Here is a 57,671-nt window from a genome sequence, read left to right on the forward strand (position 1 = left end):
GGACAGCAGGGCGGGGGCGGCGGCGAGCGCCGGCAGCGGGGCGGGCGTCCGCCGCAGCAGCGGCAGGGCCGCGGCGGCGGGGGCGGTGGCGGCTCGCGCCAGGCGCCGCCTCCGGCCAACAGCGCGATGGCCGACGCCCTGCGCCGCGCGGGCCTCGTCGACCCCAAGCGGGGCAAGCGCTGAGCCGGCCCCGGCCGGGCCGGCGCTGACGCGACACACGGGCCCGGGCCCTCCGGTACGACTCGGAGGGCCCGGGCCCGTGCGCCCGTAAGGTGACCGCATGGCGACGTCGCGTGTCATCACCTGGGAAGTGTCGGGGAGCAAGGGCATCGAGACCGCCTGGGCCGAGCTCGGCGAGGACTCCCTGCGGGGGCGTGGCCGGGCGGTCGGGACGGTTCCGGAGCCGTACTGGATCTCGTACGAACTCGACACGGCCGGCGCCTTCGTGACGCGTCGGCTGCGGGTCACCGCCGAGTCCGCGGCCGGTGTGCGCACGCTCGACCTGCGGCACGACGGGGCGGGCCGGTGGACGGCGAACGGTGAGCGGCTGCCCGCCGTGGCCGGCGCCCTCGACTGTGACCTCGGGCTGTGCCCGCTCACCAACACCATGCCGGTGCGGCGGCACGGGCTCCATCTGGCGCCCGGGGAACGGGAGTTCCTGATGGCGTGGGTGTCGGTGCCGGATCTGGCCGTCGTCGCCTCGCGGCAGACGTACACACATCTGGGCGTGGGCCGGATTCGCTTCGTGTCCGGTGACTTCCGCGCGGACATCGAGTGCGACGACGACGGCTTCGTCGTGGACTACCCGGGGCTGGCCACCCGGCTCGACCGAGCCGACGGGTAGGGGCGTTGCGCCATGTGCAGTAGCACGGGCGGCCGGTCGGCGGTGGGCGGGTGAGGCTGGACGCCGATCCGCGTGTCCGTCGCCGTTCAGGAGAGCCGATGCCCACTCGTCCTCGCCGCCGTACCCGACTCGGGACGGTGTCCGTCGCCGCCTGTCTGGCGCTGTTGTCTCCGGCGGCCGCGGAGGCCGTGACCCGGCCCGGGCCACACCCCCACGACACACTCCAGCGGCAGGTGGAGGAGCTGGTCCGCGCGCCGGGCGGCCCGCCCGGGGTCATCGCCGTCCTGCGCGACGGCCGGGGCAGCCGGGTCGTCCGGGCCGGGGTCGCGGACCTGGACACCGGCCGCAGGCCCGAGCCGCACGACCACATGCGCATCGCCAGTGCGGCCAAGGCGTTCAGCGGGGCGGTGGCGCTGTCCCTCGTCGACCGCCGCCGGCTGCGTCTCGACGACACCCTGCGCGAGCGGCTGCCCGGCCTGCCACGGGCCTGGGGTTCCGTGACGCTGCGCCAGTTGCTGAACCACACCAGCGGCCTGCCCGACTACTCCGAGGCCCCGGCGTTCGTGAACACGCTGATCGCCAACCCTCGGCACCGCTTCGACTCCCGTCGGCTGCTGGACCACGTCGCCGATCAGCCCCTGCGGTTCCCGCCGGGCACCCGGTACCAGTACTCCAACTCGGACAACATCGCCGTGGCCCTGATGGCCGAAGCGGCGACCGGCGTCCCGTACGAGCGACTCCTCGGGGAGCTGGTGTACCGGCCGCTGGGGCTGCACCGGACCAGCCTGCCGCAGGGCTACCGGATGCCGGCGCCCTACCTCCACGGCTACGACGTCAGCCCGCCCGCGCCGCCGGAGGACGTCAGCGAGCTGATCAGCATGTCCGGCGTGTGGGCCGCGGGCGGCATCGTCTCCACCCCGACCGATATGACCCGCTTCGTTCGCGGGTACGCGGGAGGTCGGCTGTACGGCCGCGGCGTCGTACGGGAACAGCGGCGCTGGATCCCCGGGGCCGCGTCCGAGCCCGCGGGGCCGGGGCGCAATGACGGCGGGCTCGGCATCTTCCGGTACACGACCCGGTGCGGTGTGGTGCTGGGGCACACCGGCAACACCGCGGGCTACACGCAGCTCATCGCGGCCACGCCGGACGGGCGCCGGTCGCTGACCTTCTCCGTAACCACCCAGACCAGCGCGCGCGTGAAGCCCGATCTGCTACGGCGGCTGCGCGCCGTGCAGGAGAGTTTCGTCTGCGCGCTGCTGCGGGGCGGGGCCTAGCGTTCGGTCACCTTGCCGTCGGCCACCTCCAGGCGGCGGGTGACATGGACCGCGTCGAGCATGCGCCGGTCGTGCGTGACCAGGAGCAGGGTGCCCTCGTAGGCGTCCAGGGCCGACTCCAGTTGCTCGATGGCCGGCAGGTCGAGGTGGTTGGTGGGCTCGTCCAGGACCAGGAGGTTGACGCCCCGGCCCTGCAGGAGGGCGAGGGCGGCGCGGGTGCGTTCGCCCGGGGAGAGGGTGGCGGCGGAGCGCAGGACGTGGTCCGTCTTCAGGCCGAACTTGGCCAGGAGGGTGCGGACCTCGACGGGTTCGGTGTCCGGGACGGCCGCGCGGAAGGCGTCCAGCAGGGACTCCTCCCCGTGGAACAGCTCGCGGGCCTGGTCGACCTCGCCGATCAGGACACCGGAGCCGAGCGTCGCCCGGCCGGCGGTGAGCGGGACGCGGCCCAGTAGAGCGCCCAGCAGCGTGGACTTGCCCGCGCCGTTGGCGCCGGTGACGGCCACCCGGTCCGCCCAGTCGATCTGGAGGGACACCGGGCCGAGGGTGAACCCGCCGCGTCGTACCTCGGCGTCCCGCAGCGTGGCGACCACCGCGCCGGAGCGGGGTGCCGAGGCGATCTCCATGCGCAGCTCCCACTCCTTGCGCGGCTCCTCGACGACCTCCAGGCGCTCGATCATGCGCTGGGTCTGGCGGGCCTTCGCGGCCTGCTTCTCGCTGGCCTCGCTGCGGAACTTGCGGCCGATCTTGTCGTTGTCGGTGCTCGCCTTGCGCCGGGCGTTCTTGACCCCCTTGTCCATCCAGGAACGCTGCATCTGAGCCCGGTCCTGGAGGGCGGTCTTCTTGTCGGCGTACTCCTCGTAGTCCTCGCGGGCGTGCCGGCGGGCCACCTCGCGCTCCTCCAGGTAGGCCTCGTAGCCGCCGCCGTAGAGGTTGATCTGCCGCTGGGCGAGGTCGAGTTCGAGGACCTTGGTGACGGTGCGGGTGAGGAACTCGCGGTCGTGGCTGACGACGACCGTGCCGGCGCGCAGGCCGGAGACGAAGCGTTCCAGGCGCTCCAGGCCGTCGAGGTCCAGGTCGTTCGTGGGCTCGTCGAGCAGGAAGACGTCGTAGCGCGACAGCAGCAGCGAGGCCAGTCCGGCTCGGGCCGCCTGGCCGCCGGACAGGGAGGTCATCGGCTGGTCCAGGTCCACGGCCAGGCCCAGCGAGTCGGCGACCTCCTCCGCGCGCTCGTCGAGGTCGGCGCCGCCCAGGTCCAGCCAGCGCTCCAGGGCCGTCGCATACGCGTCGTCCGCGCCGGGCGCCCCGTCGACGAGGGCCTGCGTCGCCTCGTCCATGGCCCGCTGGGCCTCGGCGACTCCGGTACGGCGTGCCAGGAACTGCCGTACGGTCTCGCCGGGGCGCCGCTCGGGCTCCTGCGGGAGATGCCCCACGGTGGCGGTCGGCGGGGACAGCCGCAGCTCGCCCTCCTCCGGTGCGGTCAGCCCGGCGAGCAGCCGGAGCAGCGTGGACTTGCCCGCGCCGTTGGCCCCGACCAGGCCGATCACGTCTCCGGGCGCCACGACGAGGTCGAGCCCGCTGAACAGGGAACGGTCACCGTGTCCGGCGGCGAGATTCTTGGCGACGAGGGTGGCGGTCACAGGGGACGATCCTAATGGCCGGGGCAGATCGGACGCGCCAGGGTTTTCGGCGCACAGGATCGCCGGGCCGGGCAGCGCCTGAAGGGGCGCGGCGCACTACCGCGCCATCGCCTCCACCAACACACCCCCGGCCGTCCGAGCCACCACGAACGACTCGCCCTTCACCGCCTTCGCGTCCAACGCGATCCGATGCCGCCCCGCCTCCAGCACACCGTCGAACACCTCATGGGTGTGCGTGCGGTACAAGAAGTCAAGGCGGTACGCCGTCAGCCGCACCCGGCAGGGCGAGGTGACCTCGACGCCCGCTTCACCGTCGGCGACGACCAGGCGGGTCAGTCGCCGCTGTTCCGCCGGGCTGCGGTCCAGGGCGTGTTCGATCTGGGCGACGAGCAGCGGCACGATCGGCGCGAGGCCGTCGACATACGCCACCTCGACCCCGGCCGCCGTGAAGGCGCGGCGTACGGTGGCCCGCTGCTGCTCGCTGACGGCGCGGCCGAAGGCGACGGCGCCGTAGGTGCGCAGTTCGTCGGCGGGAACGCCGCTGACGTCATGGGTGATCTCGGCGCCGATGCCGATGGTGCGCAGGGCGGCCGCGAGCTTGGCCAGGACGGCGACGCGGGCGCCGATGAGGAGCACCCGGCGGCGTGGTGGCTCGGTGTGGGCGTCGAGCAGGGTGCCCAGCGCGTCACGGTAGTCGGCGCCGCGGAAGCGGAAGGGGCCGATGCCGTGGTAGCCGTTGAGCTCCAGGTCGGCGTGTTCCTCGGTCTGCCAGGCGAAGTCCCGCCAGATGAAGTCGCCGCCCTCCTTGTCGATGACCGCGGTGACCGCGCCGCAGGCGAGGTCCGCGCACTCGGGGCAGCCGTAGATGACATACCGGCCGCCCGGGAGCGGTGCCTGCGCCTCCAGGAGCAGACTGCGGACCTGTGCGGTGAAGATGGCGGGCGGTACGTCGGAGGCGAGCGGGGAGACGGCGTCGAGGTCGGAGAGCTGGAACAGCAGCGGGCGTCCGTCGACGATGAAGTCGACGAAGTCCCGGTGCACCTGGTAACCGCCGTCGGCGAGGACGCCACCGGCACGCATCGCCGGTGCCAGGCCGAAGGTCGCGTACTCGGCAGACATGCTGTGAGTATCCCCAGAGCGAGACCGATATGAGCGCGGCATGACATATTCCGCTACGTCCCGCCATGGGAAACGAACAGGTGGGCCAGGTCGCCGTGGTCGGCCGGGGTGCGGGAGCGCACGGGGGGCGGCCGGGCTCGCCGACACCCCCGCGTGCGCACCGCTCACGCGTGGTCGTGGCCCAGTGGGTCGCCCTCCGCTTCGGTGCCGGGGCCCGGGCCGACCTTGATCTCGAATTCTCCGTCGTACTCCTTGTGGCCCGTGATCACGGCGAGTTCGACTGCCTGGGAGCCCATCTGGCCGCGCACGATGACCGGGTCCCGGCGCAGATCGCGCATGAGGGCGAAGCACATGGCGATCATCACCAGGACGAAGGGCGCGGCGGCCAGGATCGTGAGGTTCTGCAGGCCGGTGAGCGCGTCGCCCTGGCCGCTGCCGATGAGCAGCATGATGGCGGCGACGGCTCCGGTCACCACGCCCCAGAACACCACGACGAACCGGCCGGGTTCGAGGGCGCCCTTCTGGGAGAGCGTGCCCATCACGATGGAGGCGGCGTCGGCTCCGGAGACGAAGAAGATGCCGACCAGGATCATCACCAGCAGGCTGGTGACGGTGGCGATGGGGAACTCCTGGAGGACGGCGAAGAGTTGCCCCTCGGGGGTGTCCTCGCCGGCGAGCCCGCCGCCTTCCTTCACCCGCATCGCCGTACCGCCGAAGATCGCGAACCAGACGAGGCTGACGGTGCTGGGCACGAGGATGACGCCGCCGATGAACTGCCGGATGGTGCGGCCGCGGCTGATGCGGGCGATGAACATGCCGACGAAGGGCGTCCAGGAGATCCACCAGGCCCAGTAGAAGACGGTCCAGCTGCCGAGCCAGTCCGCGACGCCCTCGCCGCCGCTGGCCTCGGTGCGGCCGGCGAGCTGGGGCAGGTCGCCGAGGTAGGAGAAGAGCGAGGTGGGCAGCAGGTCCAGGACGATGATCGTGGGGCCCGCGATGAACACGAAGAGCGCGAGGATCAGGGCGAGCACCATGTTGATGTTGGACAGCCACTGGATGCCGCGCTCGATGCCGGAGACGGCCGAGGCGACGAAGGCCAGGGTCAGTACGGCGATGATCGCGACGAGCAGGCCGGTGCTCACGTCGTCCATCCAGTCCAGCTCCCGGAAGCCGGAGCCGATCTGGAGGGCGCCGAGTCCGAGGGAGGCGGCCGAGCCGAAGACGGTGGCGATGATCGCGAGGATGTCGATCACCCGTCCTCCGACGCCGCCCGCGTGCTTCTCGCCGATCAGGGGTGTGAAGACCGCGCTGATGGTCTGGCGACGGCGTTTGCGGAAGGTGCTGTAGGCGATGGCGAGTCCCACCACCGCGTAGATCGCCCAGGGATGCAGCGTCCAGTGGAAGAGAGTCGTGGCCATCGCCGTCTCCATGCGTTCGCCGGAGTTGGCGGGGCCCGTGCCGGGTGGCGGGGTCGTGTAGTGCGCGAGGGGCTCGCTGACGCCGTAGAACATCAGGCCGATGCCCATACCGGCGCTGAACATCATCGCGACCCAGGACACGGTCCTGAACTCGGGTTCCTCGCCCTCGGCGCCCAGGTGGATGCGGCCGTATCGGCTGATCGCCAGCCACAGGGCGAAGATCACAAAGCCCGAGGCGGCCAGCATGAAGGCCCAGCCGCCGTTGTGGATCAGGCCGTTGAGCAGCCTCGTGGACACGCTCTCCAGCGAGTCCGTGGCCACCCAGCCCCAGATCACGAAAGCCACGGTGATGGCGGCAGTGACCCCGAACACCACTTGGTCGGTGTGGTGGCCCGAAGCGTCCACAGGACCCTTCAGGCCGCCACCCCTCTTCTTCAGATCATCGGTCATCAGCGGCACCTTCCCCTGGAGACAGTGGATACGCCGGTTCCACGTCGTTTTCCCAGGACCTACCACAGGATCCGCCGCTGACAGCCCCTTCAGCAGTCGGTGTCGGGCTCACCGACCGTGAGGTGGTACGGGGCGCGTTCGTCCAGGAGCAGGGGGACGAGGGCGCGCAGGGACTGGCGGAGCGGGACATAGGTGCCGTGGGTCCGCACTCCGTGCAGGGCGAGCTCGTCCTTCACCTGCGCGTACTGGTCGCCGGTGAGCCGGTAGCCGCAGGGCGGGTCCTGGATCACCTCGGTCGGCTCGGGCGGGTCGTTGTCGGCGCCGCCGACGTACACCGGCCCGGTGTCGGCGTAGCCGGTGAGGCGGGCCCGGCCGGTCGCCGCCTCGACCTGCGCGCGGCGGGCGTCGGTGAAGTCGAACAGGCCCTCGAGCGCGGCGGCTTGGGAGCGCACCCGGCGCCGGTTGTTCAGGGCCTCGTCGGCCTGCTCGGCCTCGGTGAGCGGGTCGACGCGGCTCTCGATGAGCAGGCCCACCGAGTGCTTGACGCCGGACATGTTCCGCAGGATGCGCTCCTGGCCGTCACCGGCGACCTGGCGGATCGGCTCGCCCGTCTCGGGGTCGGTCCAGATGCCGTAGGTGCCGGTCGAGTAGCCGCCGTCCGCCGCGGCGGGGCGCACGTACGACTCGGACAGTGTCCGCGCCGCGTCGTGGACGTGGTCGTCCGTGTTGAGGTTGCGCGGCCACAGGTCGAACAGGTCCTTGTCGTAGTACGGGGGTGTGGCGCCGTATTCGTGCAGGTCGTAGATGACGTCGGGGCGCTGGTCGCGGATGACGGCGGCCAGGGCCCGGCCCTCGGCGGTCGCCAGGGCGACGTGGTCGCGGTTGATGTCCACGCCGTCGCTGTTGCCGCGGGTGTCGGCGGCCCGGCCGTCGGGGTTGGCGGTGGGCAGGACGAGCAGGGTGGTGCGTTCCAGGAAGCGCCGGGTCCGCCGGTCCTTGGCGTAGGCCAGGTCGCGGACGGTGGACAGGCAGGCCTCGCGGCCCGAGGGTTCGTCGCCGTGCTGGCTGCACACGAGCAGCACCTTGTTCGGGGCGGGGCGTTCGCCGATCCGCACGAGCTGGAGCGGGCGGCCCTGCTTGGTCGTCCCGATCCGGGCGACGGAGACCCGGTCGCTGGCCTTGTCGACCGTGGCCAGGAGTCCGTGCTCCTCGCTCTGACTGGTCCAACGGGCGCCGCCCGACTCCTCGAAGCCGGTGCGGGGCGGGGACTCGGCGGCATGGGCCGGGATGGCCACGAGGGATGCGGCGAGGGCCGCCGCGGTCAGGGCGAGTGCTCGTATGCGGGTCACTGGCCTGCCTCCGGGATGCGGTGGACGGGGCGCGGGGCGGTCGGCACACCGTCGAGGCGCCCCGCGACGGGGGCGGCTGACGGGGCGTCGGCGGTGGCGCGTGGGAAGGCGTGGGCTCGGCCGACCAGCGGGACGCGGGCCTTCGTACGGGCGAGGACGAGGGCGAGGGTCGGCTTGGCGGACGGCGGCTCGATCAGGTCCTTGCCCGTGCCCGCGACGATCAGGGCGAGGCGGTGACCGGCCGGGACGACGTGGTCGGGGGTGGCCGTGTACGGCTTGCCCGGGGTGAGGGGTCCGCCCTTCGGATCCGGGGCGTGGTTGCCGAGGCCCGCCCGGCCGCGGCTGACGACCGTGTAGTCGACGTCGGCGGTCTTGGCCTTCCTGGGCTTGCTCTCCCGCGGGGCGGCGTGGGCCGCCGCGGGGGTGGGGAACCTGGCCGGCAGGGCGGCCACGGCCGCTGTCGCGAGCGGTCTCCAGATCGTGAAGCGCGTGCGTTTCGGCATGCGCGGACGGTACATCCGTCAACTCCCGTGCAGAAGAGGGCGCCTGACGGCACATGACGTCACATGTGGCCGATAAACATCCGTGTGGCGGATTCACTCATGTCGGCCGAATGGCGATCGTGTGACCGCAGTGGTCATGGACACGCGGGAGGCACAGGTACTCAATGGGCTCCGGACAGTCTTCGGCCCCTACGACTTGGAGCTTTCGTGCACCGCAGAATCATGGCGCCGGGCGCACTCGCAGCCGCCTCCCTGATGCTGGCGATCCCGGCTTCGGCGGCGAGTCACTCCCCCGGCGCTCCGGGCATCGGCGACCCCTACTACCCGGCCTACGGCAACGGTGGCTACGACGTCTCCCACTACGACCTCCGGCTGAGGTACCAGCCGGCCACGGACGAACTGGCGGGCACGGCGACCGTGCTGGCGAAGACCACGCAGGACCTCTCGCGCTTCAACCTGGACTTCCTGCTGGACGTCCAAGAGGTGCGGGTCAACGGCGCGAAGGCGTCGTTCGCGACGTCGGGCGAGCACGAGCTGGAGATCACGCCGAAGAAGCCGCTGGCCAAGGGCACGGCCATCACCGTGGTGGTGCGCTACCGGGGTGTGCCGTCGTCGAAGGAGGCCTACGGCTTCACCGCGTGGCTGCGCACCCCGGACGGCGGGGTCGCGGCGGGCGAGCCCGAGGCGGCCTGGTGGTGGTTCCCGAGCAACGACCATCCGCTCGACAAGGCCACCTACGACGTGTCGGTGCAGGTGCCGGACGGCACCCAGTTCGTCTCCAACGGGACGCTCCAGTCGACGAGTTCACGGGCCGGCTGGACCCGCTACAGCTGGCGTTCGAACAAGCCGCAGGCGACCTATCTGGCCACGTTCGCGGCGGGCAGGTTCGACGTCACCACGGGGACGTCCGAGAGTGGAATCCCGATCATCAACGCCTACAGCAAGGACCTGGGCGACCGTGCGGGGGCGGCACGGGCGAGCATCGAGCGGACCGGGGAGATCGCCGACTGGATGAGCGAGTACTTCGGTCCGTACCCGTACGACGCGCTCGGCGGCTATGTGCCGAACACGACCACCGGGTACGCGCTGGAGACGCAGACCCGGCCGTACTACAGCCCGCGCAACTTCGCGAACGGGTCGAACACGGCCGTCGTGGTCCATGAGTTGGCCCATCAGTGGTGGGGCGACAGCGTGTCCGTCAAGGACTGGAAGGACATCTGGATCAACGAGGGCTTCGCGCGGTACGCGCAGTGGCTGTGGTCGGAGCACGAGGGCGAGGGGACGGCGCAGGAGATCGCCGACTACGTGTACGCCTCGCGGTCGGCCGACGACGCCTTCTGGACGGTCAGGCCCGGTGACCCCGGACCGGAGAACCAGTTCCACATCGCCGTCTACGACCGGGGCGCGCTGGCCCTTCAGGCGCTGCGCAACGAGATCGGGGACGAGGCGTTCTTCGCCATCCTCAAGGGCTGGCCCCAGAAGTTCGCCCACGGCAACGCCTCGGTGGCCGACTTCGAGCGGTACGCCGAGGAGGTGTCCGGCAAGCCGCTGGCGGCGCTGTTCGACACCTGGCTGTTCCAGCCGTCGAAGCCGGCGGCGGGCACGGCGCGGGCGGCGTCGATCGCGAAGGGTTCGGTGGCTCCGGCGCGGCCTAAGTCGTGGCAGAAGATCGCGGCGACGAACGGCGTGCACGAGCACGAGCACTGACGCCCTACGGCTTCGGGGCTGTCGCCGCCAGCTCGGCCACCCGGACGAGGAGTTCGTCCCGCCCGATCGCGTCCGTCTGCGTCGATGGCACCGTACAGGCGTGGGCGCCGGCGATCGTGCCGTACAGGGCGCTGCGGTGGGGTGTCTCGCGGTTCAGCCAGGCGTAGAGGAACGCGGCGGCGAAGGCGTCGCCCGCGCCGTTGGAGTCCACCACCGGCGCGGGCGGCGGCACCGCGGGCAGGCGGGTCAGCTCGTCGTCGGCCAGTACGTACGCGCCCTTCGCGCCCGCCATGGCCACGACCACCTCGGCCCGGCCCCGGTCGGCGATCCGGCGCATCGAGCGCTCGGGGTCGGGCAGGGCGGCGGCGGACAGGAAGACGACGTCCGCGGCGTGCGCGAACGGCTCGTGGTACGGGTTCTCGCCGTCCCAGTCGTGCAGGTCCGTGGACAGCGTCGCGCCCGACTCGCGCAGGAGCGGCAGGGAGTGGGCGCCGGGCTGGGTGATGGTGACGTGGACGTGGCGGCTCGCCCCGGCCAGGGCGCGCACCGTGGCCTCCGGGAAGCGGTCGTCGGGGTGGCCGCGGCTGGTGTCGTACAGCGACAGTCGTCTGCCGTCGGGGCCGACGAGGTTGACGGCACGCCTCGTCCCCGCGGGCTGCGGGATCGCGGTGAGCGCGATGCCCTTCTCGCCGTGCAGCGCCCGGACCAGATCGCCCTCTGGGTCGTCGCCGAGCATGTCGAGGTGGTGGACCCGCAGGCCGAGGGCACCCAGACCCAGGGCCACGAAGTCGCCGGTCTGCCCGGCGCGGGTGCGGATCCCCGAATCGATCATGTAGCTGTCGGCGTACGGCAACGGCAGCTCCGGGACGTACACGATGGTGTCCACACCCGCACCGCCCAGCACGAGCACGTCGATGTCGCGGGGACGCTCCGCCGGGTGGGCAGGAACTCTCGCCATGGGTCCTACGGACGGTGGGTGACCACCGGTCGTGTGTGGTGGGTCGCGCAGTTCCCCGCGCCCCTTTGGGGCGCGTCCGTGGCCGTTCGACGACCGACTCCGAACCGCGCCCGACGCAACGGTGGCGTCACCCCGGACGCAAGTGAACTCCGACATGACGCCACCGTAGGCGCTGCCACTGACAGTGGCCGCCGATTACTTGATGAGCTCGGCCAGTTCCTGGTCCTCCGCCTTGGTGACCCGGCGTCGGATCGCGTACCAGCCGCCGACCAGCAGTACGGCGATGGCGGGGATCAGCAGCAGGGTCTTGCGGCCGACCTCGGGGTCGTTCCACATCATGGCGAGGCAGGCCAGGAGGAAGACGATCGTGGCGATCTCCGTGACCGGGCTGCCGGGGAGGCGGAAGGAGGGGCGGGTCACCAGGCCCGTCCTGGCGCGGCGGACGAAGATCAGGTGGCAGACCATGATGATCACCCAGGTCGAGATGATGCCGAGCGAGGCCACGTTCAGCACGATCTCGAAGGCCTGGCTGGGCATCAGGTAGTTCAGGCCGACGCCGAGCACGCACACCGCGCAGGTGAGCAGGATGCCGCCGTAGGGCACCTGGCTGCGGTTCATGCGGGCGGTGAACCTGGGCGCCGAGCCCGCCATCGCCATGGAGCGCAGGATGCGGCCCGTGGAGTACAGGCCGGAGTTGAGCGAGGACATCGCCGCCGTCAGGACGACCAGGTTCATCACGTCGCCCGCGGCCGGGACGCCGATCTTCGACAGGACCGTGACGAAGGGGCTCTGGTCGGCCGAGTAGACCGAGCCGGGCAGGAGCAGGGCGAGCAGGACGACCGAGCCGACGTAGAAGAGGCCGACGCGCCACATGATCGAGTTCACCGCGCGCGGGACGACCTTCTCCGGCTCCGCGGTCTCGCCCGCGGCGACGCCGACCAGCTCCAGCGCGGCGTACGCGAAGATCACGCCCTGCATGACCAGGACGACGGGCATCAGGCCGTGCGGGAAGACGCCGCCGTTGTCGGTGATCACACTCAGGCCCGGGGTCCGGCCGCCGACCTCGTGCTGGGTGGCGAGCAGGAAGATGCCGACGAACATGAAGCCGACGAGCGTGGCGACCTTGATGATCGCGAACCAGAACTCCATCTCGCCGAAGATCTTCACCGAGATGAGGTTCACCGCCAGCACGACGGCCAGCGCGATGAGGGCGAGTGTCCACTGGGGGATGCTGGTGAACATGCTCCAGTAGTGCGTGTAGAGCGCGATCGCGGTGATGTCGGCGATACCGGTCGTCGACCAGTTCAGGAAGTACATCCAGCCGGCGACATAGGCGCCCTTCTCACCGAGGAACTCGCGCGCGTACGACACGAAGGAGCCGGACGAGGGGCGGTAGAGGACCAGTTCGCCGAGGGCCCTGACCACGAAGAAGGCGAAGACGCCGCAGACCAGGTAGGCGATGGCCAGCGCCGGACCCGCGTCGTGGAGGCGGCCGCCGGCGCCGAGGAAGAGGCCGGTGCCGATGGCCCCGCCGATGGCGATCATGTTGACGTGGCGGGCCTTGAGGTCCTTGCTGTAACCGGCGTCGCCCGCGTCCGCAGGCACCTGGGCCGCGTCGGTACGGGGTGCGGCCACTGCCGTGTTCACGGCGTCCTTGCTCACGGGGTACCACTCTCTGGTGCGCCCGAGCGGATCGCGCTCGGGTGTCCGGACGTACGTATGGCCTGCGCCTTCCGTAAAGGCACAGACCAAGGGGCCACCTTCCCCCACGGAACGCGGCTCATGCGGTGGCACATGTCACAGAGCGTTACTTCTCACACGGCCGTCCCACCGGTCCCGGCAGGTGTCACAGCACTGGTGAGACAGTGATACTGCTGCACATGACGACCGGCACCGACGAACCGACCCTCACCATCGACGAGCTGGCCGCGCGGGCGGGTATGACGGTCCGCACGGTGCGGTTCTACGGCACCAAGGGGCTGCTGCCGCCTCCGGTGATCGGTGCGCGCAGAGTCGGGCACTACGGGCGAGCGCACCTGGCCCGGCTCGCGCTCATCGAGGAGCTTCAGCGGCAGGGCATGACGCTGGCGGCCATCGAGCGGTACGTCCAGCAGCTCCCGCCCGACCTGGACGCCCACGACCTCGCCATTCACCGGGCCGTGGTGGCCTCCTGGGCGCCGGACGCCGTGGAGACGGTGGAGCGGGCGGAGCTGGAGCGGCGGGCGGGGCGGGCGCTCGGTGACGAGGACGTGGAGCGGCTGACCGCGATGGGGGTGCTCGAGGCCGGCGACGGCGGCTACCGCGTCGACCTCGGACTGCTGCGGCTCGGCGTCGGGCTGCTGGACGTACCGCTGTCACAGGAGGCGATCCTCGCGGCGCGCAACGTCCTCATCGAGCATGCGCGCGCCGCCGCGCACGAGTTGTCCCAGCTCTTCCGCGGCGAGGTCTCGCAACGGGCCGCCGAGGACGTGAAGTCGCTGTCCGCCTCGATGCAACCCGTGGTGGTGCAGGCCCTGTTGACGATCTTCCAGCGGTCGCTCAAGGACGATCTCCGGGAGTGGCTGGGTGGCATCTCGGACCTGGAGGAAGGCGTCGCGGAGGAACGCGGATCGGTCTGACCCCCGGCCCTCGCCCCACGGGGCGAGGGCGGGCTGCCGTTACGGGATCAGTCGCCGAAGGTCTCGCCCTTCTCCGCCTTCTCCACCAGCAGCGCCGGCGGCGTGAACCGCTCCCCGTACGCCGCCGCCAGCTCACGCGCGCGTGCCACGAAGCCGGCGACACCACCGTCGTAGCCGTTGATGTACTGCAGGACACCGCCCGTCCAGCCGGGGAACCCGATGCCGAAGACGGAGCCGATGTTGGCGTCGGCGACGGACGTCAGCACGCCCTCCTCCAGGAGCCGGACCGTGTCCAGGGCCTCGGAGAACAGCATGCGTTCCTGCATGTCCCGGAACGGGATCTGTGCGCCCTCGCGCGTGAAGTGCTCGCGCAGCCCCGGCCACAGGGCGGTGCGGCTGCCGTTCTCGTCGTAGTCGTAGAAGCCCGCGCCGCCGCTGCGCCCGGGGCGGTCGAACTCGTCGACCATGCGGTCGATGACGGCCTCGGCCGGGTGCGCGGCCCAGGTGCCGCCCGCCTCCTCCACGGCCCGCCTGCTCTCGTTGCGGATCTTGCGCGGCAGCGTGAGCGTCAGTTCGTCCATCAGGGACAGGACCTTGGCGGGGTAGCCCGCCTGCGCCGCCGCCTGTTCGACCGACGCGGGCTCGATGCCCTCGCCCACCATCGCCACGCCCTCGTTGATGAAGTGGCCGATGACGCGGGAGGTGAAGAAGCCGCGCGAGTCGTTCACGACGATCGGCGTCTTGTTGATCTGCCGGACCAGGTCGAAGGCGCGGGCCAGCGCCTCGTCGCCGGTGCGCTCGCCCTTGATGATCTCGACGAGCGGCATCTTGTCGACGGGCGAGAAGAAGTGCAGTCCGATGAAGTCGGCTTGGCGCTCCACGCCTTCGGCGAGGGCGGTGATCGGCAGCGTCGAGGTGTTGGAGCACAGCAGCGCGTCCGGCTCGACGATGCTCTGGATCTCCTGGAAGACCTTGTGCTTGAGCTCCGGGTTCTCGAAGACGGCCTCGATGACCGCGTCGCAGCCGGCCACGTCCTGCGGGTCGGCCGTCGGCGTGATGCGGGCGAGCAGCGCGTCGGCCTTCTCCTGTGTCGTACGGCCCCGGGAGACCGCCTTGGCGCACAGCTTCTCGGAGTAGCCCTTGCCCTTGGCCGCCGCCTCGGCCGACACGTCCTTCAGGACGACGTCGATGCCCGCGCGGGCGCACGAGTAGGCGATGCCGGCGCCCATCATCCCGGCGCCCAGGACGGCGACCTTGCGGACCTTGCGGGGCTCGATGCCCTTGGGCCGGTTGGCGCCGGAGTTGACGGCCTGGAGGTCGAAGAAGAACGCCTGGATCATGTTCTTCGAGGTCTGACCCGCCGCCAGCTCCACGAAGTAGCGGGCCTCGATGACCTGCGCGGTCTCGAAGTCGACCTGGGAGCCCTCGACGGCGGCCGCGAGGATGCTCCGCGGGGCCGGGTAGGGGGCGCCGTTCGTCTGCTTGCGCAGGTTGGCCGGGAAGGCGGGCAGGTTGGCCGCGAACTTGGGGTTGGCGGGTGTGCCGCCGGGGATCCGGTAGCCGGGCCGGTCCCAGGGCTGCTGCGACTCGGGGTGGGCCTCGATGAAGGCGCGGGCCTTGGCGAGCAACTCGTCCTGGGTGGTGGCCACGTCGTCGATCAGGCCGTTCTGCAGGGCGCGCTGCGGGTTGTACTGGGTGCCCTGGAGGAGGACCTTCAGCAGGGCGTCGGCGACGCCGAGGAGGCGGACGGTGCGCACGACGCCGCCTCCGCCGGGCAGCAGGCCGAGGGTGACCTCGGGGCAGCCGATCTTGGAGCCGGGGGTGTCCAGGGCGATGCGGTGGTGGCAGGCGAGGGCGATCTCGTAACCGCCGCCCAGGGCCGCGCCGTTCAGCGCCGCGACGACCGGCTTGCCGAGGGTTTCGATGCGGCGGAGGTTCCGCTTGATCGCCAGGCCGCCGTCGAACAGGTCCTGTGCCGTCTCGGGCGTGACGCGGATCAGGTCGCGCAGGTCTCCGCCCGCGAAGAAGGTCTTCTTGGCGGAGGTGATGATGACCCCGCGGATGGTGTCCTTCTCGGCCTCCAGCCGGTCCGTGATCACGGCGAGGGAGTCGCGGAACGCCTGGTTCATGGTGTTCGCGGACTGGTTGGGGTCGTCGAGGACGAGGGTGACGACGCCGGCGCGGTCCTGTTCCCAGCGGATGGTGGTGGATTCAGTGCTCATGTGGAGGTGCTCCGTGTGATCCGTCGGGAGGGGGTCAGATGCGCTCGACGATGGTGGCGATGCCCATGCCGCCGCCCACGCACAGGGTGGCCAGTCCGTACCGCTTGTCCTGGCGCTCCAGTTCGTCGACGAGCGTGCCGAGGATCATCGCGCCGGTCGCGCCGAGCGGGTGGCCGAGGGCGATGGCGCCGCCGTTGACGTTGACCTTGTCCAGGGACAGGCCCATGTCCTTGACGAACCGCAGCACGACCGCCGCGAACGCCTCGTTGATCTCGACGAGGTCGATGTCGTCGATGGTCAGCCCGGCCTTGGCGAGCGCCTTGCGGGTGGCGGGGGCGGGCCCGGTGAGCATGATGGTGGGCTCGGAGCCGGACACGGCGGCGGAGACGATCCGCGCGCGGGGCGTGAGGCCGTAGCGCTCGCCGACGTCGCGCGAGCCGATGGCCACCAACGAGGCGCCGTCGACGATGCCGGAGGAGTTGCCCGCGTGGTGGACGTGGTCGATCTTCTCGACCCAGTGGTACTTCTGCAGCGCGACGGCGTCGAAGCCGCCGAGGTCGCCGATGTCGGCGAAGGACGGCTTGAGCTTGCCGAGGGAGTCGGCGGTGGTGCCGGGGCGCAGGTGCTCGTCGTGGTCGAGGACGACCAGGCCGCTGCGGTCCTTGACCGGGACGACGGAGCGGTCGAAGCGGCCCTCCTTCCACGCCGTGGCCGCGCGCTCCTGGGAGAGCGCCGCGTACTCGTCGACGTCGCGGCGGGTGAAGCCCTCGATGGTGGCGATGAGGTCGGCGCCGATGCCCTGCGGCACGAAGTTCACCGCCAGGTTGGTCATCGGGTCGTTGAACCAGGCGCCGCCGTCCGAGGCCATCGGCACCCGGGACATGGACTCGACGCCGCCCGCGAGGACGAGGTCCTCCCAGCCGGAACGCACCTTGGCGGCGGCCAGGTTGACGGCCTCCAGGCCCGAGGCGCAGAAGCGGTTCTCCTGGACGCCGGCCACCGAGTCCGGCAGCCCGGCGGCGATCGCGGCGATGCGGGCGATGTCGGAGCCCTGGTCGCCGACGGGCCCGACGACGCCGAGGACGATGTCGTCGACCGCGGCCGGGTCGAGGTCAGGGAAGCGGTCGCGGATCTCGTGGATGAGACCGACGACCAGGTCGATGGGCTTGGTGCCGTGCAGGGCGCCGTTCGCCTTGCCGCGGCCGCGCGGGGTGCGGATCGCGTCGTACACGTACGCTTCGGTGCTCACGAGGAAGCCTTTCGGGGTGAGGGTCAGCCGAGCGGAAGAGCTTCAGCCGAGCAGGGAACGGCCGATGATCTCCTTCATGATCTCGGTCGTCCCGCCGTAGATGGTCTGGATGCGGCCGTCGGTGAAGGCCCGGGCCACGGGGTACTCGCTCATGTATCCGTAGCCGCCGTGCAGTTGGAGGCAGCGGTCGGCGACGCGCTTCTGCAGCTCGGTCGCCCACCACTTGGCCATGGAGGCGTGCACCGCGTCGAGCTCCCCGCTGGAGTGATCGATGATGCAGCGGTCGAGGAAGGTGCGGGTGACGGCGCACTCGGTGGCCATCTCGGCTATCTCGAACCGGATGTGCTGCTTGGTGGCCAGCGGCCGGCCGAAGGCCTCGCGCTCCTTGACGTACTCGGTGGTGATCTCCAGCAGGTGCTCGGCCGCGGCGATCGCGGAGACCGCGATGCTCAGGCGCTCCTGCGCGAGGTTCGTCATCAGGTGGACGAAGGCGCCGTTGAGGTCGCCGAGGAGGTTGTCCTTGGGCACGCGCACGTCGTGGAAGAACAGCTCGGCCGTGTCCTGCGCCTTCTGGCCGATCTTGTCGAGGTTGCGGCCGCGCTCGAAGCCGTCCATGCCGCGTTCGACGACGAGCAGCGACAGCCCGTGGGCGCCGCCCTCGGGGGTCGTCTTCGCGACGACGACCACCAGGTCGGCGAGGATGCCGTTGGAGATGAACGTCTTGGAGCCGTTCAGCACCCAGTGGTCGCCGCGGTCCTCGGCGTGGGTGCGGATGCCCTGGAGGTCGGAGCCGGCGCCGGGCTCGGTCATGGCGATGGCCGTGATCAGCGAGCCGTCGCAGAAGCCGGGCAGCCAGCGGCGCTTCTGCTCCTCGGTGGCCAGGCCCGTGAGATAGGGGCCGATGATGTCGTTGTGCAGCCCGAGGGCGAGACCGGGGGCGCCCGCGCGCGTGAACTCCTCGGCGAGGACGGCGCTGTAGCGGAAGTCGAGGGTGCCGCCGCCTCCGTACTGCTCGGGCACGGCGAGGCCGAGCAGGCCCTGCTTGCCGGCCGCGCGCCAGGCGTCGCGGGAGACGACGCCGTCCTTCTCCCACTGCTCGTAGTACGGCAGCACCTCCCGGGCGAGGAAGCTGCGCACGGTCGCGCGGAACGCGTCGTGCTCGGGGGCGAAGATCTGCCGCTTCATTCGTGGCCCTTCATGAATTCCGGCCCTTCATGGTTCTGGCCCTTCGACAGGTCGGGTACGTCCCAGTCGCGCGCCACGTCGGCGGTGTCCGCGCCGGGCTGGGCCGGGCCGGTGCGGACCTCGGTCGGGGTCGCGGAGAAGCGGGGTGCCGGGGCGGGCTGGGTGATGCCGCCGTGGTCGGTGAAGGTGCCGCGGGCGGCGAGGTGGGGGTGGTGCGGGGCCTCGCGCAGGGACAGGACGGGGGCCACGCAGGCGTCGGAGCCCTCGAAGAGGGCCGTCCACTCGTCCCTGGTACGGGACTTGAAGCGGGCGGCGACCGCCTCGCGCAGCTCGCCCCAGCGGGAGATGTCCTTGCGGGCGGAGGCGAACTCCTCGATGCCGAGCAGGCCCAGGAACTCGTCGTAGAACTGCGGCTCCAGGGCCCCGACCGCCATGTGCTTGCCGTCGGCCGTCTCATAGGTGCCGTAGTACGGGCAGCCGCCGTCCAGGAGGTTGGCGCCGCGCCGGTCCTGCCAGCCGCCGGCGGCGAGCATGCCGTGGACCATCGCGGCGAGGTGGGAGGTGCCGTCCACGATGGCGGCGTCCACGACCTGGCCGGTGCCGGTGGCGCGCGCGTGGTGGAGGGCGGCGAGGACGCCGACGACGAGATAGAGGGAGCCGCCCGCGTAGTCGCCGACCAGGTTGGCGGGGACGGCGGGCGGTTCGCCGGGGGCGCCGATCATGCCGAGGGTGCCGGTGAGCGCGATGTACGCGATGTCGTGGCCGGCGCGCTGGGCGAGCGGGCCCTGTTGGCCCCAGCCGGTCATACGGCCGTAGACGAGCCCGGGGTTGCGGGCGTGGCAGGCCTCGGGGCCGATGCCGAGGCGCTCGGCGACGCCGGGGCGGTAGCCCTCGATGAGGATGTCGGCGCGGGCGGCGAGGTCGAGCACGCGCGCGGGGCCGTCGGGCGACTTGAGGTCGACGATCACCGAGCGCTTGTTGCGGTTGGTGATGTCGTACTCGGTGTCGATGGCGAGCCCCGTGCCGCCGGGCCGGTCCACGCGGACGACGTCGGCGCCCAGGTCGGCGAGGAGCATGGCGGCGAACGGGCCCGGCCCGATTCCGGCCAGCTCGACCACGCGCACGCCGGTGAGCGGGCCCTGTCCTGGCGTCGTTGCCATCCAGCCCCCAGGGATATGACACAACTGCTGTAACACCAGCGATGCTAAGAACATGTGCCGACGGACACAAGAGCAAGCGCTTAGGAAGTTACCCGTCGGAAGCCCGTCGGAAGCCCGAACACGGACCGGTACGGAGGACTCAGCGCCCGTCCAGCTCGGCTGTCAGCCGCTTCGGCGCGATCGTGCGGTAGCTCTCCTCGACCCAGTCGCACAGCAGCTCGGCGGCCGGGGCACCCTTCTGCTCCAGCGGGATGCTGACCCAGCCCGACTTGCCCAGGCCGTAACCGGCGGGCTCGGCGCCCGGGCAGGTCAGGGCGTGGGCGTGGGCCGACTCGTCCTTGAGCTTCACCGTGATGCCCATCGGATAGCTGCCGTCGTCGACGCCGAGGAAGACGAACACCTTCTTGTTGACCTTCGCGACCGTCTCGCCCCAGGGGAACTCCTCGACGGCGCCGGGCATCCCAAGGGCGAACTCGCGTACTTTCTCCCACTTCTTCAGGGCGTTCTTCGGCACGGCCACCGCTTACCTCCGGGCTCGTCGTCGGGCTCAGCACCCCTCACGCTAGCCTCGGCCACCGACAACGGCGCGTGGTGCGGGACGAGGGGTGTCATGAGCAGGCCGAGCAGGACGGATCGTCCGTACGACATCGTGCTCTTCGGAGCGACGGGATTCGTCGGGGTACTCACCGCGGAGTACCTCGCCGCGCACGCGCCCGAGGGGCTGCGCTGGGCGATCGCCGGCCGCAGCGGGGAGAAGCTGGAGCGGCTGCGCGAGTCGCTGCCGGGCGGTGCGGGGATCGGGGTGCTGGAGGCGGACGTCGCCGATCCGGCCTCGATGCGCCGGCTCGCCGAGCACGCGCGCGTGGTGGCCACGACGGTGGGCCCCTATGTGACGTACGGCGAGGATCTGGTCGCGGCCTGCGCGGACACCGGCACCGACTATCTCGACCTCTCCGGTGAGCCGGAGTTCGTGGATCTGACGTATGTCCGGCACGACGCACGCGCGCGTGAGACGGGCGCACGGCTGGTGCACGCCTGTGGCTTCGACTCGGTCCCGCACGACCTGGGCGCGTACTTCACCGTGCAGCAGCTGCCGCGGGACGTGCCCCTGACGGTGGACGGGTTCGTGACCGCGGACGCCATGTTCTCGGGCGGCACGTTCGCGTCGGCGCTCAACCAGTTCTCGCGGGGCCGCCAGATGCTGGCCGCCGCGCGGGACCGTGCCCGGTACGAGCCGCGGCTGATGGGGCGCCGGGCGCTGGCCCAGACGGGTGTGCCCCGGTTCGCCAAGGACGTCGGCTCGTGGGCGGTGCCGCTGCCGACGATCGATCCGCAGATCGTCAAGCGTTCCGCGCGGGCCCTGGAGCGCTACGGCCCCGACTTCCGCTACCGCCACTACGCCGCCGTACGGCATCTGCCGGTCGCGGTCGGCGGGGTCGCCGCGATGGGCGCGCTCTTCACGGCCGCCCAGCTGCCGCCCGCCCGGCGCTGGATGTCCGGCCGCCTCAAGCCGGGCGAGGGCCCGGGCCCCGAGAAGCGCGCCAAGAGCTGGTTCTCGGTCCGCTTCGTCGGTGAGGGCGGTGGCCGGCGGGTGTTCACGGAGGTGGCCGGGGGCGATCCGGGCTACGGCGAGACGGCGAAGATGTTCGCCGAGTCGGCCCTGTGCCTCGCCTTCGACGACCTGCCGTCCACAGCCGGGCAGGTCACCACGGCGGTCGCGATGGGCGACGCCCTGATCGAGCGTCTGCGCACGGCGGGCATCACCTTCCGCGTGGCCGCGACGCGCTGAACCGGCCCTACAGAGTCCACCCCGCCACGGTGAAGATCATCCCGCCGATCCAGGCGAGCCCCGCCACCACGGCGAGGACCAGCGCGGCCGTCACGGCACGCTCGACGGGGCGGTCGGGGTCGGCGAGGGGCTTCGGGGCACGGTGCGTCGTCATGGGTCACAGCCTGCCGATCAGCGCGGACGGCGGCATCCGTACGGATACTCAGACGACGTACTCAGCCGGCGTCTTCGACCGCCGGCCAGTCCCCCAACGCTTCCTCGATCCGCCTCCGCACGGCCGGATCGGACGCGGAGGTCGCGAGCCGGACGGCGACGGGGCCGATCTGCCAGCCCGCGTGGTGGTCGTAGAAGGGGGCGGGCCCCGCCTCGTTGTGGGCGACCTTGCCGACCAGCTCCGCGAGACGGATCAGCAGCCGCTGCTGCTCCGTCGGGTGCTCCCAGGCATCGAGTCCCCGCCCGCGGACCAGCCGGAACACCTCGCTGCCACGGCTCCACCGAGCGCGGTCGGCCGCGAGTTCCACCGCGGTGTCGATCTCCGGCGTCCGGCCGAGGCCCTCCGCCGCGGCCGCGAGCACCCGTCCCGCCCAGCTCACGGGCTGGGGCTGGCGCTCGAACACGGAACGCCCCCAGGTCCGCGTGGGGTCCGCCGCGGCTCGGGCCGCGAGCTCCGGCCTCGGACCGGTCGCCCCCTTCAGCGCCTGTCGGCACAGGGAGTCCGCGCGTCGAGTCGTCTCCGGTAGCCGGTACCGGGGCGTCAGGGCGAGTGTGTGGGCGCACGCGTTGTCCAGGCTCACGCGGTGGCCGACCGACACGAAGACCGGCTTGACCCCGGCCCGGGTGCGCAGGGCACGGCCGACCTCCTCCGGCCCCGCCATGAGCGGCGTGGACGAGCCGCGGGCGGCGGCCGGGTCGTCGTAGGTGAAGGTGAACGGGTTCTTGGCGACGCCGATCGTGGGCAGGCCCGTGAGGACGCCGAGGTGGCCGGCGAGGCCGAACCGGCGGGGGTGGGCGCGCCCGTAGCCGTCGCAGACGACCAGGCCGGGTGGGCAGGGCAGGGCGTCCAGGGCGGCGAGCACCGTGGGGAGCTCTCGGAAGGCGAGCAGACCGGGGACGTACGGGAAGGAGATCCGGCCCACGGCCGTGGCCTCGGCGACCACGTCCAGGGTCGCCGCGTCCAGGACGACCGCCGCTGCCGCGACCACGTCCCGCTCGTCGTCGTAGGCCACGTCGACGCCGGTCACCTGCCCGGAACCGGCCGGTGGTCCGGGCTCGTCGAGCACCACCCTCGCCCGCAGCTCGTCCTGGACCGCGCGGGCCTCTTCCTCGGTCGCGGGCCAGCCCGCGGGGATGCTTACGGTCGTCATGGTGGGGACGAGGGTACGGGGGCGCGGCCGGTCGTCGCGGGTCCAGGGGTAGGCTCGCGATCATGTTCGTGCTGGAGCTGACCTACACCGCCCCGATCGAGGACGTCGACGCCGTGCTGGAGGCACATGTGGCGTGGCTCGACGAGCAGTACGAGCGGGGGGTGTTCCTCGCGTCCGGGCGCAAGAACCCCCGCGACGGCGGAGTGATTATCGCCGTCGCGGAGGACCGAGGCCGCATCGAGGACATCGCCGCGACCGATCCGTTCGTGACGGCCGGGGTGTGCGCCTATCGCATCACCGAGTTCGCCGCCACGAAGACGGCTCCGGCACTGGAGCGGTACCGCGAGACACCCGGCTGAGGCGGCCGTCACTTGCCGCCGAGCGCCTGCTTGAGCTGGCTCTTGTTCATGTCCGAACGACCGCGGATGTTGCGCTGCTTGGCCTCCTCGTACAACTGGTCGTAGGTGGGGCCCTGGGAGCCCTTCCCGGACCGCTGGCCGCCCCGCCTGCCCGAGGACATGTCCTGGGTGGAGGTGCGGCTGGCGGTCTTCGACTCACCGGACCGCGCGCGTTCCTTGTTCACCGTCCGCGCCGCGATCTCCTTGGCGCGCGAGGTGCTCTCGCCCCGGTCCTGGGCGCTCTTCTTGATGTGCTCGTACTGGCGTTCCCGCTTCGAGCTCGAACCGGCCGGCATGTGGCTCACCCCTCTCGTGGTCCGCGTCCGAGTACCCACATCCCGGCTCAGCTCTCCAGCCGCGCGACCCGCCCCTTCTCCCCCGCGGCCCAGCACCCGTGGTCGGGCGCGCAGGCCACGGTGTCGTACGACCCGGTGTCGACGGTCCGCCAGGTGCGCCCGGCATCGGTGGTCAGGTCGGTTCCGGTGGGGCCGACGGCGAGGGCGGCGGTGCGGCGGTGCGGGAGCCAGGCGACGCCGGAGCGGTAGGCGGGCGGGGGCGTGGCGGCGGGCGTCCAACCGTGCCCGGCGTCCGCGGTGCGTGCCGCCGCCTTCGGGGAGGCCTGGTCGGGGCGGTAGTCGCCGCCGACGGCGAGGCCGTGCGTACGGTCGCGGAAGGCGAGGGCGAAGACGCCGCGGGCGGGGTCGCCGGCCGGGATGGGGGTGTCGGCCGCCGTCCAGGTCAGCCCTCGGTCGGCGGAGTGCAGCACACGCGCGCGTGCCGCCCCGCCGGTCGCCAGCCAGACGTCCTTCGGCCCGGAGCTGACCAGGCACTGCCCGCTCGCCGCGAATCCGGCCTCGCCCTCCAGGGCGGCGGGCATCCCGTCGCCGGGCAGCACCCTCCAGGAGCGGCCGCCGTCACGGGTCGACAGGATGCGGAAGCGGCCGTCGACCGGGTCGCTCATCGCCAGGCCGTGGCGGCGGTCGAAGAAGGTCATGCAGTCGTAGAAGGCTTTGGCGTCGGTGTTGCGGAAGGACTCGGTCCAGTTCGCGCCGCCGTCGTCGGTGCGGTACACCCGGGACGCCTCGCCCTCCCCGATGGCCAGCACCACGGCACGCCGCGCGTCGAACGCCTCGACGTCCCGGAACTCCAGCCCGGCGGCGCCGGGCGGCGAGACGTTCCGCCAGCTCACACCGCCGTCGGTGGTGCGCAGCACGATGCCCTTGCTCCCGGCCAGCCAGGCGGTGTTCCGGCTGACCGCGGACAGGCCCCGGTAGCGCACCTCCGGTGTCCCGCTGTCCTTGAGCTCCCAGTGCGGCACCCGGTGCTCCGGCCCGTGCGCCTGCGCGGGTACGGCCGTCAGCGCGGCCAGCGCCGCCCCGCACGCCACCCCCGCGGCCACTGTCCGAAACGTATGCCCCGCCCGTCGCATGCTCCCCGAACGCCTCATGGCGGGCGAAGCTAGTCCACCGCCCCGGTGCCGTCCAGAGGCCCCTCGACCACAGGTGACCATCCGGTCACCGTGGGGCGAACAGCCCACACCCGTGCATGAAGGCGGTGACAGAGGTCACTCGACCTCCGTGTGCACGGATTGGCCGATTCCGTCGTCTCTACCAGTGCCCGGTCTCGTCCACCCGGATCTTCGTCCAGCCGTCACAAGGGAGCAAGGCGTTGTCCACCGTCATCGAGCAGCCCGTTGAGGCCCGTCTCGTCGCCGCCGCGCCGCGGATGCCGAGCATTCCCGCGACGCTTCACTACGACCGGCGCGACCCGTTCGCCGTCCGCATGACCTTCCCGGCCCCGGCCACCCTTGAGGGCGTCGAGGTCTGCTGGACCTTCAGCCGTGAGCTGCTCGTGGCCGGCCTCGAAGGACCGGAGGGCCGGGGCGACGTCCGCGTGCGGCCGTACGGCTTCGACCGGACCGTGCTGGAGTTCCACGCCCCCGAGGGCACCGCGGTCATCCACATCCGCAGCGGCGAGATCCGCCGCTTCCTGCAGTCCACGAGCGACCTGGTGCCCCTCGGCCTGGAGCACCTCCAGCTCGACCTGGACCACGACCTGGCGGAGCTGATGCGGGACGCCCACTGAGGCGTTCCCGGCTCCCCGGATGAGGCGCTCCGCCAGGCGCCGTTAATTGCGTTGACACGCCCATAGCCCCCTCCTACGCTGTACAGCGGTCCTGTTGCCGTCGATTGGAGAAGGACGTTGCTCGTCTGAGGTCCTGAGACACCGCGTCACACATCTGAAGTGTGCACGCCGCGTGCGACCTCGGCATTCGAGCCGTCCTCGTCCGGAACAGGGCTTTTCTCATGCCCAGGGCCGGTCTCGGCCCGTTGGTCGCCGGTGTCTCGATACGCGTTTGCCCCTGATCGTTTCGAGCAACCGCGGAGGCTCCCTTATGTCTACCTCCCTCACCTGTACCTCCCTTTCCTTCGCCTGGGCCGACGGCAGCTCCGTCTTCGAGAGCCTCGACGTCTCCTTCGGTCCCGGCAGGACCGGGCTCGTCGGCGTCAACGGGTCGGGTAAGTCGACCCTGTTGAAGCTCATCGCCGGTGAGCTCACCCCGGCCGACGGCGGCGTGCGCGTCACGGGCGAGGTCGGCTATCTGCCGCAGAACGTCACCCTCGACACCGGCCTGAAGGTCGACGAGGCCCTCGGTATCGCCGCCCAGCGGACGGCGCTGCACGCCATCGAGGCGGGCGACGTGGCCGAGGAGCACTTCGAGACCGTCGGCGACGACTGGGACGTCGAGGAGCGCGCGCTCGCCACCCTCGGCGAACTGGGGCTCGGCCACGTCGAGTTGGACCGCACGATCGGCGAGGTCTCGGGCGGCGAGTCGGTGCTGCTGCGGCTGGCCGCGCTGCTGCTGCGCCGCCCGGACGTCCTGCTGCTCGACGAGCCCACCAACAACCTCGACCTGTACGCACGCAGGCGGCTGTACGCGGCCGTCGAGTCCTGGCCGGGGGTGATGGTGGTGGTCAGCCACGACCGCGAACTCCTCGACCTGGTCGACCAGATCGCGGATCTGCGCTCGGGGGAGATCACCTGGTACGGCGGCAACTACTCGGCGTACGAGGAGGCGCTCGCCACCGAGCAGGAGGCGGCCGCGCGCATGGTGCGCGTCGCCGAGGCCGATCTGAAGAAGCAGAAGCGCGAACTGTCCGATGCCCACGTGAAGTTGGCACGGCGCAAGCGGTACGCCCAGAAGATGTACGACACCAAGCGCGAGCCTCGGGCTGTGATGAAACTGAGGAAGCGCACGGCCGAGGTCTCCGCGGGCAAGCACCGGATCATGCACGAGGAGAAGCTCGCCGAGGCCAAGGAGCGGCTCGACGACGCGGTGGACGCCGTACGGGACGACGACGAGATCCGCGTCGACCTGCCGTACACGGCCGTGCCGGCGGGCCGCACCGTGCTCACGCTGCGCGATCTGGAGCTCGTGTACGGCGCGCGAGTGGCCGGTCTCGATCTGCACGGTCCGGAGCGGATCGCGCTGATCGGCCGCAACGGCGCGGGCAAGACGACGCTGCTGCGGACGATCGCCGGCGAGTTGGCGCCGGTGGCGGGCGAGGCGACGGCGCATGTCCCGCTCCGGTTCCTGCCGCAGCGCCTCGACGTCCTCGACGGCGAGCTGTCGGTCGCCGAGAACGTGGCCCGGTTCGCGCCGGGCGCCACCAACAACCGGATCCGGGCGCGGCTCGCCCGCTTCCTGTTCCGGGGCGCCCGCGCCGACCAGCAGGCGGCGACGCTGTCCGGCGGCGAACGCTTCCGGGCGACGCTGGCCGCGCTGATGCTGGCGGAGCCCGCGCCGCAGCTGCTGATGCTGGACGAGCCGACGAACAACCTGGACATGGCGAGCGTACGACAGCTCACCACGGCCCTGGAGTCGTACGAGGGGGCGCTGCTCGTGGCCAGTCACGACCTGCCGTTCCTGGAGTCCATCGGCATCACGCGCTGGCTGATGGTGGAGGACGGAGAACTGAAGGAAATCACGCCAGAAGCTGTCTGGTATTCCGCCTAGCTTCGGGTGCATGCCCGATTTCACGCCCGAGTTCATCACCATCACCGGAGCCAGGGAGAACAACCTCAAGGACGTCACCCTCCGCATCCCGAAAGGCCGGCTGACCGTGTTCACCGGCGTTTCGGGATCGGGGAAGTCGTCGATCGTCTTCGACACGATCGCGGTGGAGTCGCAGCGCCAGCTGAATGAGACCTTCACCTGGTTCGTGCGCAACCGGCTGCCCAAGTACGAGCGCCCGCACGCGGAGGCCCTGGAGGACCTCTCCCCCGCGATCGTCGTCGACCAGCGGCCGATCGGGGGCCACTCCCGGTCCACGGTCGGCACGATGACCGACATCTACTCGGTGATCCGCGTGCTGTTCTCCCGGCACGGCACCCCGAGCGCCGGCCCGGCCACCGCGTACTCCTTCAACGACCCCTCCGGCATGTGCCCCGAGTGCGACGGCCTGGGCCGGACGGTACGGCCGGACTGGGACCGCATCCTCGACCCGGAGCGGTCGCTGGCCGACGGCGCGGTCCGCTTCCCGCCCTTCGCCGCGGGCACCTGGCAGGGGCAGGCGTACACCAACAGCGCGGAACTCGACCCGGACAGGCCCGTCGGCCGGTTCACCGCCGCCGAGCGGGAGTTCCTGATGCGCGGCCGCCCCGGCAGCAAGGTCACCGTCAACGGCACGGGCGGCACCTGGACCACCGACTACGAGGGCCTCGCCACCCGCTTCGAGCGGCTGTACCTGAAGCGGGACCTGTCGGCGATGAGCCAGAAGACCCGCGATCTGGTGCGCGAGTTCCTGGTGGAGGGCACCTGTCCGGTCTGCGACGGCGCCCGCCTCAACGCGGCGGCCCTCGCGACCCGCGTCAACGGCCTGACCATCGCCGACTGCACCCGTATGCAGGTCACCGACCTCATCACCGCGCTCAGGGACATCGACGACCCCGTCGCCAGACCCATCGCCCGGTCCGCCGTCACCGCCCTCGAACGCATCGACACCATCGGCCTGGGCTACCTCAGCCTCGACCGGGAGACCTCCACCCTCTCCGGCGGCGAGGGACAGCGCCTGAAGACGGTCCGCCACCTGGGCTCCAGCCTGACCGGCATGACGTACATCTTCGACGAGCCCAGCGTCGGACTGCACCCGCGCGACGTCGGCCGCCTCGGCGACCTCCTGCTGCGGCTGCGCGACAAGGGCAACACCGTGCTGGTGGTCGAGCACGACCCGGACGTCATCGCGCTCGCCGATCACGTCGTCGACATGGGGCCGGAAGCGGGCGCCGGCGGCGGACGGGTGGTGTTCGAGGGGACGCCGAAGGAGCTGGCCGGGTCGGACACGGTGACCGGGCGGTGCCTGTCGCGCCGTACGGCACTGAAGGAGGACGTACGGCCGGCGGCCGGCGGTCTGTGGGTGAAGGGCGCCGACCGGCACAATCTGCGGGACGTCACGGTTGAGTTCCCGACCGGGGTGCTCACGGTGGTGACCGGGGTCGCCGGATCCGGGAAGAGCACGCTGGTCGCGGAGTTCACCGCCGCGCACGCCGACGCCGTGGTCGTGGACCAGTCGTCGATCGGGATCTCGGCGCGGTCGACCCCGGCGACGTATCTGGGGATCATGGACACGGTACGCAAGATCTTCGCCCGCGAGACGGGCACCGAGCCGGGGCTCTTCAGCTTCAACTCCTCCGGTGCCTGCGGGACGTGCGAGGGCCGCGGGATCATCTACACCGACCTCGCCTTCATGGACCCGGTGACGACGACGTGCCACGACTGCGAGGGGCGGCGCTTCAAGGACGAGGTGCTGCGGCTGACGGTCGACGGCCGCTCCATCGCGGACGTCCTGGGGATGACGGCCGACCAGGCGCTGGAGTTCTTCGGGGACGCGGGCGTACGGCGACGCCTGCGGGCGCTGCGGGACGTGGGGCTGACGTACCTCACGCTCGGCCAGCCGCTGTCCACGCTCTCCGGCGGCGAGCGCCAGCGCATCAAGCTGGCGACCCGGCTGCACCGCACCGGCGCGGTGTACGTCCTGGACGAGCCGACGACCGGACTGCACCTGTCGGACGTCGACGGGCTGCTCGGCCTGCTGGACCGGCTGGTCGACGCCGGCAACACGGTGGTGGTCGTCGAGCACCACCTGGACGTGGTGGCGCACGCCGACCGGATCATCGACCTCGGACCGGACGGCGGCCGGGACGGCGGTCGGGTGATCTTCGAAGGAACCCCACGGCAGCTCCTCGAAACCCGCGACTCCTTCACCGCGGAGCATCTCAGGAGGGCCACAGCCCGACCCCGAGGGTTTTGTACGGGCGGGTAGGCCCTGCATCATGGCGGGTCGGTGCCCCTGCATCATGGGCACCGACCCCTGCCATCGACCCGGAGATCCCGTCGTGCCCAGCAAGAAGGCCCTCATCCGCCGCCCCAGCCCGCGCCTCGCCGAAGGGCTGGTCACGCACATCGAGCGGGAGAAGGTCGACGTCGATCTCGCGGTCGAGCAGTGGGAGGCGTACGCGGAGGCCCTGCGTACGCACGACTGGGAGACCGTCGAGGTGGACCCGGCCGACGACTGCCCCGACTCGGTGTTCGTCGAGGACACCGTCGTCATGTACCGCAACGTCGCGCTGATCACCCGGCCCGGCGCGGCCTCCCGACGCGACGAGACCCTCGGCGTCGAGGAGGCCGTGGCCTCGCTCGGCTGCTCGGTGAACTGGATCTGGGAGCCGGGCACGCTGGACGGCGGCGACGTGCTGAAGGTCGGCGACACCGTCTACGTCGGCCGGGGCGGACGTACCAACGCGGCCGGCGTGCAGCAGCTGCGGGCCGCGTTCGAGCCGCTGGGGGCGCGGGTCGTCGCCGTGCCGGTGAGCAAGGTGCTGCACCTGAAGTCGGCGATCACCGCACTGCCCGACGGAACGATTCTGGGCCGTATCCCGCAGTTGGACGCCCCGTCGCTGTTCCCGCGCTTCCTGCCGGTGCCGGAGGAGTCGGGGGCGCATGTGGTGCTGCTGGGCGGCGACAAGCTGCTCATCGCGGCGAGCGCGCCGAAGACGGCGGAACTGCTGGCCGACCTCGGTCACGAGCCCGTCGTGGTCGACATCAGCGAGTTCGAGAAGCTCGAAGGGTGTGTGACATGTCTCTCGGTGCGCATGCGGGAGCTCTACGCCTGACCGGCTGAGCGGATCGCCCTTTCAGCCCCGGGACCTGCGGCTCCTGGGGCTTTTCGGACACCCGTGGAGTCTCGGCGGAACGGGGGCTGATCAGCGGTCTTTACGACGCCCTTAACCTACGGCTTCGTAACCTACGGGTTCGTAGCCTACGATTCCGTAGGTTCCGGCAACCGCTCGCCGGTCACCATCCCCGTGTTGCGCGTCCCCCTGGAGTTCCCGTGACGATTGCTTCTCCCCACCTCGGCAGCCCTGCCGGCTGGACCGACGCCCGGCTGCTGTACGCACTGGAGGAAGTGGTCGAGAATGAGTTGAACCGGCACCTGAAGGTCGCCAAGGACTGGATGCCGCACGAGTACGTGCCGTGGACGGACGGCCGCAACTTCCCCGGCCAGTTCGAGGACGGGGAGGCCTGGGGCAAGGAGCAGTCCAAGGTCACCGAGATCGGCCGTATCGCGCTGGTCGTGAACCTCCTCACCGAGGACAACCTCCCCAGCTACCACCACGAGATCGCCTCGCTCTTCGGCCGGGACGGCGCCTGGGGCACCTGGGTGCACCGCTGGACCGCCGAGGAGGGGCGGCACGGCATCGTGATGCGGGACTATCTCCTCACCTCGCGCGCGGTGGACCCGGACAAGCTGGAGCAGTTCCGCATGTCCCACATGAGCGAGGGCTTCGAGTCGGACAACCGCCACTCGATGCTGCACTCGGTCGCCTACGTCGCCTTCCAGGAGCTCGCGACCCGCATCTCGCACCGCAACACCGGCCACCAGTCGGGGGACCCCGTCTGCGACCGCATGCTGTCGCGCATCGCGACGGACGAGAACCTCCACATGGTCTTCTACCGCAACCTCCTCAAGGCGGCCTTCGAGCTCGCCCCGGACCTGACGATGCAGGCGGTGCGCGACGTGGTCGTGAACTTCCGCATGCCCGGCCACGGCATCCCCGGCTTCGAGCGCGCCGCCGCCCAGATGGCCATCGGCGAGGTCTACAACCTGCGCATCCACCACGACGACGTCCTGCAGCCCGTCCTGCGCTTCCTGAAGATCATGGAGATCGACGGCCTCGGCCCGGAGGGTCAGAAGGCCCAGGAGGAGCTCGGGCTGTTCATGGGCGGCCTGGACGCCGAGGCCCTGAAGTTCGACGAGAAGCTGGCCGCACGCAAGGCCCGGATGGCAGCTCGGGACGCCTGACCGCCAGTCCTCCCTGTGATCGACGGCTGACTCGCACGCGATGCGGGCCGGCCGTCGCTTCTTGCCGTTCCCGCGCCGACGCGCCGGTAGCCCCCTTCCGCGCGGCACCCGGGCACGCCCCCGGATCCTGACCACAGCAGCCGACCTTCCGCACTCCGGAGCACATCGACGTCGAGTTCGTGCAGCGCGCCTACGCCACGACCGTCGCGCCCGGCCTCGCCACCTGGACGTCCCCCGGCTCGCGTCGGCACCCCGCCGGCAGCCGTCTGCCGGGCACGACGTGCGCCCTGCCTCGCGAAGGGCGGCTTCCGGCGTGAGGCGGCCCGGAACTCGTACGCGCCCCGCGCGCATGGAAGCGCTGCTGGCCGGCCGCCTCGGCGGCCGGCGCACGGTGGTTCAGCGTGGCGTGCGGCGGAGTTCCAGGCGTTCCTTCTCCGACAGGCCGCCCCAGACCCCGAAGCGCTCGTCGTTGTCCAGCGCGTACTCCAGACAGGCGGAGCGGATCGGGCACATGCCGCAGATCCGCTTCGCCTCCCGGACGGAGCTTCCTGGTTCGGGGAAGAAGAAGTCCGCCCCGGTCTGTGCGCACAACGCCTCCTGCTGCCAGGCCAGATCGGGCGAGGTGATCGTTGTGATCGTGTCGATGTGCATGGGCAGGATCGTGCCGGTCGGCGAAAAACGTTCGATCAACGCGGGATCAACGCCGCGCCGAAGGGCCTCCGGCCGACTCGATGGTCCCCCTCCGCGCAGCCCGGCGCACGGCGGCGCGCGGGAACGGGTGAAAACTGCGGGGCCTTTTGCCGGTCACCCACGGTGATCTTGACCGGGGTCCGGGCAGACGGTCGCCTTCCGGCAGCGATTGTCAGTGGGCGGTGGAAGACTCGGACAAGCAGGCAGCGGGACCCTTCCGAGGAGGGCGATGATGCTCACCACCCGTTACGTCACCGGCGCGCCCAACTGGATCGACCTCGGCACGCCCGACATCGAGGGCGCCGGTTCCTTCTACGGCGGTCTGTTCGGCTGGCGGTTCCAGCCGGGCCCGCCCGAGACCGGTGGTTACGGCCTCTTCCAGCTCGACGGCAAGACGGTGGCCGGCGGTATGCGGACCACCGAGGAGCAGGGTCCGCCCTCGTGGACGGTGTACTTCCAGTCGCCGGACGTGGACGCCACGGCGAAGGCGGCCGAGCAGGCGCACGGCTCGGTGATGGTACAGCCCATGGATGTGCTGGACCTGGGCCGCATGGCGATCCTCGCCGACAAGGCCGGTGTCACCTTCGGTCTGTGGCAGCCCGGCATCACCAAGGGCCTGGACCTCGTCCAGGAGCCCGGCTCGCTGTGCTGGCTGGAGCTGTACACCCCGGACGTACCGGCCGCGGCGGGGTTCTACAACGCGACGCTGGGCATGGAGACCTTCGCCCTGGACTTCTACGGCGGCACGTACACCACGTTCAGCCCCGGCGGGCAGGGGGAGGACGCCATGTTCGGCGGGGTCGTCGACAAGGCGGACGACCCGGCGGAGGCGGCGGGCCCGGCGTACTGGCTGCCGTACTTCGAGGTCACCGACACGGACGCCACGGTCGCCAAGGCACAGTCCCTGGGCGGCACCGTCCGCATGCCCGCCACGGATCTGCCGGACGTCGGCCGCATCGCCAAGCTCACCGACCCGTACGGCGCCCGCTTCGCGGTGATCAAGAGCGCACCGCCACGGACCTGACGGCGGCCGGAGTCGGGGTCGGACTACGCCGATGCGCGCCGCACCAGCGTCGTCGGCAGCACCACACTGGACGGCGCGGCCCCGATCCCCAGCTCGGCGGCATCCCGCTCCAGCCCCCGCAGCAGCAGCCGGGCCATCAACCGGCCCATCTCCTCGATGTCCTGACGGATCGTCGTCAGCGACGGCTCGGTCTGCTCCGCCACCGGAAGCATGTCGTCGAACCCGACCACGGCGACATCGTCCGGCACCCGCCGCCCGGCCTCCCGCAGCACCCGCAGCGCCCCCGCCGCGGAGAGGTCGTTGGCGGCGAACACGGCGTCCAGGTCCGGGCAGCGCGCGAGCAGCTCACGCATCGCCCGCTCCCCGCCGGCCGGTGTGAAGTCGCCCTCGACGATCAGCCGCGGATCGGCGTCGACCATGACGTCCCGGTATCCGTCGAGCCGGTCCACGGCCGAAGTCTGGTCGAGGGCGCCGGTGATGTGGGCGATGCGCGTGCGGCCGAGGCCGGCGAGATGCCGTACGGCGTCGCGGGCGCCACCCCGGTTGTCGCTGTCGACGTAGACCACGCCTCGCCGGTCGCCGCTCCAGTCGGGCCGTCCGCCGAACACCGTGGGCACTCCGGCGCGCTGGATCAGCTCGGGCAGCGGGTCGTCGAGGTGCAGTGAGAAGACGAGCGCCCCGTCGACATGCCCGCCGGCCAGGTAGCGCCCGACGCGGGCGTGGTCGTCGCGCCCCTCCGTGAGCAGCAGCACGAGCTGATTGTCATGGGCCGTCAGCTCCTTGCTGATGCCCCGGAGTTGGAGGGCGAAGAAGGGGTCGGCGAAGACCCGGGTCTCGGGTTCGGCGACGACGACGGCGATGGCGTCGTGCCGCCGGGTCACCAGGCTGCGGGCGGCCTGGTTGGGCACGTACCCGAGTTCCTCCACGGCCTTGCGCACCCGCTCGACCAGCGGCTCCCTGACCCCGTCCCCGCCGTTGACGACGCGCGAGACGGTGGCCCGCGAGACCCCGGCCCGTGCGGCGACGGCCTCCAGGGTGGGGCGCGGGGCGGTAGCGGTCACTGGGCGGCTCCTCGTCGGCGGTTGCCGATCAGGATAGCCCCGGTGAAGGTGGGGGTGAGAGCGCTCTCGGGAGGAGCGGTACGGCTGCGGACCCTGCTGTCAGTGCTCGTGCGGGTCGTACCCGGGAATCGTCCCGTCCGCCTTCTTCACCAGGAACAGCCCCACCATCCCCATGTCGGAGTGGCTCTGGACATGGCAGTGGTACATCCACGCCCCGGCCCCGACCCCCTCCCCCGCGATCACCTGGAAGCCGAACGAGTCCGCCGGGCCCACGATCTTGTTGTCGATGACCTGGCTGGGGTCGTCGGGGCCGGTGAGCATGCCGGTGCGGTTGTCCGCCCAGCGGTGTCCGTGCATATGGAAGGTGTGGTAGTACTCGCCGTGGGTGATCATCACGAACTCGACGCGATCGCCCACCGTGGCCTCGAAGTTCGGGCCGCTGTGCGCGGGCTTGTTGTTGATGAGCATGTCGTTGAAGACGATCGTGTGGGTCGCGTCGGGGAGGACGTCGCCCTTGCGGCGGACGATCACCGGCCCGTACAGCCCCTTGCGGATGCCGCCCGTGCCGTGCTCCGTGCCGACGACATGGTCGTGGTAGTGCCAGTAGCCGGCGCTGCCCGCCCGCCAGGTGCCGTCCTTGCGGCGGCCGGGGGCGTGGGTGCGCCAGGTGTAGGTGCGGGTGCCGCCGGGCGCGACGTCGCTCTTGTTCAGCTTGGTGCCGTCGCTGGTGATCTCGTAGTCGAGGCCGTGGACGTGCAGGCTCACCGGGACGTCCATCGTGTTCTCGAACTCGATGTGCAGGGTGTCGCCTTCGTTCAGCTCGATCAGCGGGCCGGGGATCGACGCCTTGCCCTTCTCGAGGCCGTAGCCCAGTTGTCCGTCGGCGAGCTTCTCGGCGTACAGCTTGAGGTGTCTGACCTCGCCGCCGGCCGGGGCGGTCCTCGCCTGTGTGTCGGCGCCCATGGCCTCGGGTACCGATGTCAGCGACAACGATGTCGCGACCGTCGCGCCACCCAGCAGCACACGCCGGTTGAAGCCGCGTCTGTCGAAGCTGCGTCTGTCCATGCCGAACTCCCCACGGCGGTACGGAAATTACGGGGATGAACCGGTGAGACGGTACCGGCCACTCGCTCGTTTATCCACACTCAGGACAAAGTTCGTCCCATTGCGGTCATAGGTATTGGCGAGTCGTTCAAAGGGGTCTAGCTTCCTTGTCGCTGTTGCTGTGACCGTGGAGGTGCCCATGCGCTTACGAGGGTTGAGCACGAGAAGACAGACCTGGGTGGCCACCGTGACCGCCGGGATCGTCGCGGCCGGACTGATGTCGGCTCCGGCCGCCGACGCGCGCCCTGCTCCGGAACCATCCCTGACAACGATGTCCATCAAGTCGCCCCCGGGCGGCGCGAATGTACGGGTGCTCATCTTCTACGGGTCCGCGGCCGCCGGCGACGAGTCGCCGCTGGTGAACGCCGGTATCGAGGCGATCGAGAAGATCGGCCTGTCGGGCCCGGCCGATCAGCGCTTCAAGACCGAGGCCACGAACGACGCGTCGGTGTTCACCAATGAGACGAAGCTGGGCCGATTCAATTCCATCGTGTTCCTGACCGGTGGCGGCGACGTCCTCGACCCCGAGCAGGAGGCGGGTCTTGAGGCCTACATGGAGGCGGGCGGCGGTTTCGTCGGCATCCATGACGCGGCCCGCGCCGAGCCGTACTCGGACTGGTTCACCGGCCTGGTCGGCGCCCGCCCGGCGGCCGGCGGCCCGACGACCGCGCAACGGGCCGTCGTCGAGGTCGGCGACCGAACGCATCCGGCCACCAAGGAGCTGCCGCTGCAGTGGAAGCGGCCGGACAAGTGGCTGAACTGGGCGAAGAACCCCTCGGGTGACGTCCATACGGTCGCCCGGGTCCGGGAGTCCTCGTATCAGCCGGGTTCGAGCGCCAACGGCTGGGACCACCCGATGAGTTGGTGCCGGGACTACGACGGCGGCCGCTCCTTCTACACCGGCATGGGCGGCACCGTGTCGTCGTACGACGAGACCGACTTCCGTAGCCATCTGCGCGGCGCCCTGCTGTGGACGACCCGGCTGGCACAGGCCGACTGCAAGGCCACCATCACCGGCAACTACCAGGCCGAGCGCCTCACCCAGCCCAACCAGCCCGGCCGGAACGACCAGATCGGCGAGCCGCACGGCCTGGTCACCGCCCCGGACGGGCGGGTGCTCTACATCGGCCGGGGCGGTGCCGACTCCTCCCAGCCGGTGGTCACCGACTGGAACGACCCGGACATCGGCAAGGGCAAGGGCGAGATCCACGTCTACGACCCGAAGACCAAGAAGGTCACCCTGGCGGGGGCGTTGACGGTCTTCGGCAACAAGGGCGGCGGCGACGAGCTGATCAAGGTCGAGGAGGGGCTCCTCGGCATCGAGCTGGACCCGCGCTTCGAGGAGAACGGGTGGGTGTATCTGCACTACACCCCGCACTCGCGGATCAACCGCGACACACGGATGGCCGAGCGGCGCGTCTCCCGCTTCACGCTCGACCTCGCCACCAACAAGCTGGACCTGGGCAGTGAGAAGGTGCTGCTCGACTGGCCGGTGCAGATCCACAGCTGCTGCCACGCGGGCGGCGGGATGACCTGGGACTCGAAGGGCAACCTGTACATCGCGACCGGCGACAACAACTCCAGCCGCTTCAGCGACGGTTACTCGGGCAACAACCCCGAGCCGAACTACAAGGGCGTCTCCTTCGCCGACGCGCGCCGCACCGCCGGCAACACCAACAACCTCAACGGCAAGATCCTGCGCATCCACCCGGAGCCGGACGGGACGTACACGCTCCCGGAGGGCAACCTCTTCACCGGCGAGGAGACCGACGAGGGCGGCGGCAAGACGCGCGGCGAGATCTATGTGATGGGCGTCAGGAACCCGGCGCGCATCTTCGTCGACCGGCGGACCGACATCCTCTACGCGGGCTGGGTCGGCCCGGACGCCCCGGCGCCCTCGACGACCTGGGGTCCGGCCAAGTACGACACCTTCGCCGTCATCACCAAGGCGAGCAACCGGGGCTGGCCGTACTGCATGGGCAACAAGCAGCCCTACCGGGACCGCAATCTGCCGGATCCGAGCAAGCCGCTGGGCTGGTACGACTGCGACCACCCGAAGAACGAGTCGCCGAACAACGACGGCCTGGTCAACCTTCCGCCGGTCACCGGCAACAACATCTGGTACTCGCCCCAGGGCGGCGCCCCGGACTTCCCGCGCGACGCCAACGGCGTGCCGTCGTACCAGCAGGAGGAGGCCACCTACGGGCTGCCGTGGCTCAAGGGCGGCGGCCAGGCCGCGATGAACGGGCCGGTCTACCGGTACGACGCGACGAGCACCAGCGGGACCAAGTGGCCGGCCTACTGGGACGGCAAGTGGTTCGTCGGTGACTTCTACGACGCCGACCAGCCGCGCAACGCGGTGCTCACCGACCCGAAGACGCACGGCGACGGCGGTCTGCCGGTCCACTCGGAGTCGCTGAAGAAGATCGTGCCGGTCGGCAACGACGGCATCAAGAACCTCATGGACTGGAAGTTCGGTCCGGACGGCGCGCTGTACGTGCTCGACTACGGGCGGGGCTTCTTCACCTCGGACGCCAAGTCGGCACTGTGGCGGGTCACTTACACCGGTGGCGGGCCGACCCCGGCCGCCGACCAGCTCGCGAGGGGGGCGCGGTGACACGGCAGCGAAGAATGTGGGCGGCCTTGCTGGCCGCACTGCTCATGGTGCTCGGACTGCAGTCGCTGCCCGCGACCGGACAGCCGCAGCCCCAGCCACAGGCGGCCGCCGAGCAGGTCCTCACCTGGACGGCCGGCGACGACATCACGAAGTACACCTCGGCGCCCGCGACAGCGGTGGCGGGCGCGACGACGATCGTCTTCGAGAACAGCACGGCGACCGGCAACACCACCGGAATGCCGCACACGTTGACCTTCGACACCTCCGACCCCGAGTTCAACAACGACGTCCAGCTCAACATCCTCGCCAACCCGAACGACGACCAGGGCGGCCGCCACACCGCCGAGGTCACGCTCACGCCCGGCCGCTACCGCTACTACTGCACCATCCCCGGCCACGGCCAGATGCAGGGCATCCTGGTGGTGACCGAGGGCAGCGGCGAGGACACCACGGCGCCCGAGGCGTCGGCGCGGGTGAGCGGAACGCAGAACTCACAGGGGCAGTACGTCGGTTCGGCGAGCGTGGCGATCCAGGCCACCGACGAGGAGGGCGGCTCCGGGGTCGACCGCGTCGAGTACGCGGTCGGTGACGCGGGCGCCTGGACGGCGTACACCACCCCGGTCGTCGTCGACCAGGTCGGCGATCACAAGATCCGCTACCGCGCCCTGGACAAGGCGGGGAACGTCTCGGCGGAGAAGAACGTCACGTTCACGGTCGTCCCGCCGCCGACCGACGACACGGCACCGCCTCAGACGTCGGCGACGGTCAGCGGGGAGCAGGACCCGGACGGGGCGTACATCGACATGGCGACCGTCACCGTGTCCGCCTCCGACACCGGTTCCGGCGTCAACACCATCGAGTACGCGATCGGCGACGGTGCCTGGCAGGCGTACACCGCGCCCGTGATGGTGCACGAGGTCGGCAGCCACACGGTGCGCTACCGGGCCACCGACAAGGCGGGCAATGTGGCGGCCGAGAAGAGCGTGCGGTTCACGGTCGTGGCGTCGCCCGAGCCGGACACGACCCCGCCGGTGACCGGTGTGACCGTCGAGGGCACCAAGAACTCCGACGGGGCGTACATCGGCAACGCCAAGGTGACCGTCTCGGCGACCGACGAGCACGGCTCCGGTGTCGAGCGGATCGAGTACTCGATCGACAGCGGTCCGTACCTGGCGTACGACGCGCCGGTGGTCGTCGACCGCGCGGGCACGCACACCCTGGCCTACCGGGCCACCGACAAGGCGGGGAACACCTCCGCGGCCCGCACGGTGACCTTCACGGTCGTCTCGAGTCAGGTCCCGGCGCCCAACTGTGCGGAGTTCGACGAGCGATTGACGGTGATCGTCGGCACGGTCGACTCGGGTGTGCCGAACCGGATCACCAACAGCCGGTGCCGGATCAACGAGTTGATCGAGGACGAGAAGGAGTGGACGTCCCAGGCGCTGTTCCTCAAGCATGTGAAGACGGTCCTGGACAAGCTGCTCAGGGAAGGCGTCGTCGACCAGCGCGAGTACAACGCCATCCGCAAGGCCGCCCGTCAGTCCGGGATCGGCAAGCCCGGGCAGACCGAGGGCTACCGGACGATCCTCGACGGCAGCGCGGAGTCGTTCGCCAGGTGGCAGCAGGTGGGCGGCGGTTCGTTCGCGCCGAACGGCGACGGCTCGATCACCTCGGGCACCACGAAGGCCGGGCTGGGCATGCTCTGGTTCCCCGAGCGGAAGTACGGCGACTTCTCGCTCAAGCTCCAGTGGCGTGACGACGCTCCGGGCACCGGCAACGCCAACTCCGGTGTGTTCGTCCGCTTCCCGTGGGTCCACGACCACCCCGAGGAGTCGCGTCCGGAGTGGGTCGCCATCAAGTACGGGCACGAGGTGCAGGTGCTCGACCGGCCCGACGGCGACATGTACAAGACGGGGTCGGTCTACGGCTTCGACCGGGTGGGGCTCGCCGGTGCCGGCGTCACCCAGAAGGGCACGTGGAACGACTACGAGATCCGGGTGGTCGACCAGCACTACTCGGTCTACCGCAACGGCGTGCTGATCAACGAGTTCGACAACATCGGCGGCCAGGACTTCGTCCCGCCCCGCTCGGACGACCCGGGCACGGACGGGCGGCGGTTCGCCTCCGGCTACATCGGGCTCCAGGTGCACGGCACGACGGATGTGGTCTCGTACCGGGACATCCGGATCAAGGAGCTGTAGGTTCCGGGGGAGGCGCCTTCGCCGGGGGCGTCTCCTTCCCGCCTGTCGTCTTCTTCGCCCGGCTCGGCTGCACCCGCTTCGGCTCGCCCGGCATCTTCGGGTACTCGGGCGGGTACGGCAGATCGCCGAGCCCGTGGTCACGCTCGTCCTTGTTGGCCAGCTCCAGCAGCGCGTCCAGGGGGAAGCGGTGGTCGTCCATGTCCGCGTGCACATCGCCGAGTTCGGCGTAGCGCGCGGGCATGGTCGCGATGTCGAAGTCCTGGGGGCGGGCCGTGCCGACCTCGTCCCAGCGCAGGGGTGCGGAGACGGGGGCGTGCGGGCGGGGCCGTACGGAATAGGCGGAGGCGATGGTCCGGTCCCGGGCGGTCTGGTTGTAGTCGATGAAGATGCGCTCGCCCCGCTCCTCCTTCCACCACTTGATCGTCACGTGGTCCGGCATCCGGCGCTCCATCTCCCGCCCGACGGCGATGGCGGCGCGCCGGACCTGGGTGAAGGTCCAGCGCGGCTCGATCGGCACGAAGACGTGCAGGCCGCGCCCGCCGGAGGTCTTGGGCCAGCCGCGCAGACCGCCGAACTCATCGAGGACGGCGCGCAGTTCGTGGGCGGCGCGGACGGCGTCGGCGAAGTCGGTGCCGGGCTGCGGGTCGAGGTCGATGCGCAGCTCGTCGGGGTGGTCGACGTCGTCGCGGCGGACCGGCCAGGGGTGGAAGGTGAGGGTGCCGTACTGGGCGGCCCACAGGACGGCGGCCTCCTCGGTGGGGCACATCTCGTCGGCGCTGCGGCCGCTGGGGAAGGTGATGTGCGCGGTGGGGATCCAGTCGGGCATGTTCTTCGGCGCCCGCTTCTGGAAGAACCACTCGCCGCCCAGGCCGTCCGGGTAGCGCTCCAGGGTGGTGGGGCGGTCGCGCAGGGCGCGCAGGATGCCGGGGCCGACGGCGGCGTAGTACTGAGCGAGGTCCAGCTTGGTGAAGCCGCGCTCGGGGAAGAAGATCTTGCCCGGGTTGGAGAGGCGGACGGTCCTGCCGCCCGCTTCCAGCTCCACCGCTTCACCCATGCGAGCCACGGTAGGCGTACCGCGCACACCTCGCACACCGGGCGACGGCCGTCGTATGCGAGCAGAATCGGACCATGGACCTTCCGGTGATGCCGCCCGTGAAGCCGATGCTCGCCAAGTCGGTGGCGAAGATTCCGCCGGGCATGCAGTACGAAGCCAAGTGGGACGGGTTCCGGGCGATCGTGTTCCGTGACGGGGCCGAGGTCGAGTTGGGCAGCCGTACCACGAAGTCGCTGACCAGGTACTTTCCCGAGCTGGTGGCGGGGCTGAGGGAGCGGTTGCCCCAGCGGTGTGTGCTGGACGGGGAGATCGTGATCGCGCGGGAGGGGCGGCTGGACTTCGACGCGCTCACCGAGCGCATCCATCCGGCCGACTCCCGGGTGCGGACGCTGGCCGAGCGGACGCCGGCGGCGTTCGTGGCCTTCGACCTGCTGGCGCTGGCGGACGAGTCGCTGATGGAGACCCCGCTGGCGGACCGGCGGGCGCTGCTCACGATGGCGTTGTCCGGAGTGACGGCGCCGGTGCATGTGGCGCCGGCGACGACCGACGTCACGACGGCGCAGGGGTGGTTCGAGCAGTACGAGGGGGCCGGACTGGACGGGGTGATCGCCAAGCCGCTCACACTGCGCTATCTCCCGGACGAGCGCGCCATGTTCAAGATCAAGCACGAGCGGACTGCGGACGTCGTGGTCGCGGGCTACCGCCTGCACAAGAGCGGGCCGGTCGTGGGTTCCCTGCTGCTGGGCCTGTACGACGACCGGGGCGGCCTGCAGCACGTGGGCGTGTCGGCCGCGTTCTCGATGAAGCGGCGCGCCGAGCTGATCGAGGAGCTCGAGCCGCTGCGCATGGAGGACGTCGTGGGGCATCCGTGGGCGGCCTGGGCCGAGGAGGCGGCCCATGAGTCGGCCCGGCTGCCGGGTGCGCCGAGCCGCTGGTCGGGCAAGAAGGACCTGTCCTGGGTGCCGCTGCGGCCGGAGCGGGTGGCGGAGGTGGCGTACGACCACATGGAGAACGGGGTGCGCTTCCGGCACACGGCCCGCTTCCGGCGCTGGCGCCCGGACCGCACCCCCGAGAGCTGCACCTACGCCCAGCTCGAGGAGCCGGTGCGCTACGACCTCGGGGCGATCTTCGGGCCGCAGGCCTGAGGAGCGGTACCGGTCACGGCTTCATCAGCACCTTGACCGCGCCCTCCTCCTTGCGCTGGAACATCTCGTACGCGTGCGGGGCGTCGCTCAGCGGCAGCCGGTGGGTGGCGAAGTCGTCGACGCCGAGGGGGTCCTCGTCCACGAGATACGGCAGGATGTCGTCGCTCCAGCGGCGCACGTTGGCCTGTCCCATCCGGATCTGGATCTGCTTGTCGAACAGGGTGAGCAGCGGGATCGGGTCCGTCATGCCGCCGTAGACGCCGGACAGGGAGATCGTGCCGCCGCGCCGCACCAGGTCGATGGCGGTGTACAGGGCGGCGAGCCGGTCGACGCTGAAGCGCTCGGCGAAGGGACCGCTCAGCCTGCGGGGCAGCAGCGCCGAGGCCTGCTGGGCCAGCCTGGCGGCGGCGCTGCCGTGCGCCTCGGTGCCGACCGCGTCGATGACGGCGTCGGGGCCACGGCCGTCGGTCCGGTCGCGGATGGCGGCGACGAGTTCCTTCTCGTCGTCGAAGCTGCGCAGGTCGAAGGTCTCGACGCCCCGCTCCCGCGCCCGCCGCAGCCGCTCGGGCACGAGGTCCACGCCGAACACCCGCCCCGCGCCCCGGACCTGTGCGACACGGCAGGCCATGTCGCCGATGGGGCCGAGGCCGAGCACGGCGATGCTGCCGCCCTCGGGGATCTCGGCGTAGCGGACCGCCTGCCAGGCGGTGGGCAGTACGTCGGAGAGGTAGACGAACCGGTCGTCGGGCGGCCCTTCGGGGATCTTGATCGGGCCGTACTGCGCGTGCGGGACCCGCAGATACTCGGCCTGGGCGCCGGGCACCGATCCGTACAGCCGGGTGTAGCCGAACAGGGCCGCGCCCATGCCCTCGCCGGTGACCTGGGTGGTCTCGCACTGGGTCGGCAGCCCGGTCAGGCACATCCAGCAGTTGCCGCAGGCGATCTGGAAGGGCACCACCACCCGGTCCCCCGCCTGGAGGTCCGGCACCGCGGCACCGACCTCCTCGACGATGCCGATGGGCTCGTGGCCGAGGATGTCCCCCGGCGTCATGAACGGGGTGAGCACCTCGTACAGATGCAGGTCGGAGCCGCACAGCCCGGTGGACGTGATACGGACGACCGCGTCCGTCGGCTCCTGGATCCCGGGATCGGGCACGGTCTCCACCCGCACGTCCCGCTTGCCCTGCCAGGTCACTGCCCTCATCGTCCCGTGCTCCCTCCGTCACGCGTGCGTCCGGTCGTACGGTCCGCCCGGGTACCCCGGCGCCGCGCGCCGAACCACGAGGACGGACCACAGGGTGGGCCGACCGGCTGTCCCTGAGCGGGCCGATCGGCGGATTCCCGAGGACCATCGACGACGATCGGGTATGGCTACCTATGAACTGATAAGCACACAATTTGATGACATGAAATGGGTGGGTGGCTGAGGGTGACGACAGTGGGCGGACAACGAGCGGCGCGCACCAGACGCGCCACGACCATGACGGGGCTGCTGGCCGCCGCGCTGGCGGCCTCCCTGGCCGCGGGCTGCACGACGTCCGGCGACGGCCCCCGCGACGACGGCCGCGGGCAGAGCCGTACGTCGGCGCCCGGTGAGAGCGAGACCCGGGCGGCGGGCCGCGCGGCGCTCGCCGTGAAGATCGACAACGCGCGCGCCGCACGGCCCCACACCGGTCTGAACGAGGCGGACATCGTGTACGTCGAGCAGGTCGAGGGCGGGCTGAGCCGTCTGATGGCGGTGTACGCGCAGAAGCTGCCGAAGGTCGTCGGGCCGGTGCGCAGCGCCCGCGAGACCGATCTGCAGCTGCTGGGCCAGTTCAACCGGCCGGTGCTCGCCTTCTCCGGGGCGCAGAGCAAGCTTCTGCCGCTGATCGACAAGGCTCCGGTGCAGGCGAAGCCGCCCGGCGAGGCGAACAAGGCGTACTTCCGCGGCAAGTACCGGCCCAGGCCGCACAACCTCTATCTGCGGCCCCACCGGCTGATGTCCTCGCCACCGGGCACGTCCGTCCTGACGACCGGCTTCCGCTTCGGCGCCGCCCCGAAGGGCGGCAAGGTCACGGCCTCCCAGACGGTGCGCTACAAGGCGGCCCGGTACACCTTCACCTGGTCCAGGAGCCAGGACCGCTGGATGGTCGCGATGGACGGCAGGGCCGCCAGTACGACGGACGGCAAGCGGGTCACGGCGGGCACGGTCGTCGTGCAGTACGTGAAGCTGCGCAGGACCGCGTTCCACGACAAGCTCGGCCACTACACGCCGTTCACCGAGACGGTCGGCTCCGGGAAGGCGCGGGTGCTGCGCGACGGGCGCGCCTACGACGTCAACTGGAAGCGCCCGAAGGCCTCGGCCGGCACGACGTTCACGACGAAGGACGGCAAGCCGATGAAGTTCCAGCACGGCCAGGTGTGGGTGGTGTTCGCCAAGGGGTGACGATCTGGGGTCAGGGCTGTGCGACGAGGGGTTCCGCCGGGTTGCGCAGCCCCTCGGCCGCGTCCGCGACCCGCCGGATCAGATCGAAGAACAGCGTCTGCTCCTCGGCGGAGAGCGGAGCCAGGAAGACCTGGTTCATCCGGGCCGTGCGCACGGTCAGCTTCTTGTGCGTGCGCAGTCCCTCGTCCGTGAGACGCAGCAGGAAGCGGCGGCCGTCCTGAGGGTCGCGGACCTTGTCGAGCAGCCCTCGCCGGCCGAGCCGGCTGATCACCTCGGCGATCGTGGACCGGTCGAGCCCGACGCGCTCCCCCACCGTCCGCTGGTCCAGGCCCGGCTCGGCGACGAGCGTGTTGAGGACGGCGAACTGGGGCGAGGTGATCTCCTCGGAGACCATCGTGTTCCACAGCAGGTGGTGCGCCTGCTGGAGCCGCCGGGCCAGATGCCCGGGGTGGGTGGTGAGGTCCACGGCGGCCATGCGCGCTCCCCTGGTCGTATTCGTCGGTGCACTGAACAATACCCGTCCATGACGTGTCTGTCTGCGGAGCGCCTGGCCAGGCCGACCTCACGTTTCTCAAGGTCTTGACGGCTTCCCGCTCCGGTGGCAGCGTGAGGGCGAACCTCGCGGAAATACTCAGTGCCCTGACTAACGAGGCGCTGAGAGCTCGGAAGAGATGGGGCTTCTCGGATGGACAAGGTGGTCGCCACGGCCCTGGAGGCGGTGGCCGATGTCGGCGACGGCGCATCGCTCGCGGTGGGTGGCTTCGGGCTGAGCGGTGTGCCGAACGTACTGATCCAGGCTTTGTACCAGCGTGGCGTGTCCGGGTTGTCGGTCGTCTCGAACAACTGCGGGGCGATGGAGTCCGGCTTGGCGGTGCTGCTGGCGGCCGGGCGGATCGCCCGGGTGACGGGCTCCTACATCGGCGCCAACAAGGAGTTCGCCCGCCAGTACCTGTCCGGCGAGCTGGAGGTCGAGATGATCCCGCAGGGCACGCTGGCCGAGCGGCTGCGGGCGGGCGGCGCCGGGATCCCCGCGTTCTACACCCCGGCCGGGGTGGGCACCCAGGTCGCCGAGGGCGGGCTGCCGTGGCGCTACGACGGCTCCGGCGGGGTCGCGCTGGCCTCGCCGCCGAAGGAGGTGCGGGAGTTCGACGGCACCGAGTACGTGCTGGAACGCGGCATCCGCACCGACTTCGCGCTGGTGCGGGCCGCCAAGGGCGACCGGCACGGGAACCTGGTGTTCAACAAGTCCTCCCGCAACTTCAATCCGCTGGCCGCGATGGCCGGGCGGGTGACGATCGCCGAGGTCGAGGAACTCGTCGAACCGGGCGAGATCGGTCCGGACGCGGTGCATCTGCCGGGGATCTTCGTGCAGCGGGTCGTGGCGCTCACTCCGGAGCAGGCCGCGGACAAGCAGATCGAGCAGCGGACGGTGAGCAGCTGATGGCCTGGACACGCGAAGAGATGGCCGCGCGGGCCGCGCGCGAACTCCAGGACGGTCAGTACGTCAACCTCGGCATCGGCCTGCCGACGCTGATCCCGAACTACCTCCCCCAGGGCGTGGAGGTGATCCTGGAGTCCGAGAACGGCATCCTGGGCACCGGCCCCTACCCCACCGAGGACCAGGTCGACCCGGACCTGATCAACGCGGGCAAGGAGACCGTGACCGTCCTGCCGGGCGCCTCCTTCTTCGACTCGGCGCTGTCCTTCTCGATGATCCGCGGCGGCCACATCGATGTCGCCGTGCTCGGCGCGATGCAGGTCTCGGCCGACGGTGACCTGGCGAACTGGGCCATCCCCGGCAAGATGATCACCGGCATCGGCGGCGCGATGGACCTCGTCCACGGCGCCCGCACGGTCATCGTCGTGATGACCCACACCGCCAAGGACGGCTCGGCGAAGATCCGCACCGAGTGCGCGCTGCCGCTGACGGGCAAGGCGTGTGTGAACCGGATCATCACCGACCTCGGCGTCCTGGACGTCACCGAGGACGGGCTGCTGCTCGTCGAGACCGCGCCCGGTGTGAGCGCCGACGAGATCATCGCCAAGACCGACGCCAAGGTGACCGTCGCGGAGGGCCTGCTGTGAAGAACGTCTACCTCGTCGACGCGGTCCGCACCCCGATCGGCCGCTACAGCGGCGGCCTCGCGGGCGTGCGCCCGGACGACCTGGCCGCCCATGCCATCCGGGAACTGATCGGCCGTACGCCCGACTTGGACCCGTCCCGGATCGAGGACGTCTACTTCGGCAACGCCAACGGCGCCGGCGAGGAGAACCGCAACGTCGGCCGCATGGCCGCGCTGCTCGCCGGCCTGCCCACCTCCGTGCCCGGCGTGACGGTCAACCGGCTGTGCGCCTCCGGCCTCGAGGCGGTCGTCCAGGCGGCCCGCGCCATCGCCGCCGGGGACGCCTCCATCGCGGTGGCCGGCGGTGTCGAGTCGATGACCAGGGCGCCGTATGTGCTGCCCAAGTCCGACCGGCCGTTCCCGGCCGCCCACACGGAGCTGTACTCCACCACCCTCGGCTGGCGCATGGTCAACCCGAGGATGGAACCGCAGTGGACGATCCCACTCGGTGAGTCCGCCGAACTCATCGCCGACAAGCACAAGATCAGCCGCGAGCAGCAGGACGAGTACGCGCTGGCCTCCCATCAGAAGGCCGCGAGGGCCCAGCAGGCCGGCCTGTTCGACGCCGAGCTCGCCCCCGTGTCGATCCCGCAGCGCAAGGGCGACCCGGTCCGCTTCGCCGCCGACGAGTGTGTACGGCCGGACACCTCGCTGGCCGCCATGGCCAAGCTGAAGCCGTCCTTCCGGAAGGAGAACGGCACGGTCACGGCCGGCAACGCCTCCCCGCTCAACGACGGCGCCGCCGCCCTGCTGCTGACCGACGAGGAGGGCCTGAAGGCCACCGGCCGCGAGCCCCTCGCCCGGATCTCCGCCACCGGCGTCCACGCGCTCGACCCGCACTACTTCGGCCTCGCCCCCGTCGAGGCCGTCAACCGGGCGCTGGCCAAGGCGGGCAGGGGATTCGGCGATCTGTCGGTGCTGGAGCTGAACGAGGCCTTCGCCGCCCAGGTGCTGGGCTGTGTCGCCGAATGGCCCGAGTTCGACCCGGCCATCCTCAACCCGCAGGGCGGCGCCATCGCCCTCGGCCACCCCCTCGGCGCCTCCGGTGCCCGCCTCGCCGGCACGGTCGCCCACCAGCTCGCCCGCAAGGGCGGCGGAGTCGGCGTCGCCACCCTCTGCATCGGCGTGGGCCAGGGCCTCGCCCTCGTCCTCGAACGGTAGGAACCCCCATGACTCTCACCCAGCACGACATCGACCTCGAGATCGCCGCGGAGCACGAGGCCTACGACAAGCGCGTCGCCGAAGGCGCCCCCGTCGAGCACCACCCCCGCCGCGACTACGCCCCGTACCGCTCCTCCGTCCTGCGCCACCCCAAGCAGCCGCTCGTCCCCATCGACGTCAGCAACGACCCGGAGCTGGTGGAGCTGCACTCCCCCGCCTTCGGCGAGCGGGACATCACCGAGACCGACAACGACCTGACCCGGCAGCACAACGGGGAGCCGATCGGTGAGCGCATCACCGTGGAGGGACGGCTCCTGGACCGCGACGGCCGCCCGATCCGCGGTCAGCTGATCGAGATCTGGCAGGCGAACTCGGCCGGCCGCTACGCCCACCAGCGCGAGCAGCACGACGCCCCGCTGGACCCGAACTTCACCGGCGTCGGCCGAACCCTGACCGACGACAGCGGCTTCTACCGCTTCACCACCGTCCAGCCGGGCCCCTATCCGTGGCGCCAGCACGTCAACGCCTGGCGGCCGGCCCACATCCACTTCTCCCTGTTCGGCACGGCGTTCACCCAGCGGCTCGTGACGCAGATGTACTTCCCGAACGACCCGCTGTTCCCGTACGACCCGATCATCCAGTCGGTCACCGACGACTCGGCCCGCCAGCGGCTGGTCGCGACCTACGACCACAGTCTGTCGGTGCCGGAGTTCTCGATGGGCTACCACTGGGACATCGTGCTCGACGGGCCGCACGCCACCTGGATCGAAGAGGGACGCTGACCTGCCATGACGAAGATCGACACGAGCCGCCCGGAGACGGTCCTGCCCACTCCGTCGCACACGGTGGGCCCCTTCTACGGCCATGCCCTGCCCTTCCCCGGCGGCGGCGACATCGCGCCCCTCGGTCACCCGGACACGATCGCGGTGCAGGGCTACGTCCTCGACGGCGACGGCAATCCGCTCCCGGACGCCTTCGTGGAGCTGTGGGGCGCCGACCCGGACGGCCACGTCCCGCAGGTCGACGGCTCGATGCGGCGCGACCCGGCGAGCGGCGGCTTCCTGGGGCGCAACGGCGTGGAGTTCACCGGCTGGGGCCGTGTCCAGACGGACGCGGGCGGCCACTGGAGCGCGCGGACGCTGCGGCCCGGGGCGCGCGGGCAGAGCGCGCCGTACCTCAGCGTGTGCGTGTTCGCGCGCGGGCTGCTGGTGCACCTGTTCACCCGGATCTATCTGCCGGGTGACGAGGCCGCGCTGGCCGCCGACCCGCTGCTCGCCTCGCTGGACGAGGCGCGCCGGGCCACGCTGATCGCCGAGGACCAGGGCCGTGCCGCATACCGTTTCGACATCCGCCTTCAGGGCGAAGGCGAGACGGTCTTCCTGGAGTTCCAGTGACTTCTGTCGATCCCGACGACACCGGCCTGCTCGCCCCCGGGTGGGCAGGCTCCCCCGCCGCGAGCGCGACGGGCGACGCCGCCTTTCTGCGAGCGCTGCTCGACGCGGAGGTCGCGCTGACCCGGGCCCAGTGGTCGCTCGGCCTCGCGCCGGCCGAGGCGGCGACGGCGGTGACCGACGCGGCCGACACCCACCCGTTCGACGTGCGGTCCCTCGCCGAGCGCGCCCGTGCCGGCGGCAACCCGGTCATCCCCCTGGTCGCGGACCTGACGAAGGCGGTCGGCGACCCGTACGGCCCCTATGTCCACCGGGGCGCGACCAGCCAGGACATCATGGACACGGCGACGATGCTGGTCGCCGCGCGCACGCTCGACCTGGTCCTCGGCGACCTCGGCCGTACGGAACGGGCGCTGTCCCGGCTGGCCGCCGAGCACCGCGACACCGCGCTGCCCGGCCGGACGCTCACCCAGCACGCCGTACCGACGACGTTCGGGCTGAAGGCGGCCGGATGGCGAGCGCTGGTACTGGACGCACGGGACCGGGTGACGGCCGTGCGGGACGCGCTGCCCGCGCAACTCGGGGGCGCGGCGGGGACGTTGGCGGCCTTCGGGGCCTACGGCGCGAGCGATCCGATCGAGCTTCCGGCGGCGTACGCCGACGAACTCGGCCTGCGGACGCCCGAGTTGCCCTGGCACACGCTGCGGACGCCGGTCGCCGATCTCGCCGGGTGCCTGGCCCTCACGGCGGGCGCCCTCGGCAAGGTCGCCGTGGACGTCCTCACGCTCTCCCGCACCGAGATCGCGGAGGTGGCGGAGGGCAGCGGCGGTGGCTCGTCCGCGATGCCGCACAAGTCCAATCCCGTACGGTCCACGCTCATCGCCTCCGCCGCGCGGCGGGCACCTCAGCTCGCGGCCACGCTGTACGGGTCGCTGGCCGCGGAGGATGAGCGCCCGGCCGGGGCCTGGCATGCCGAGTGGGAGCCGCTGAGGGAGTTGTTGCGGCTGGTCGGCGGGGCCGCCCGGGACGCCGTCGAGTTGGCCGAGGGGCTGCGGGTGCGCCCCGATGTCATGCGCGCCCACCTGGATCTCACTCAGGGGTTGATCGTCTCCGAGCGGCTGTCCGCCGAGCTGGCCCCGGTGCTGGGCCGGGTCCGCGCCAAGGAGCTGCTCACCCGGCTGGCGTCCAAGGGCCGTCCGCTCGCCGAGGCGCCCGAGCTGGCGGACATCGACCTCGACCCGGCCCACTACACCGGCTCCGCCGGAGCCCTCACCGACCGTGCTCTGGAGCGACGTTGAACCTCCTCAACCACCGTGCCGAAGGGCCCGCTTCCGCGCAGCCGCTGCTGCTCGGACCCTCGCTCGGCACCTCGTACGCCCTGTGGGACAAGGTCGCGCCCGAGCTGTCGATCACCCATCGGGTGGTCCGCTGGGACCTGCCGGGGCACGGCGGCTCGGCGGCCGATCTGATCGCGGAGGGCGCGACCGTCGGCGACCTCGCCCGTCTGGTCCTCGCCCTCGCCGACTCGCTCGGCATCGAGCGGTTCGGCTACGCGGGTGTCTCGCTCGGCGGTGCGGTCGGCCTGTATCTCGCCGTGCACCACCCGCAGCGGGTCGGCTCGCTGGCCGTGATCTGTTCCTCGGCGCACTTCAACGGAGCGAAGCCCTGGCAGGAGCGGGCCGCGCTGGTGCGGCGCGAAGGGCTGGCGGGGCTCGCCGAGAACGCGCCCGCCCGCTGGTTCACGTCCGGGTTCACCGTGCCGGAGCTGGTCCAGAACCACCGGGACGCCGATCCGGCCGCGTACGCCGCCTGCTGTGACGCGCTCGCCGCCTTCGACCTGCGCGATCGGCTCACCGAGATCTCCTCGCCGACGCTGCTGATCGCCGGGCGGGAGGACCCCGCGACCCCGCCGCCGCATCTGCGGGAGATCGCGGACGCGGTGCCGGGCGCCGCGCTGGTCGAGATCCCGGGGGCCTCGCATCTGGCGCCGGCGCAGTGCCCGGGGGCGGTGCTCACGGCGCTGCGGGCGCACTTCGGTGAGAGTGTGAAGCGGGGCATGGAGGTGCGGCGCGAGGTGCTCGGCGATCCGCATGTGGACCGGGCGCAGGCCCGGCAGACGGCGTTCACCGCGCGCTTCCAGGACTTCATCTCGCGCTATGCGTGGGGCGAGATCTGGACCGACCCGACGCTCAGCCGCCGCGAGCGCAGCATGATCACCCTGACGGCGCTCGTCGCGCACGGCCACTACGACGAGCTGGCCATGCACGTCCGGGCGGCCCGCCGCAACGGGCTCACCCCGGAGGAGATCGGCGCCGTACTGCTCCAGACGGCCGTGTACTGCGGGGTCCCGGCGGCGAACTCGGCGTTCGCGACGGCCCAGCGGGTGCTCGCGGAAGAGGAAGGGTGACCCCAGCGGTCGTAGGCACAGCAGCGGCTCGCACCTGCCTCCACTCCGTGCCTACGGTGGAGGCATGTCCACGATTCTGATCACCGGTGCCACCTCGGGGCTCGGCCGCCACGTCGCCTTCGAGCTGGTGCGGTCCGGGCATCGCGTGCTCGCGCACGGCCGGGACGCGGGCCGTACCGAGCGGCTCGTGGCCCAGTTGCGGGCCGAGGGCGAGGCCGAGGGGTTCGTGGCGGATCTGGCCTCGCTGGACCAGGTCCGGGAGCTGGCGGCGCATGTCGCCGGGGAGCATCCCGAGCTGGATGTGCTCGTCAACAACGCGGGGGTGGGTTTCGGTGCGCCCGACGCGGGCCGTGAGCTCAGCCTCGACGGGCATGAACTGCGCCTCGCGGTCAACTACTTGGCGCCGGTCGTACTGACCCGCGCGCTGCTTCCCGTGCTGCGCGCGAACGCGCCCGCGCGGATCGTGAACGTCGGCTCGGCCGGTCAGGAACCCCTCGACTTCGACGACCCCGAGCTGACCCGCGGCTACAGCGGTGTCTCGGCGTACCGGCGCGCCAAGTTCGCGCTCGCCGCGCACACGTTCACCCTCGCCGAGGAGCTGACCGGCACCGGCGTCTCGGTGAACGTCCTGCACCCGGCCACCTTCATGGACACGGCGATGGTCCGCGAGGGCGACATCACGCCCTGGAACACGGTCACCGACGGGGCCCCCGGCGTCCTGGCCCTGGCCACCCGGGACCTGGGCACGGGCCGGTACTTCGACGGCACCCGCCCGGCGCGGGCGCACGAGGCCACATACGACCCCGAGGTGCGCAAGCGGCTGTCGGCGGTCACCGATCAGCTGCTGTCCCTCTGAAGGCCGGCCTCACACCACGCCCGCCGCCAGCGCCGTCTCCGCCTGGAGCACCAGCCCGTCCGCACCGCACGTCTGCGCCAGCGCGATCCCTCGCCGCAGCTCCGCGGAGGAGCGGGCGGCGATGCCGTACTCGACGCGGGCCGCCGCGTGTTCGTACTGGCAGGGCGAGGCCTCCAGATAGGCGACGGCCTGCTCGGCGAGGCGTACCGCGCGCTGGCCGGTCTCCAGGGCGGCCGCGCAGCGCAGGGCCTCGCCGATGGCGGTGTCGGTGCCCAGGCGCTCGGACTGCCGGCGGACCTCGGTGGCGAGCCGGGCGGCACGGGCCGGGTCCTCGCTCGCCAGGACGCGGGCGAGGTCGACGGCCCAGGGGACGAGCACCGGGTTGTGGTGGCCGCGCACGGCCGCCGCCTTCTCGGCCGCTTCCAGTTCGTTGACGCCGTCCTTGGTGCGGCCGACGGCGAGCAGCAGGCGGCCGCGGACCGAGCGCGGGTCCGGCAGGACGATGGTGGACGGGTAGGGCGGGGCGAAGCCGTACTGCTCGGCGATCTCCCAGGCCTGGTCGACATGGCCGCGGGCGAGCAGCGTGTCGACGAGGTTGCAGGTGGCGGACCAGTGCAGGGGCAGCCGGCGGCCGACGCGCTCGGCGAGCGCCAGCGACTTGCGCAGGGAGGCCTCCGCCTCGCGCAGCCGGCCGCGCCTGCGCAGGCCGAGCCCGACGTAGGCGTGGGCCAGGGCGAGGTGGCCGCCCCTCCAGCCGGCGGACTCATACGCGCGCAGCGCCTCGTTGTAGAGGGCCTCGGCGCGGTCGAGCCGGTCGGTGTAGGCGTAGGCGCTGGCCAGCATCATCGGCAGCTCGATGCCCCACTCCGGGTCGGTCCAGCCGAGTCCGGGGGCGAGGCGGCCGTTGACCAGGGCGCGGTCACACAGCTCGGCGACCTCCTCGGCGTTCTCGCCGCGGGCCATGGCGTCGAAGCCGCGCAGGATGAGCAGGGCGCGCTCGGGGTTGTCGCGGCCGGTGCAGGTCCTGGCGAGTTCGGCCAGGCGTGCGGAGCGTCCGGGGGAGGTCGCCTCGCCCGCGTGTATGCCCTCCCACATGAACTGCACCGCCTGGAGCCGCAGCTTGGCGGGTCCGGCCGGGTGCCGGGCGGCCTCCGCCTCCACCGTGCGGACGGCCTCCTCCAACTGGTCGTTGTGGAGCAGGGCCTGGGAGAGGCGGCAGACGGCGTCGACGCGTTCGTCGCCGACCAGGCCGGGCATGGCGAGGGCGGTCTGGAGGTGGTCGATGGTGGTGGCGGGCGCGGTCAGGAGGGTGGCGCAGCCGAGTTCGTGCAGCACGCGGGGGTGGACGTCGGGCAGCGGTGGCTCCAGCAGGGCGCGTTCCAGGCAGCGGCGGGCCGCGTCGGGGGCGCCGACGGCGAGGTGTTCGCGGGCGGCCTCGCGCAGTTGCTCGACGAGTTCCTCGTCGTCGTCCGGGTGGACCTCCAGCAGGTGGCGGGCGGCGACCGCGGCGCCGTGGCCGTTGTCGGTGACGACGCGGGCGGCGATGCCGTGCATCGCGGTGCGCAGGGCGTCGGGGATGGAGTTGTAGACGGCGGTGGCGATCAGCGGATGCACGAACTGGAGCTCGCCGTCGTCCGGGCGGCCGCCCCCCGCGTCGGACTCGGTGAGGATGCGGGCGGTGCGCAGGAGTTCGGCGCAGCGCACCGCCTCGTCGAGGCTCATCGTGGCCAGGTCGGCGACCAGGTCGACGGAGATGCCGGTGCCGAGGATGGCGGCCGCCCAGGCGAACCGGGTGGCCTCGATGCCGAGCGTCTCCAGGCGGGCGACGAGACCGCCGCCGCGTGCCGCGCGGTTCAGGGCGCGCAGCTCGCCGGCCGCGGCCTCGGTCGGTTCGTACTCGCTGTCCTGCACCTTGGCGAGGAGTTCGACGGTCTCGTACGGGTTGCCGCCGGTGACGGCCCAGACCTCGCGGCAGAACGGGGCGTCGGCGTGCGGGCCGAGGGTGGCGCGGGTGAGGCCGGCGGTGGCCTGCGGGGTGAGGGCGCTCAGGGTGGCGACGGAGGAGCCCGCGGCGGCGACCGCGTCGAGGTGGCGTGCGCCGTCGCCGGCCTCGCCGGGGCGGCGGGCCACCATGACCAGGACGCTCTGCTCGTCGAGGCGTTCGGCGAACGCGGCGAGCCAGCGCAGGGTCTCCTGGTCGGCCCAGTGGGCGTCGTCGACGAGCAGCACCAGCGGCCAGTCGCGCCGGGCCAGCCGGCGCACCGCGGCGACCAGGCCGTCGCACACGCCCTGCGGATCGGCCTGGCGCTCGCCCGGCTCCGTGATGCCGAGGGCGGGGCCGGCGATGTCGTACCAGTCGCCGAGGTACTCGCGCGCCTCCTCCGGCATCAGCGACAGCAGCGCGGGCTGCAGCAGCTGCCGTACCACGTTGAAGGGGACCGAGCTCAGGGTCTCGCTGCCGCGGGCGGACCACACCGTGCAGCCGCGGGCCTCGGCGATACGGCGGGTCTCGGCCAGCAGCGCGGTCTTGCCGAGTCCGGCCTCGCCGCGGAGCACCAGGAGGCTGCCCGAGGAGGACTCGTCGGAGCACAGGGCGTCGAGGGCCCTCCCGACCGCGGCGAGTTCCTCGTCGCGCTCCCAGAGGGAGGCCGAGGCGCCCGGCGTCGGCCGTACCTGCGTCATCCCGCTACCTCCCCGATTCGCCCCGATGACGTACAGACCTTGAGCGTAGCCGTCCGACTGCCCGAGTGGAGGCCGCTCGGGGCAGCTGTTGCCGTGACGGGTGACGGGGAGTGCGCGCGGGCGACGCACAGGGCCCGCGACCTGTTCCCACGGAACTTACCGATAGTCAAAAACCGCTACTCGAAGGGCAGTCGGAAGGCGGGGAGTTCGGCGGGGACGCTGACGGGGGCGACGTCGGTGGTGGTGCTCAACGGTGGTGCTCAACCTTCTTCAGGACCCCGGCGTTTCCCTCACCGTGAAAGGTGCGGCAGTGTGGGGCGCGGGTGCCGAGGTGGGACTGATGGCGGGGCCGGGACCGGCGGTGTTCTCGGGCCGCGCCGGGCTCATCATCAAGGGGTGATTGTCCTCGCGCCGGTGAGGCGTCCGGGAGGAAAGGCGAGTTGATCGGATGCGGGTGATCGGTCTGATGTCGGGCACGTCGTACGACGCCATCGACGCCGGCGCCGCCGACCTGGACCTCGTCGGCGACAGCCTCGTGCTCAGGCCGCTGGGGCTGGTGAGCGAGGCGTACGACGAGGCGCTGCGGGCGGCGCTCGCGGCGGCGCTGCCGCCCGGGACGGCCTCGATGGGCGAGGTGTGCCGGCTGGACACCCGGATCGGGCGGGCCTTCGCGGCGGCGGCCGTCCGGGCGGACCGTGAGCTGTGCGACGGTCGGGCCGAGCTGATCGCCTCGCACGGGCAGACCGCGTATCACTGGTCCGAGGACGGCCGGGTGCACGGCACGCTCCAGCTCGGGCAGCCCGCCTGGATCGCCGAGGCGACCGGGCTGCCCGTGGTCGCCGACTTCCGCCCGCGCGACATCGCCGCCGGCGGCCAGGGCGCACCCCTGGTCAGCCTGGTCGACCTGCTGTGGCTGCGCGGCCGGCCGGGCACGCCGGTCGCCCTCAACCTCGGCGGCATCGCCAACCTCACCGCACCCGACGGCACCGCCTTCGACACGGGGCCGGGGTGCGCGCTGATCGACGCCGCGGCGCGGGGGTTCAGCGGCGGGCAGCTGTCGTACGACGTCGACGGGGCGCTGGCCGGTCGCGGCAGCGTCCATGAGCCGCTGCTGGACAGGCTGTTGAAGGAGCCGTACTACGCGCTGCCCGCGCCGAAGACGACCGGCAAGGAACTGTTCCACCTCGGTCATCTGCGGGACGCGCTGGCCGGGGTCGGGACCCTGCCCGCGGAGGACGTGGTCGCCACACTGACCATGCTCACGGCACGGACGGTGGCCGACGCGGTGCGCTCGCTGGGCGCGAGCGAGGTGATCGCCTCGGGCGGCGGGACGCGCAACCCGGTGCTGATGGCGATGCTGGGGCGGCGGTTGCCCGGGGTGGCGCTGCGCACCTCCGACGAGTTGGGGCTGCCGTCGGCCGCGAAGAAGGCGTACGCCTTCGCCGTGCTGGGGTTCCTGACCGCGCACGGGCTGCCGGGCACCGTGCCGACGGCCACGGGCGCCCGGGACGCGCGCGTGCTCGGTTCGATCACGCCAGGCCGGGACGGGTTGCGGCTTCCGCCGCCCGCCGGACGGCGGCCGGTGCGGCTCGTCCTGGAATGAGGGCCGCGAAAGTCCTGGAGAGGGATGCGAGAGGGGTTCGAGAGGGCTTCGAGAGGGGTTCCTCTCATCCGGCTTTCACCGACACCTCATACGGTGAGTACATGACGCAGGTGACTCCTCCCGGCTGGTACCCCGACCCCGGCCGGAAAAGTGACGGTCCGCCCACCGAGCGCTGGTGGGACGGCAAGGCATGGACGGACCAGGTCCGGCCGGCGGGGTCGGCTGGCGTACCGGGCCCGCCGGAGCAGCCGCCGGCCGACGGCAGCGCCACGGCTCATCCGGTGTATCCGGTGCACCCGGGCTATCCCGGGCAGGTGCAGCCGGGCGGCCGGCGGGGCCTGCGCACCGGCATAGCCGTGGGCGTGGCCGCGGTCGTCCTCGCGAGCATCGGCGTGGGCGTGTATGCGCTGACCGCCGACGACGGCTCGAACAACGTCGGCTCCCAGCAGGGCCCGGGCGGCCAGGGCGGTGACGGCGGCGGCCAGGGCGGTCCGTTCGGCGGTCCCGGCGGCGACGG

At 71.5% G+C, this 57,671-nt stretch carries 49 protein-coding genes and 2 pseudogenes (2 of these 51 only partly in view); 28 read left to right on the forward strand and 23 right to left on the reverse strand.

Annotation, left to right across the window (positions count from 1 at the left end; genetic code table 11):
- The 3 genes from IM697_RS28570 to IM697_RS28580 all read left to right on the forward strand — a co-directional run.
- Positions 1–183: the 3' end of a Tex family protein gene (locus tag IM697_RS28570; protein WP_194038973.1), read on the forward strand. 2,190 nt of this gene lie to the left of the window's left edge; 183 of the gene's 2,373 nt are visible here — the last part of the coding sequence; its start codon lies beyond the left edge, outside the window; the stop codon is at positions 181–183.
- A gap of 97 nt (positions 184–280) precedes the next feature.
- The gene (locus IM697_RS28575) at positions 281–844 is read left to right on the forward strand and encodes a putative glycolipid-binding domain-containing protein (RefSeq protein ID WP_194038974.1); all 564 of its coding nucleotides are present in this window, start codon (positions 281–283) and stop codon (positions 842–844) included.
- Between the two features lie 98 nt (positions 845–942).
- Positions 943–2,118, forward strand: a complete 1,176-nt coding sequence (locus tag IM697_RS28580) for a serine hydrolase domain-containing protein (RefSeq protein WP_194038975.1) — start codon at positions 943–945, stop codon at positions 2,116–2,118.
- Here IM697_RS28580 and IM697_RS28585 read toward each other — a convergent pair.
- From IM697_RS28585 to IM697_RS28605, 5 genes and pseudogenes are all read right to left on the reverse strand, one after another.
- Positions 2,115–3,755, reverse strand: a complete 1,641-nt coding sequence (locus IM697_RS28585; RefSeq protein ID WP_194038976.1) for an ABC-F family ATP-binding cassette domain-containing protein — start codon at positions 3,753–3,755, stop codon at positions 2,115–2,117. The two genes, IM697_RS28580 and IM697_RS28585, sit on opposite strands and share 4 nt — an antisense overlap.
- Before the next feature lie 96 nt (positions 3,756–3,851).
- Positions 3,852–4,874 carry an oxidoreductase gene (locus tag IM697_RS28590; protein ID WP_194038977.1) on the reverse strand — a complete coding sequence of 341 codons (1,023 nt, stop codon included), beginning with the start codon at positions 4,872–4,874 and terminating at the stop codon, positions 3,852–3,854.
- A gap of 164 nt (positions 4,875–5,038) precedes the next feature.
- The gene (locus IM697_RS28595; RefSeq protein ID WP_194038978.1) at positions 5,039–6,742 is read right to left on the reverse strand and encodes a BCCT family transporter; all 1,704 of its coding nucleotides are present in this window, start codon (positions 6,740–6,742) and stop codon (positions 5,039–5,041) included.
- Positions 6,743–6,831: 89 nt separating this feature from the next.
- A complete protein-coding gene (locus tag IM697_RS28600) occupies positions 6,832–8,091 on the reverse strand; it encodes a M14 family metallopeptidase (protein WP_194038979.1) in 1,260 nt (419 codons plus the stop codon).
- Positions 8,088–8,480 (reverse strand): annotated as a pseudogene (locus IM697_RS28605) (CocE/NonD family hydrolase C-terminal non-catalytic domain-containing protein); the annotation flags it as partial. The gene IM697_RS28600 and the pseudogene IM697_RS28605, both read right to left, overlap by 4 nt.
- A 321-nt stretch (positions 8,481–8,801) precedes the next feature.
- Here IM697_RS28605 and IM697_RS28610 point away from each other — a divergent pair.
- Positions 8,802–10,301 carry a M1 family metallopeptidase gene (locus IM697_RS28610; RefSeq protein WP_194038981.1) on the forward strand — a complete coding sequence of 500 codons (1,500 nt, stop codon included), beginning with the start codon at positions 8,802–8,804 and terminating at the stop codon, positions 10,299–10,301.
- A 4-nt stretch (positions 10,302–10,305) separates the two neighbouring features.
- Here IM697_RS28610 and IM697_RS28615 read toward each other — a convergent pair whose 3' ends face one another.
- A complete protein-coding gene (locus tag IM697_RS28615; RefSeq protein WP_194038982.1) occupies positions 10,306–11,259 on the reverse strand; it encodes a PfkB family carbohydrate kinase in 954 nt (317 codons plus the stop codon).
- A gap of 195 nt (positions 11,260–11,454) precedes the next feature.
- Entirely contained in the window at positions 11,455–12,921 is a 1,467-nt protein-coding gene (locus tag IM697_RS28620) for an amino acid permease (protein ID WP_194038983.1), read from the reverse strand.
- Positions 12,922–13,139: 218 nt separating this feature from the next.
- Here IM697_RS28620 and IM697_RS28625 point away from each other — a divergent pair, with 218 nt between their 5' ends.
- Positions 13,140–13,877 carry a MerR family transcriptional regulator gene (locus IM697_RS28625; protein ID WP_194038984.1) on the forward strand — a complete coding sequence of 246 codons (738 nt, stop codon included), beginning with the start codon at positions 13,140–13,142 and terminating at the stop codon, positions 13,875–13,877.
- A gap of 47 nt (positions 13,878–13,924) precedes the next feature.
- On the opposite strand, the gene IM697_RS28630 is transcribed toward IM697_RS28625, so the two are convergent.
- The 5 genes from IM697_RS28630 to IM697_RS28650 form a co-directional block, all read right to left on the reverse strand.
- Entirely contained in the window at positions 13,925–16,099 is a 2,175-nt protein-coding gene (locus IM697_RS28630; protein ID WP_194038985.1) for a 3-hydroxyacyl-CoA dehydrogenase NAD-binding domain-containing protein, read from the reverse strand.
- Positions 16,100–16,133: 34 nt separating this feature from the next.
- The gene (locus tag IM697_RS28635) at positions 16,134–17,348 is read right to left on the reverse strand and encodes an acetyl-CoA C-acetyltransferase (RefSeq protein WP_194038986.1); all 1,215 of its coding nucleotides are present in this window, start codon (positions 17,346–17,348) and stop codon (positions 16,134–16,136) included.
- 42 nt (positions 17,349–17,390) lie between these two features.
- Positions 17,391–18,533: an acyl-CoA dehydrogenase family protein gene (locus IM697_RS28640; protein ID WP_194038987.1), complete on the reverse strand. Its 1,143-nt coding sequence runs from the start codon at positions 18,531–18,533 to the stop codon at positions 17,391–17,393.
- On the reverse strand, positions 18,530–19,693 hold the full coding sequence (locus tag IM697_RS28645) for a CaiB/BaiF CoA transferase family protein (protein WP_194038988.1): 1,164 nt from the start codon (positions 19,691–19,693) through the stop codon (positions 18,530–18,532). Before IM697_RS28645 ends, IM697_RS28640 begins: the two co-directional genes overlap by 4 nt.
- Positions 19,694–19,832: 139 nt before the next feature.
- Positions 19,833–20,213, reverse strand: coding sequence for an MmcQ/YjbR family DNA-binding protein (locus tag IM697_RS28650; RefSeq protein ID WP_194038989.1), 381 nt, complete (start codon positions 20,211–20,213; stop codon positions 19,833–19,835).
- A gap of 90 nt (positions 20,214–20,303) precedes the next feature.
- Between IM697_RS28650 and IM697_RS28655 the strand changes: the two genes are divergently transcribed.
- Complete coding sequence (locus IM697_RS28655) at positions 20,304–21,482, forward strand: saccharopine dehydrogenase family protein (RefSeq protein WP_194038990.1); 1,179 nt, start codon at positions 20,304–20,306, stop codon at positions 21,480–21,482.
- 7 nt (positions 21,483–21,489) lie between these two features.
- Here IM697_RS28655 and mmpA read toward each other — a convergent pair whose 3' ends face one another.
- Both mmpA and IM697_RS28665 read right to left on the reverse strand, forming a co-directional pair.
- Entirely contained in the window at positions 21,490–21,636 is a 147-nt protein-coding gene (mmpA, locus tag IM697_RS28660) for a morphogenic membrane protein MmpA (RefSeq protein WP_167366184.1), read from the reverse strand.
- A gap of 526 nt (positions 21,637–22,162) precedes the next feature.
- Positions 22,163–22,846, reverse strand: a pseudogene (locus tag IM697_RS28665) (endonuclease V); the annotation flags it as partial.
- 62 nt (positions 22,847–22,908) lie between these two features.
- Here IM697_RS28665 and IM697_RS28670 point away from each other — a divergent pair.
- On the forward strand, positions 22,909–23,205 hold the full coding sequence (locus tag IM697_RS28670; protein WP_194038991.1) for a YciI family protein: 297 nt from the start codon (positions 22,909–22,911) through the stop codon (positions 23,203–23,205).
- Between the two features lie 8 nt (positions 23,206–23,213).
- On the opposite strand, the gene IM697_RS28675 is transcribed toward IM697_RS28670, so the two are convergent.
- Positions 23,214–23,540, reverse strand: coding sequence for a plasmid stabilization protein (locus tag IM697_RS28675; protein ID WP_194038992.1), 327 nt, complete (start codon positions 23,538–23,540; stop codon positions 23,214–23,216).
- A 47-nt stretch (positions 23,541–23,587) separates the two neighbouring features.
- A complete protein-coding gene (locus IM697_RS28680) occupies positions 23,588–24,673 on the reverse strand; it encodes a WD40/YVTN/BNR-like repeat-containing protein (RefSeq protein WP_194049915.1) in 1,086 nt (361 codons plus the stop codon).
- A gap of 239 nt (positions 24,674–24,912) precedes the next feature.
- Here IM697_RS28680 and ssgD point away from each other — a divergent pair, with 239 nt between their 5' ends.
- The 5 genes from ssgD (at position 24,913) to IM697_RS28705 (ending at position 31,607) form a co-directional block, all read left to right on the forward strand.
- On the forward strand, positions 24,913–25,329 hold the full coding sequence (ssgD, locus tag IM697_RS28685; protein ID WP_194038993.1) for a spore wall synthesis regulator SsgD: 417 nt from the start codon (positions 24,913–24,915) through the stop codon (positions 25,327–25,329).
- A gap of 310 nt (positions 25,330–25,639) precedes the next feature.
- Positions 25,640–27,262, forward strand: a complete 1,623-nt coding sequence (locus IM697_RS28690; RefSeq protein ID WP_194038994.1) for an ABC-F family ATP-binding cassette domain-containing protein — start codon at positions 25,640–25,642, stop codon at positions 27,260–27,262.
- Between the two features lie 10 nt (positions 27,263–27,272).
- Positions 27,273–29,567 carry an ATP-binding cassette domain-containing protein gene (locus IM697_RS28695; protein ID WP_194038995.1) on the forward strand — a complete coding sequence of 765 codons (2,295 nt, stop codon included), beginning with the start codon at positions 27,273–27,275 and terminating at the stop codon, positions 29,565–29,567.
- 73 nt (positions 29,568–29,640) lie between these two features.
- On the forward strand, positions 29,641–30,417 hold the full coding sequence (gene ddaH / locus IM697_RS28700) for a dimethylargininase (protein WP_194038996.1): 777 nt from the start codon (positions 29,641–29,643) through the stop codon (positions 30,415–30,417).
- A gap of 218 nt (positions 30,418–30,635) precedes the next feature.
- Entirely contained in the window at positions 30,636–31,607 is a 972-nt protein-coding gene (locus IM697_RS28705; RefSeq protein WP_194038997.1) for an acyl-ACP desaturase, read from the forward strand.
- Positions 31,608–32,003: 396 nt separating this feature from the next.
- Here IM697_RS28705 and IM697_RS28710 read toward each other — a convergent pair whose 3' ends face one another.
- Positions 32,004–32,258, reverse strand: coding sequence for a WhiB family transcriptional regulator (locus IM697_RS28710; RefSeq protein WP_194038998.1), 255 nt, complete (start codon positions 32,256–32,258; stop codon positions 32,004–32,006).
- 271 nt (positions 32,259–32,529) lie between these two features.
- On the opposite strand from IM697_RS28710, the gene IM697_RS28715 reads away from it, so the two are divergent.
- Positions 32,530–33,321: a VOC family protein gene (locus tag IM697_RS28715; protein WP_194049916.1), complete on the forward strand. Its 792-nt coding sequence runs from the start codon at positions 32,530–32,532 to the stop codon at positions 33,319–33,321.
- Between the two features lie 23 nt (positions 33,322–33,344).
- On the opposite strand, the gene IM697_RS28720 is transcribed toward IM697_RS28715, so the two are convergent.
- Both IM697_RS28720 and IM697_RS28725 read right to left on the reverse strand, forming a co-directional pair.
- Positions 33,345–34,382, reverse strand: a complete 1,038-nt coding sequence (locus IM697_RS28720; RefSeq protein ID WP_194038999.1) for a LacI family DNA-binding transcriptional regulator — start codon at positions 34,380–34,382, stop codon at positions 33,345–33,347.
- A 99-nt stretch (positions 34,383–34,481) separates the two neighbouring features.
- A complete protein-coding gene (locus tag IM697_RS28725) occupies positions 34,482–35,447 on the reverse strand; it encodes a multicopper oxidase domain-containing protein (protein ID WP_194039000.1) in 966 nt (321 codons plus the stop codon).
- A gap of 178 nt (positions 35,448–35,625) precedes the next feature.
- On the opposite strand from IM697_RS28725, the gene IM697_RS28730 reads away from it, so the two are divergent.
- The gene (locus IM697_RS28730) at positions 35,626–38,103 is read left to right on the forward strand and encodes a ThuA domain-containing protein (protein WP_194039001.1); all 2,478 of its coding nucleotides are present in this window, start codon (positions 35,626–35,628) and stop codon (positions 38,101–38,103) included.
- Between the two features lie 14 nt (positions 38,104–38,117).
- Entirely contained in the window at positions 38,118–40,304 is a 2,187-nt protein-coding gene (locus IM697_RS28735) for an OmpL47-type beta-barrel domain-containing protein (protein WP_194049917.1), read from the forward strand.
- Here the strand turns inward: IM697_RS28735 and ligD are convergent.
- Complete coding sequence (ligD, locus tag IM697_RS28740; protein ID WP_194039002.1) at positions 40,291–41,358, reverse strand: non-homologous end-joining DNA ligase; 1,068 nt, start codon at positions 41,356–41,358, stop codon at positions 40,291–40,293. The genes IM697_RS28735 and ligD overlap by 14 nt on opposite strands.
- A gap of 74 nt (positions 41,359–41,432) precedes the next feature.
- Here ligD and IM697_RS28745 point away from each other — a divergent pair, with 74 nt between their 5' ends.
- Positions 41,433–42,503: an ATP-dependent DNA ligase gene (locus IM697_RS28745; RefSeq protein WP_194039003.1), complete on the forward strand. Its 1,071-nt coding sequence runs from the start codon at positions 41,433–41,435 to the stop codon at positions 42,501–42,503.
- Between the two features lie 13 nt (positions 42,504–42,516).
- Here IM697_RS28745 and IM697_RS28750 read toward each other — a convergent pair whose 3' ends face one another.
- A complete protein-coding gene (locus IM697_RS28750) occupies positions 42,517–43,707 on the reverse strand; it encodes a zinc-dependent alcohol dehydrogenase (RefSeq protein ID WP_194039004.1) in 1,191 nt (396 codons plus the stop codon).
- Positions 43,708–43,914: 207 nt separating this feature from the next.
- Here IM697_RS28750 and IM697_RS28755 point away from each other — a divergent pair, with 207 nt between their 5' ends.
- Complete coding sequence (locus IM697_RS28755) at positions 43,915–44,931, forward strand: DUF3048 domain-containing protein (RefSeq protein WP_456114983.1); 1,017 nt, start codon at positions 43,915–43,917, stop codon at positions 44,929–44,931.
- Positions 44,932–44,941: 10 nt separating this feature from the next.
- Here the strand turns inward: IM697_RS28755 and IM697_RS28760 are convergent, their stop codons facing one another.
- Positions 44,942–45,406 carry a MarR family winged helix-turn-helix transcriptional regulator gene (locus IM697_RS28760; protein ID WP_194039005.1) on the reverse strand — a complete coding sequence of 155 codons (465 nt, stop codon included), beginning with the start codon at positions 45,404–45,406 and terminating at the stop codon, positions 44,942–44,944.
- Between the two features lie 210 nt (positions 45,407–45,616).
- Between IM697_RS28760 and IM697_RS28765 the strand changes: the two genes are divergently transcribed.
- The 8 genes from IM697_RS28765 (at position 45,617) to IM697_RS28800 (ending at position 52,869) form a co-directional block, all read left to right on the forward strand.
- Complete coding sequence (locus IM697_RS28765; RefSeq protein ID WP_194039006.1) at positions 45,617–46,372, forward strand: CoA transferase subunit A; 756 nt, start codon at positions 45,617–45,619, stop codon at positions 46,370–46,372.
- Positions 46,372–47,016, forward strand: coding sequence for a CoA transferase subunit B (locus IM697_RS28770; RefSeq protein WP_194039007.1), 645 nt, complete (start codon positions 46,372–46,374; stop codon positions 47,014–47,016). Before IM697_RS28765 ends, IM697_RS28770 begins: the two co-directional genes overlap by 1 nt.
- Positions 47,013–48,215, forward strand: coding sequence for a thiolase family protein (locus tag IM697_RS28775; RefSeq protein WP_194039008.1), 1,203 nt, complete (start codon positions 47,013–47,015; stop codon positions 48,213–48,215). Before IM697_RS28770 ends, IM697_RS28775 begins: the two co-directional genes overlap by 4 nt.
- Positions 48,216–48,223: 8 nt before the next feature.
- A complete protein-coding gene (pcaH, locus tag IM697_RS28780) occupies positions 48,224–48,997 on the forward strand; it encodes a protocatechuate 3,4-dioxygenase subunit beta (RefSeq protein ID WP_194039009.1) in 774 nt (257 codons plus the stop codon).
- 6 nt (positions 48,998–49,003) lie between these two features.
- Positions 49,004–49,609: a protocatechuate 3,4-dioxygenase subunit alpha gene (gene pcaG, locus IM697_RS28785; protein ID WP_194039010.1), complete on the forward strand. Its 606-nt coding sequence runs from the start codon at positions 49,004–49,006 to the stop codon at positions 49,607–49,609.
- A complete protein-coding gene (pcaB, locus tag IM697_RS28790; protein ID WP_194039011.1) occupies positions 49,606–50,904 on the forward strand; it encodes a 3-carboxy-cis,cis-muconate cycloisomerase in 1,299 nt (432 codons plus the stop codon). The genes pcaG and pcaB overlap by 4 nt, the downstream gene beginning before the upstream one ends.
- Positions 50,901–52,013, forward strand: a complete 1,113-nt coding sequence (gene pcaDC, locus IM697_RS28795) for a bifunctional 3-oxoadipate enol-lactonase/4-carboxymuconolactone decarboxylase PcaDC (protein ID WP_194039012.1) — start codon at positions 50,901–50,903, stop codon at positions 52,011–52,013. The genes pcaB and pcaDC overlap by 4 nt, the downstream gene beginning before the upstream one ends.
- 64 nt (positions 52,014–52,077) lie before the next feature.
- Positions 52,078–52,869: an SDR family NAD(P)-dependent oxidoreductase gene (locus tag IM697_RS28800; RefSeq protein ID WP_194039013.1), complete on the forward strand. Its 792-nt coding sequence runs from the start codon at positions 52,078–52,080 to the stop codon at positions 52,867–52,869.
- Between the two features lie 9 nt (positions 52,870–52,878).
- On the opposite strand, the gene IM697_RS28805 is transcribed toward IM697_RS28800, so the two are convergent.
- Entirely contained in the window at positions 52,879–55,551 is a 2,673-nt protein-coding gene (locus IM697_RS28805; protein ID WP_194039014.1) for an ATP-binding protein, read from the reverse strand.
- Positions 55,552–55,804: 253 nt separating this feature from the next.
- Here IM697_RS28805 and IM697_RS28810 point away from each other — a divergent pair, with 253 nt between their 5' ends.
- The 3 genes from IM697_RS28810 to IM697_RS28820 form a co-directional block, all read left to right on the forward strand.
- Positions 55,805–55,951, forward strand: a complete 147-nt coding sequence (locus IM697_RS28810; protein WP_265582675.1) for a hypothetical protein — start codon at positions 55,805–55,807, stop codon at positions 55,949–55,951.
- 48 nt (positions 55,952–55,999) lie between these two features.
- Positions 56,000–57,154, forward strand: a complete 1,155-nt coding sequence (locus tag IM697_RS28815; protein ID WP_194039015.1) for an anhydro-N-acetylmuramic acid kinase — start codon at positions 56,000–56,002, stop codon at positions 57,152–57,154.
- Positions 57,155–57,255: 101 nt separating this feature from the next.
- Positions 57,256–57,671, forward strand: partial view of a DUF2510 domain-containing protein gene (locus IM697_RS28820; RefSeq protein WP_194039016.1) — the 5' end (the start) only. The gene runs 598 nt beyond the window's last position; only the first 416 of its 1,014 coding nucleotides appear in the window; it begins with the start codon at positions 57,256–57,258; its stop codon lies beyond the right edge, outside the window.

Origin of the sequence: Streptomyces ferrugineus, assembly GCF_015160855.1 — a bacterium.
Classification (GTDB): Bacteria; Actinomycetota; Actinomycetes; order Streptomycetales; family Streptomycetaceae; genus Streptomyces; species Streptomyces ferrugineus.

Coding starts and splice junctions, on each gene's coding strand:
- IM697_RS28575 (WP_194038974.1), top strand. CDS start 281: ATGGCGACGTCGCGTGTCATCACCTGGGAAGTGTCGGGGAGCAAGGGC.
- IM697_RS28580 (WP_194038975.1), top strand. CDS start 943: ATGCCCACTCGTCCTCGCCGCCGTACCCGACTCGGGACGGTGTCCGTC.
- IM697_RS28590 (WP_194038977.1), bottom strand. CDS start 4,874: ATGTCTGCCGAGTACGCGACCTTCGGCCTGGCACCGGCGATGCGTGCC.
- IM697_RS28595 (WP_194038978.1), bottom strand. CDS start 6,742: ATGACCGATGATCTGAAGAAGAGGGGTGGCGGCCTGAAGGGTCCTGTG.
- IM697_RS28615 (WP_194038982.1), bottom strand. CDS start 11,259: ATGGCGAGAGTTCCTGCCCACCCGGCGGAGCGTCCCCGCGACATCGAC.
- IM697_RS28625 (WP_194038984.1), top strand. CDS start 13,140: ATGACGACCGGCACCGACGAACCGACCCTCACCATCGACGAGCTGGCC.
- IM697_RS28630 (WP_194038985.1), bottom strand. CDS start 16,099: ATGAGCACTGAATCCACCACCATCCGCTGGGAACAGGACCGCGCCGGC.
- IM697_RS28640 (WP_194038987.1), bottom strand. CDS start 18,533: ATGAAGCGGCAGATCTTCGCCCCCGAGCACGACGCGTTCCGCGCGACC.
- IM697_RS28645 (WP_194038988.1), bottom strand. CDS start 19,693: ATGGCAACGACGCCAGGACAGGGCCCGCTCACCGGCGTGCGCGTGGTC.
- IM697_RS28655 (WP_194038990.1), top strand. CDS start 20,304: ATGAGCAGGCCGAGCAGGACGGATCGTCCGTACGACATCGTGCTCTTC.
- mmpA (WP_167366184.1), bottom strand. CDS start 21,636: ATGACGACGCACCGTGCCCCGAAGCCCCTCGCCGACCCCGACCGCCCC.
- IM697_RS28670 (WP_194038991.1), top strand. CDS start 22,909: ATGTTCGTGCTGGAGCTGACCTACACCGCCCCGATCGAGGACGTCGAC.
- IM697_RS28675 (WP_194038992.1), bottom strand. CDS start 23,540: ATGCCGGCCGGTTCGAGCTCGAAGCGGGAACGCCAGTACGAGCACATC.
- IM697_RS28680 (WP_194049915.1), bottom strand. CDS start 24,673: ATGCGACGGGCGGGGCATACGTTTCGGACAGTGGCCGCGGGGGTGGCG.
- IM697_RS28690 (WP_194038994.1), top strand. CDS start 25,640: ATGTCTACCTCCCTCACCTGTACCTCCCTTTCCTTCGCCTGGGCCGAC.
- IM697_RS28695 (WP_194038995.1), top strand. CDS start 27,273: ATGCCCGATTTCACGCCCGAGTTCATCACCATCACCGGAGCCAGGGAG.
- IM697_RS28710 (WP_194038998.1), bottom strand. CDS start 32,258: ATGCACATCGACACGATCACAACGATCACCTCGCCCGATCTGGCCTGG.
- IM697_RS28715 (WP_194049916.1), top strand. CDS start 32,530: ATGCTCACCACCCGTTACGTCACCGGCGCGCCCAACTGGATCGACCTC.
- IM697_RS28725 (WP_194039000.1), bottom strand. CDS start 35,447: ATGGACAGACGCAGCTTCGACAGACGCGGCTTCAACCGGCGTGTGCTG.
- IM697_RS28730 (WP_194039001.1), top strand. CDS start 35,626: ATGCGCTTACGAGGGTTGAGCACGAGAAGACAGACCTGGGTGGCCACC.
- IM697_RS28735 (WP_194049917.1), top strand. CDS start 38,118: ATGTGGGCGGCCTTGCTGGCCGCACTGCTCATGGTGCTCGGACTGCAG.
- ligD (WP_194039002.1), bottom strand. CDS start 41,358: ATGGGTGAAGCGGTGGAGCTGGAAGCGGGCGGCAGGACCGTCCGCCTC.
- IM697_RS28745 (WP_194039003.1), top strand. CDS start 41,433: ATGGACCTTCCGGTGATGCCGCCCGTGAAGCCGATGCTCGCCAAGTCG.
- IM697_RS28750 (WP_194039004.1), bottom strand. CDS start 43,707: ATGAGGGCAGTGACCTGGCAGGGCAAGCGGGACGTGCGGGTGGAGACC.
- IM697_RS28755 (WP_456114983.1), top strand. CDS start 43,915: ATGGGTGGGTGGCTGAGGGTGACGACAGTGGGCGGACAACGAGCGGCG.
- IM697_RS28760 (WP_194039005.1), bottom strand. CDS start 45,406: ATGGCCGCCGTGGACCTCACCACCCACCCCGGGCATCTGGCCCGGCGG.
- IM697_RS28765 (WP_194039006.1), top strand. CDS start 45,617: ATGGACAAGGTGGTCGCCACGGCCCTGGAGGCGGTGGCCGATGTCGGC.
- IM697_RS28770 (WP_194039007.1), top strand. CDS start 46,372: ATGGCCTGGACACGCGAAGAGATGGCCGCGCGGGCCGCGCGCGAACTC.
- pcaH (WP_194039009.1), top strand. CDS start 48,224: ATGACTCTCACCCAGCACGACATCGACCTCGAGATCGCCGCGGAGCAC.
- pcaG (WP_194039010.1), top strand. CDS start 49,004: ATGACGAAGATCGACACGAGCCGCCCGGAGACGGTCCTGCCCACTCCG.
- IM697_RS28800 (WP_194039013.1), top strand. CDS start 52,078: ATGTCCACGATTCTGATCACCGGTGCCACCTCGGGGCTCGGCCGCCAC.
- IM697_RS28805 (WP_194039014.1), bottom strand. CDS start 55,551: ATGACGCAGGTACGGCCGACGCCGGGCGCCTCGGCCTCCCTCTGGGAG.
- IM697_RS28815 (WP_194039015.1), top strand. CDS start 56,000: ATGCGGGTGATCGGTCTGATGTCGGGCACGTCGTACGACGCCATCGAC.